Origin of the sequence: Streptomyces sp. NPDC005492 (assembly GCF_040605995.1) — a bacterium.
GTDB lineage: Bacteria > Actinomycetota > Actinomycetes > Streptomycetales > Streptomycetaceae > Streptomyces.
The window spans coordinates 1-57,072 of the sequence record NZ_JBEXDX010000054.1 but is presented as its reverse complement, the minus strand read 5'-3'; the positions used below and the strand labels follow the sequence as shown (position 1 = coordinate 57,072).

Here is a 57,072-nt window from a genome sequence, read left to right as displayed (position 1 = left end):
GCGATGCCAGCGGGGATGTAACCGGTCTGCCCCTTCTTCGCGAGGTCCTTGAGGTGCTGCTGGTAAAGCTCCGGCGAGACGACCTTCACGTTGAACAGCATCCGGGAGTGGTCGACACCGCAGAGCTCGGCGCACTTGCCGCGGTAGGTGCCCTCCTTGGTGGGGGTCACCTGGAAGGCGTTGGTGTGGCCCGGGACGACGTCCATCTTCATCAGGAACGGCACCACCCAGAAGTCGTGGATGACGTCACGTGAGGTGAGGACGAAGCGGACCGTCTCGCCCTTGGGGAGCCAGAGGGTCGGACCCGGGTTGCCGTTCTGCGGGTTCTTCGTGGCGGGCGTACCGACGTCGTAGACGCCGCCGGCGTTCGCCGGGAACTCCTTCTTGAACCGGTCCGGGATCGCGGCCAGGTTCTTGTCGGTCGTCGCGTCGCCACTGACACCGTCGACGTTCTCGATGTAGTTGAAGCCCCAGCTCCACTGGAAGCCGACGACGTTGACCGTCACGTCGGGCTTCTTGTCGAGGCTCAGGAGCTTCGTCTCGTCGCGGGCGGTGAAGTAGAACAACACCGAGACGATGATGAGCGGAACAACCGTGTACAGCGCCTCGATGGGCATGTTGTACCGGGTCTGCGGGGGGATCTCGACCTTGGTGCGGCTGCGCCTGTGGAACATGACGCTCCACAGGATCAGGCCCCACACCAGCACGCCGACGGCGAGCGCGGCAGCCCAGGATCCCTGCCACAGGGAGAGGATCCGCGGTCCCTCTTCCGTGGTGGGGGTGGGGAAACCAAGGCGAGGAAAGTCCTTGGATGTGCAACCGGTCGCGGTCGCCAGGACCAGGCCCGCAGTCATTGCCTGCAGCAGCTTCCGCCGCATCGGGCGCCGCGGCGAGCGGTCGGAGCCGTTGGGACTCACGTAGCGCCTTCCCGAGAGTCTCGCCCGCGCGGATTGGCTGCGGCCTGCCTTCTCGCGGGTCGGTCGCCGCCCTGCGTCGGGCAGGGGTTTGGATGTTTATGCGGACCAAACCCTAGCCGACGCCCTCCGGGGGTTCGCGGGGAGGGTGGCATACGCGCCGCGCGTTACTCCGGGCGCCTAATAGCTCGGGGGTTGGGGTGGTTTGGGCGGGTGGGGGGTGCGTTGTGGTCGCTCGTGCCCCGCGGCGGAGCCGCAGATGTCACAGTCCCGGGCCCCTCCGTGACCGATCCGCGTTTTAACGTTGCTGTGTGTCCTACTTTGATGCCGCCTCCTCCGCTCCGCTTCATCCCGTCGCCCGACAGGCGCTGTTGGCGTCCCTGGACGAGGGGTGGGCGGATCCCGCCCGGTTGTACCGGGAGGGACGGCGGGCGCGGATGCTGCTGGACGCCGCTCGGGAGGCGGCCGCCGAGGCTGTCGGGTGTCGCCCCGACGAGTTGGTGTTCACTTCCTCCGGTACCCGGGCCGTACACACGGGGATCGCGGGGGCGTTGGCGGGGCGGCGGCGCGTCGGGCGTCACCTGATCGTGTCAGCGGTTGAACACTCTTCCGTACTCCATTCGGCCGAGGCGCTGGTCGCGGAGGGCGGTTCGTCCACCGAGGTTCCGGTGGACCGTACGGGCGCGGTGAGTGTCGCGGCGTACGCGGACGCCCTGCGCTCTGACACCGCGCTGGCCTGTCTCCAGTCGGCCAACCACGAGGTGGGGACGGTGCAGCCGGTCGCCGAGGTGGCCGAGGCATGCCGGGCGGTGGGGGTGCCGTTGCTGGTCGACGCGGCGCAGTCACTGGGCTGGGGGCGGGTCGAGGGCGCGTGGTCGCTGCTCACGGCCAGCGCGCACAAGTGGGGCGGGCCGGCCGGGGTCGGGCTGCTGGTGGTGCGCAAGGGGGTGCGGTTCGCGGCCCAAGGGCCCGTGGACGAGCGGGAGTCGGGGCGGGCCGCCGGGTTCGAGAACATCCCGGCCGTGGTGGCCGCGGCGGCCTCGCTGCGCGCGGTGCGTGCGGAGGCGGTCCAGGAGGCGGTACGGCTACGGGAACTGACGGAGCGGATCCGGGCGCGGGTACGGCAGGTGGTGCCGGGCGTGGAGGTGGTCGGCGATCCGGTACGGCGGCTGCCCGGGATCGTCACCTTCTCCTGTCTCTATGTCGACGGCGAGACGCTCCTGCACGAACTGGACCGCGAGGGTTTCTCCGTCTCGTCCGGATCGTCCTGCACGAGCAGCACGCTGACGCCCAGCCATGTGCTGAAGGCGATGAGGGTGCTGAGTGAGGGAAATGTGCGGGTGTCGTTGCCACCGGGCACCGCGGAGGAGGACGTCGAGCGGTTTCTCGCCGTGCTGCCGGGGGCGGTGGCGGGAGTACGGGAGAAGGTGGGGGCCGAGGTCGGGACGGGGGCGCCGGTGGCCGTCGTACAGGAGGACGTGCTCGTCGTGGACGCGCTCGGCCGTCGCTGCCCCATCCCGGTGATCGAGCTGGCGAAGGTCATCGGGGATGTGCCGGTCGGCGGGAGCGTCAGGGTGCTGTCCGACGACGAGGCGGCGCGGCTGGACATTCCGGCGTGGTGCGAGATGCGGGGGCAGGAGTACGTCGGCGAGGAGCCGGCGGACCGAGGCACCGCGTACCTGGTCCGCCGTATCGCCTGAGCTAGGCCAGGTGGGTGCGGACCTCGGAGGAGGCGTCGTGGCCGTACGCCTTGGTGAAGCGGTCCATGAAGTGGGCGCGGCGGAGCTGGTACTCCTGCGTGCCGACCGTCTCGATGACGAGGGTCGCGAGCATGCAGCCGACCTGTGCCGCGCGCTCCAGGGAGACGCCCCAGGCGAGCCCTGAGAGGAAGCCGGCGCGGAAGGCGTCGCCGACGCCCGTGGGGTCGGCCTTGCGCTCCTCCTCCGCGCAGCCGACCTCGATCGGGTCCGCGCCGACGCTCTCGATGCGCACGCCGCGCGAGCCGAGGGTGGTGACGCGGTGGCCGACCCTGGAGAGGATCTCCTCGTCGCTCCAGCCGGTCTTGGACTCGATGAGGCCCTTCTCGTACTCGTTCGAGAAGAGGTACGCCGAACCGTCCAGCAGGATGCGGATGTCGTCGCCGCCCATGCGCGCGATCTGCTGCGAGAAGTCGGCGGCGAAGGGGATGGAACGGGTGCGGCACTCCTCCGTGTGGCGGAGCATCGCCTCGGGGTCGTCGGCGCCGATCAGGACCAGGTCGAGGCCGCCCACGCGGTCGGCGACGGTCTTCAGCTCGATCTGGCGGGCCTCGCTCATGGCGCCGGTGTAGAAGGAGCCGATCTGGTTGTGGTCGGCGTCCGTGGTGCACACGAAGCGGGCGGTGTGCAGCGTCTCGGAGATACGGACCGAGCCGGTGTCGACGCCGTGCCGGTCGAGCCAGTCGCGGTACTCGCCGAAGTCGGAGCCCGCGGCGCCGACCAGGATCGGCGCGGTGCCGAGCTGGCCCATGCCGAAGGCGATGTTGGCGCCGACTCCGCCCCTGCGGACGTCGAGATTGTCGACCAGGAAGGAGAGCGAGACCGTGTGCAACTGCTCCGCGACGAGCTGGTCCGCGAAGCGGCCGGGGAAGGTCATGAGGTGGTCGGTGGCGATGGAGCCGGTGACTGCGATGCGCACGGCGAGGACTCTCCTGAGGGAGGCTGCGTTGACAGTTCACGCTACCCGGTCGGCGCGGTGGCTCTGAAGCGGCTAAAACTACCCGATAGTAGATCTTTCTTCGCGAGGTCAGGCGTGCCTACGGTGCCGCTATGACGAACCTCAAGTTCTCCGGCCCCGCTCCGGTCCATGTCGAAGGCGAGGGCGACGCGGATCTCGCGGCGCTGCGCGGCGACTGCGCCCGGATGGCTCCCCACTGGAGGGTTCCCGACCGGATCGCCGCCCTTCCCGTCTCCCCGTCGCTCATCCACGGTGTGTCGGTGCCGTCGAAGTCGGCTCGGCTGCTGGAGGGAATGTCGGAGTACGGCGACTGAGACGGGGTTCCTCTCGGCGCGCTCGGGGGAACCGTGCGCTCCCCCGCTGCGTCCCATCGCTGTCCCCCGTAAAGGGGATGCGGGATACGACCTTTCTGCCTGCCCCTTTGACAGGGCCGGGTCAGGGTCAAGGGACAGTTGCGCAGCCGAAGGAGCGATGCGGTGAACACCGAGCGACCCGACAACGACGACACGACCGGCACGTCCGGTGACGTGCGGGGCGTGGGGGACGCCGCAGAGGGCTCCGCGGAGGGGCGGGGGGTCGGCGGCACGGGGGACGTGGTGGCAGGCGGCGGTTCCGGGGAAGCGGGTTCCGGGGTCGGGGACGAGGAAGAGGCCAGCGCCGCGGCATCCGACGCGGGGTCCGTCCGGCCGGCGGGGACGGGGCCCGAGGCGTCCGACGTAGAGGTCGCCCCCTCACAGGAGACCGATCTGACGACGCCCAAGGCGCAGGCCGATCGGACGGAGAAGGTCAGCCCTGCGGCATCCGACGCCGGGGACGGCCGACCGGAAGCGAGCGGCGCCGCAGGGTCCGACGTGCACGCCGGCCGGCCCGCGCCCCCTGACACGGACCTCACGGACGACGCGGACCACACCCCCGGCAAGCGCCCCGCGCGCTCCCGCTCCCCCCTGGTCATCGCCTCCGTAGCCGCTGCCGTGCTTCTCGTCGGAGGGGGTGGGGCGTATCTCGCGTCGTCCTCGTCCGTCTCCGGAGGTTCGGAGGGCGGGACGGGGTCCGGGAGTGACGAGACTCCGCCCGCGCTGGCGCTCGACGGGTATTCCTCGGGCGGTACGAGTGGGATCGCGTCCGGGGAGCCGAATCCGTATGGGGAGACGTATCGGGCGGTGGGGAGTCTGCCCGGTGGGCCGGGGTCCGCGGCCATCTATACGCCTCAGGGTGATGTCGGCAAGGACGACGTGGCCCGGCTTGCCAAGGCGCTCGGGGTGGTCGGGACGCCGGTGGTCGAGGGGCAGTACTGGAAGGTCGGCGGGCAGGACGGGAGTGGACCGAGCCTGCAGGTGAACAAGGCGGCGCCGGGGATGTGGACGTTCAGTCGTTACGCGCCCGGCACCGACAGCTGCACCGACACCCTCAAGTGCGCGCACGATCCCGGCACTTCGGCCACCGACCCGGTGAGCGACGCGGTGGCGAAGAAGGCCGCCGCCCCGGTGCTCAAGGCCGTCGGTCAGGACGACGCGAAGGTGGACGCCAGTCAACTCATGGGCGCGCAGCGGGTCGTGAACGCCGACCCGGTGTTCGGCGGGCTGCCGACGCACGGGTGGACCACCGGGCTGACCGTCAGCGCCCAGGGTGAAGTGGTCGGCGGGAGCGGGCAGTTGGCGGTGCCGGTGAAGGGTGACGTCTATCCGGTGCTGAGCGCGGAGAAGACGCTGGACCTGATGAACGCGGCGCCGAAGACCGACCACCGTATGGGCATCGGGGGCTGCGCCAGCCCCGTACCGCTGAAGGACCGGCTGGAGGCGCCCTGCGGATCCTCCGCCGCCACGCCGACGCAGGCCACTGTCGAAGACGCCGTGTTCGGGCTCGCGCTGCACTCCGTCGACGGGCGGCAGGTCCTGGTGCCGTCCTGGCTGTTCAAGGTGCGGGAGTCGAGCGGGCAGGACGACTTCACGGTGACGTATCCGGCGATCGATCCGAAGTATCTGACCTCGGCGGGCACGCCCACTCCGACGCCCACGTCGACCTCCACCTCGGCGCCGCACGACGTCAAGGTGGACGGCTACTCGGCCGACGGGAAGAGCCTCACCGTGGCCTTCACCGGCGGGGTGTGCGCGGACTACAAGGCGGCGGCCGTGGAGGGGTCGGACCAGGTGAAGGTCTCGGTGACCGCGACTCCCTGGCCGAACAAGGTCTGCATCATGATCGCCAAGGTCTACCACCAGACCGTGCGGTTGAAGGCACCGCTGGGCGACCGGAAGGTCGTGGGGTCGGACGGCAAGGCCGTACCCGTGGAGAAGAGCACACAGCCTTCGGTGGGAGCGGGGCCCTCACTCGCCCGGTGACGGGCGGCGCAAAAGCCCGAAGGCGGCGGCCCTGTCGGAGGGGGCCGCCGCCTTCGCCGTGCTCAACTGCCTTGTGGGGCTTGGCTGAGGGGCTTAGCTGAACGAGTCGCCGCAGGCGCAGGAGCCCGTCGCGTTCGGGTTGTCGATCGTGAAGCCCTGCTTCTCGATGGTGTCGACGAAGTCGATGGAGGCGCCGCCCAGGTACGGGGCGCTCATGCGGTCGGTGACGACCTTGACTCCGCCGAAGTCCTTGACGACATCGCCGTCGAGCGACCGCTCGTCGAAGAAGAGCTGGTAGCGCAGGCCCGAGCAGCCGCCGGGCTGGACGGCGACGCGCAGGGCCAGGTCCTCACGGCCTTCCTGGTCGAGCAGGGCCTTGACCTTCGCCGCGGCGGCGTCGGACAGGATGATGCCGTCGGTGACGGTGCTGGTCTCGTCCGATACGGACATCTACATCTCTCCCGGGTTGTACGGAGACTGCTTGCCGACGATGTCAACCGCCGGGGCCGCGGATTCATTCCGGACCCCGTCCGGTGTCTTTCCCTCGGCACCTCTCTCCATGCTCGCACACCCCCGCAAGGACCCCCGCTGTGTGCGTGGCGGACACCCACCGGGATTGATGTCACATCGACGCTATGGGCATCGTCAAACTGACGTGAAGCAGTTATGATAGATAACGTCAATTCGACGAAAAGGCCCTACCGGGCCGGTCCGCAGAACAGAAAGGGTGCGTGTCGTGACCACCGCCCAGACCCAGGAGCTCGACGTACAGCCGACGCCCCTCGCCCTGCTGCTCCTCGGCCGTGAGGCCGACCCGAAGAGCGAGCGCGGCGTCGAGTGCCCCGGAGACCTGCCCTCACCGTCCGACCCGGACCTGGTCGAGCGGGCCCGCGCGGCCAAGGAGAAGCTCGGCGACAAGGTGTTCGTGCTCGGCCACCACTACCAGCGCGACGAGGTCATCCAGTTCGCCGACGTCACGGGCGACTCCTTCAAGCTGGCCCGGGACGCGGCCGCTCGCCCGGAGGCCGAGTACATCGTGTTCTGCGGTGTGCACTTCATGGCAGAGTCGGCCGACATCCTGACCTCCGACGACCAGAAGGTGGTCCTTCCCGACCTCGCGGCCGGCTGCTCGATGGCCGACATGGCCACCGCCGAGCAGGTCGCCGAGTGCTGGGACGTACTGACCGAGGCCGGTATAGCCGAGCAGGTCGTGCCCGTGTCGTACATGAACTCGTCCGCCGACATCAAGGCGTTCACGGGCAAGCACGGCGGCACGATCTGCACCTCGTCGAACGCGCAGCGCGCCCTGGAGTGGGCCTTCGAACAGGGCGAGCCCTCCACCACGAAGGTGCTGTTCCTGCCGGACCAGCACCTGGGCCGCAACACCGCCGTCCGCGACCTGGGCATGTCCCTCGACGACTGTGTGGTCTACAACCCGCACAAGCCGAACGGAGGCCTCACCACAGAGCAGTTGCGGGCCGCGAAGATGATCCTTTGGCGCGGCCACTGCTCGGTCCACGGGCGTTTCAGCCTGGAGTCCGTGGAGGACGTCCGAGCCCGCATCCCCGGTGTCAACGTCCTCGTCCACCCCGAGTGCAAGAACGAGGTCGTGGCCGCCGCGGACTACGTCGGGTCGACGGAGTACATCATCAAGGCGCTTGAGGCGGCCCCGGCCGGTTCCAAGTGGGCCATCGGCACCGAGCTGAATCTCGTACGACGGCTCGCGAACCGTTTCGCCCCCGAGGGCAAGGAGATCGTCTTCCTCGACAAGACGGTCTGCTTCTGCTCGACCATGAACCGCATCGACCTTCCCCACCTGGTCTGGACCCTGGAGTCCCTCGCCGAGGGCAACCTGGTCAACCGCATCGAGGTGGACAAGGAGACCGAGGCGTTCGCCAAGCTGGCGCTGGAGCGGATGCTGGCGCTGCCGTAGCGGACGCGGCTACTCCACGCGCGGCCGGACCAGGCCCGACTCGTAGGCGATGACGACGAGTTGGGCCCGGTCGCGGGCGCCGAGTTTCGCCATGGCCCGGTTGACGTGGGTCTTCACCGTCAGCGGGCTGACTTCGAGGCGTTCGGCGATCTCGTCGTTCGAGAGGCCGCCGGCGACCTGGACGAGGACCTCGCGCTCGCGCACGGTGAGGGCCTGGAGGCGTTCGGCGCGGGCGGGGTCGCGCTCGTCGTCCGAGGCGTCGCCCTGGGCGAGGAAGCGGGCGATCAGGCCCTTGGTGGCCACCGGGGAGAGCAGTGCCTCGCCGGCGGCGGCGATCCTGATCGCGCTGAGGAGCTCCTCGGGCTCGGAGCCCTTGCCGAGGAATCCGGAGGCGCCCGCGCGCAGCGACTGCACCACGTAGTCGTCGACCTCGAAGGTGGTCAGGATGACCACCCGGACCTGGGCGAGGGACGGGTCGGCGCTGATCATGCGGGTGGCGGCGAGGCCGTCCGTGCCGGGCATCCGGATGTCCATCAGCACGACATCGGCCCGCTCCTCCTTCGCCAGCCGTACGGCCTGCGCACCGTCCGAGGCCTCTCCCACGACCTCCATGTCGGGCTCGGAGTCGACGAGCACGCGGAAGGCGCTGCGCAGCAGGGCCTGGTCGTCGGCGAGCAGGACACGGATCGTCGTCATACGGGGTCCCCCGAGTCGCGTGGACGGGTCTTGACCGGCAGGATCGCATGGACGCGGAAGCCGCCTCCGTACCGGGGACCGGTGGTGAGGGTGCCACGCAGGGCCGTGACGCGCTCGCGCATACCGAGCAGGCCGTGGCCGCCGCCGGAGTCGGGGTCCTCCTCCTCGCCGGACTCGCCGGGGCCGTTGTCGAGGACGGTGACCTCCACGTTCGGTCCGACGCGGACCACACTCACCTCGGCCTTGGCCTCCGTACCGGCGTGCTTGCGCACATTGGTGAGGGCTTCCTGGATGACGCGGTAGGCGGCCAGGTCCACGGCGGCGGGGAGGGTGGTGCCGCTGTCGGCGCGGGCCACCTCGACCTGCAGGCCCGCGTTGCGGAAGGTGTCGGCGAGTTCTTCGAGGCGGTCCAGGCCCGGGGCCGGTTCGGTGGGTGCCTCGGGGTCGCCGGACTGGCGCAACAGGCCGACGGTGGCGCGGAGTTCGTTGAGCGCGGAGCGGCTGGCCTCGCGTACGTGGGCGAGGGCCTCCTTGGCCTGGTCGGGGCGCTTGTCCATGACGTGTGCGGCGACTCCGGCCTGCACATTGACCAGGGCGATGTGGTGGGCGACCACGTCGTGCAGGTCGCGGGCGATCCGCAGCCGCTCCTCGGCGACACGGCGGCGGGCCTCCTCCTCGCGGCTGCGTTCGGCCCGCTCGGCGCGTTCGCGGATGGCGTGCACGAACTCCTTGCGGCTGCGTACGGCGTCACCGGCGGCGGCCGCCAGGCCGGTCCAGGCGAAGACGCCGAGGTTCTCCTGCGCGTACCACGGGAGGGGGCCGCCGAGCATCGCGGCGCCGGTCAGCACGGTCATCGTGAGCAGGCCGACCCGCCAGGTGGTGGAGCGGTCGGTGGAGACGGCGACGGTGAACAGGGCCACCACGGCGCACATCGCGACCGGGGCGCGGGGGTCACTGGTCACGCTCTCGACGAGGGAGGCGGTGCCGGTGACGGCGAGGACCAGCATGGGGGCGCGGCGGCGGAAGACGAGCGCGGCGGCGCCGACCGCCATCAGCACCAGGCTGAGCGGGTCCGGGACGCGGATGCCCCAGCTCGGGCCATGACCACCGTGCGGGTCCACGAACGACCCGGCCACCATGCACACGAGGACCGCGGCGGCGAGGGCCGCGTCCAGCGCGGAGGGATGCGCGTCCAACTGGCAGCGGGCGCGGTCCAGTGGGGTTCCCGCCGGGGGCGGAACGGGGGCCAACGGTGCGTCTCCTTGTGGGTGGCCGGTGTCGGGGTCCCCGTGGAGTGAAGAAGGTCAGCCCGGGATCAGACCGTCGTCGCTCAGCAGGTCCCGGACCTCCTCCAGGGTCGCGTCCGGGGACGGGAGGATCAGCTCCGACGGCTCCAGGGAGTCGTCCGGCAGCGGCTCGCCCAGTTCGCGGACCTTCGCCAGAAGTGCCTGGAGGGTCTGGCGGAAGGCGGGGCCGTCGCCGGCGCGTACCTCGGTCAGGAGTACGTCGTCCAACTTGTTCAGCTCGGTGAGGTGGCCGTCGGCCAGCCTCACCTGCCCCTCCCCCATGATCCGTACGATCATGTCGCCCTCCTCAGGCGTGGGCCGTCACATCAGATCACTGCTTGTCGAAGCGTGGAGTGTCCTGCGGCTGCTGGGGCTGCGCCTTGTCGGTGCCGCCCTCGATCGCCTGCTGCGGAGTGGACGAGCCTCCGGCCAGCTCCGCCTTCATGCGCTGGAGTTCCAGCTCTACATCCGTACCACCGGACAGCCTTTCCAGCTCGGCCTGGATGTCGTCCTTGGCCATACCGGTCGGGTCGTCGAGGGCACCGGAGGCGAGCAGTTCGTCGATGGCGCCGGCACGGGCCTGGAGCTGCTGGGTCTTGTCCTCGGCGCGCTGGATAGCCAGGCCGACGTCACCCATCTCCTCGGAGATGCCGCTGAAGGCCTCGCCGATCCGGGTCTGCGCCTGGGCCGCCGTGTACGTGGCCTTGATGGTCTCCTTCTTCGTGCGGAAGGCGTCCACCTTGGCCTGGAGGCGCTGCGCCGCGAGGGTGAGCTTCTCCTCCTCGCCCTGGAGGGTGGTGTGCTGCGTCTCCAGGTCCGTCACCTGCTGCTGGAGCGCGGCGCGGCGCGAGAGCGCCTCGCGGGCCAGGTCCTCGCGGCCGAGGGCGAGCGCCTTGCGGCCCTGGTCCTCCAGCTTGGAGGACTGCGACTGGAGCTGGTTGAGCTGGAGCTCCAGGCGCTTGCGGGACGTGGCGACGTCGGCCACACCGCGGCGCACCTTCTGAAGCAGCTCCAACTGCTTCTGGTACGAGTAATCGAGGGTTTCGCGCGGGTCCTCGGCCCGGTCAAGGGCCTTGTTCGCCTTCGCGCGGAAGATCATCCCCATACGCTTCATGACACCGCTCATGGGCTTCGCGCGCCCCCTTCTGACGGACTTCAGCTCAAGCGACTACTGCAGAACCCACGGTACGGGGTCTGCATCCATTACCGCACTGTTCGGGGACGGATGCGCTCATCCCCAAGGACGACTGCCTACGGCCCCGCTCCGGCGTGAGGAGTAGGTGCTCCCCGGGTAACGACCCGGAGCCGACCGTCTGCAACGTCCCTCTTGTCCCCCTACAGACGACTGGTGTTGCCGGATCGTTCCCCACCGGACTGGGGTCCAACCCCACCCACCCCGTAAGCTTGGGTTTTGTGTTCCGTAGCCGTGCCAAGGATGAGAAGGCCGCGACCGCCGACAAGGCCTCGCCGACCGACTCCAAGCAGCCCCGAGACCCGCAGGCCCCCAAGGGTCGGCCCACGCCCAAGCGCAGTGAGTCGCAGACCCAGCGCCGCAGCGTGGCCAACACCACGCTGACGCGCAAGGACGCCTCAAAGCGGCAGCGCGACGAGCGGCGGGTGCAGTTGGAGCGGCAGCGCCAGGCGCTGTCCGGCCGAGGCAACGAGCGGGATCTGCCCGTCCGTGACCGGGGCCCGGTCCGCAAGTTCGCGCGCGACTACATCGACGCGCGGTTCAACGTGGCGGAGTTCTTCCTGCCGATGGCCGTGGTCATCCTCGTGCTCAGCGTGGTGCAGGTGCCCGCGCTGCAGAACATCGCGCTGCTGCTGTGGCTCGTGATCATCGTCCTGATCCTGGTCGACTCGTTCTGGAACGTGTACCGGCTGCGCCAGCGGCTCGCCGAGCGCTTCCCCGACCAGAACCGGAAGGGCGCGGTGCCCTACGCGCTGATGCGCTCCCTCCAGATGCGTCGACTCCGGCTGCCGAAGCCGCTGGTCAAGCGCGGAGAGAAGCCCTGAGCGCGGATTCCTTCACCGGGGGCGCGGCCGATGCCTGGCTGGACAAGCTCGGTGGGCTGCGGGATGTCGTACGACAGGAGCTGGTGGCCCGGCAGCTCGACGAGCAGATAGTCGGCCGGTACCCCGTCGGACAGCGGCTGCGGGTGCTCGATGTCGGCATGGGTCAGGGCACGCAGGCGCTGCGTCTTGCCCGGGCCGGGCACCAGGTGACCGGGCTCGAACAGGAACCGAAGATGATCGCCGCGGCCCGTGCGGCGCTGTCCGGCGAGCCCGAAGGCATCCGGGAGCGGGTGCGGATCATCGAGGGCGACGGCCGGGACACCGGCGTGCACTTCCTGCCGGGCAGTTTCGACGTCGTGCTCTGTCATGGCGTCCTCATGTACGTGTCCGAGCCCGACCCGCTGCTCGCGGGACTGGCGCGGATGCTGGCGCCGGGCGGCCTGCTGTCGCTGCTGGTGCGGAACGCCGACGCGCTGGCGATGCGCCCCGGGCTGTCCTGGGACTGGGCTGGGGCGTCGGCCGCGTTCGACTCGACCGCGTACCGCAACCGGCTGGGCCTGGATGTGCGGGCGGACCGGCTGGCCACCCTGACGGCGACGCTGGCGGGGATCGGGGCGCCGTTGCAGTCCTGGTACGGCGTGCGGGTCTTCACGGACACCGCTCCGGAGGGGGCCGAGATCCCGGCGGACGTGGAGTCGCTGCTGGCCGTCGAGGAGCGGGCCGGGCGGACGGATCCCTACCGGTCGGTGGCCGCGCTGCTGCACCTGTGCGGTGTGCGGGGCTGATCGGGCGCCCCACCCCGGGGCCCGTTCGGGCGACCAGTACGAGCCGGACATTCACCCCAAAGAGACACTCGGCGTATGGACTCTCCCCGTACTCGTGCCCTCCGGCCCATGGCTCTTCTCGTCTGCTCGCTCGCGCTGGTCGCCGGGTGTTCCGGCTCCGGGTCCTCGTCGAAGAAGGACACCTCGACCACGCAGGCGGCCCAGGCCGCCGCCGTACCGATGTCGAGCGGCGACCTGCAGAGCGACTACCAGAAGGTGATCAAAGAGGTCCTGCCGTCGGTCGTGCAGGTCCAGGCCAGCAGGGATCTGGGGTCGGGCGTGGTCTACGACGACCAGGGGCACATCGTCACCAACGCGCACGTGGTCGGAGACGAGAAGACCTTCAAGGTGACCACCGCGAACAGCGAGGACGTGCTCACCGCCAAGCTGGTCTACTCGTATCCCGAGCAGGATCTGGCCGTCGTCAAGCTGGACAAGGTGCCGGACGGGCTGAAAGCCGCGACCTTCGCCGACTCCGCCAAGGTCGCGGTGGGGCAGATCGTCCTCGCGATGGGCTCGCCGCTCGGGCTGTCGTCCAGCGTGACGCAGGGCATCGTCTCGGCGACCGGACGGACCGTCAGCGAGGGTGGCAGCGGCGGCGGTACGGGCGCGACCATCGCCAACATGGTGCAGACCTCGGCCGCGATCAACCCCGGCAACAGCGGGGGCGCGCTGGTGAACCTCGACGGTCAGGTCATCGGCATCCCGACGCTCGCGGCGACGGACCCCGACATCGGGGGCGGTGCCGCGCCCGGTATCGGGTTCGCGATCCCCTCGTCGATGGTGAAGACGGTCGCCGACCAGATCGTCAAGGACGGCAAGGTCACCGACTCGGGCCGGGCCGCGCTCGGCATCACCGGCCGTACGGTCGTCGACGCCGGCTATCAGGCGGCCGGGGTCGCGGTGGTCGACGTGAAGAGCGGCGGGGCCGCGGACAAGGCCGGCATCCGGGCCGGCGACATCATCACGAAGCTGGGCGATACGGCCATCAGCACGATCACCTCGCTGTCGGAGGCGCTGGCGTCCGAACAGCCGGGGCAGAGGACGACGGTGACCTACACACGCAGCGGCGCTTCGAAGAAGGTCGATGTGACGCTGGGCGAGCAGTAGTGAGAAGGGGCGGCTGAGCTTCCGCGGCCGCCCCTCCCACCCCCTGTTACGCCTCCTCGGCGTGCAGACTCATCGGGCCGTAGATCTCCGTGGAGTCCTCGAACAGCCGTACCTGGTCCGCGCCACCCGCGACGAGGTCCTTCCACACCTCGCCGAGCCAGGACTCCGCGTCCCCCTGCGTGGTGAACTCCTCCGGCGGGACCGCGGGTTCGACCTCGGTCCCGTCGGACTTCTCGAACCGCCAGATCCATGCCGCCATGTACGCCTCCAAGGTCTCAGCGCATGCAGAGCAGAAGCCGGATCTTGGTCCGGCTTCTGCCGAGAAGAGTAGTCGGATGCGCGACACCTGGTCAGACGCGCGAAAATCAGCACCGTGGAACTCACTCTGCTAGGCACCGGCGCTCCCGCGGGACTCCCGCGTCCCCACTGCCCCTGCGCGGCCTGCGCCGTCTCGCTCGGGATGGACGCGCGGGCGGCCACCGCGGCGCTCGTGGACGGGACGCTGCTGCTGGATCTGACGCCGGGTGCGGCCTTCGCGGCGGCGCGCGCCGGGCATTCGCTGAGCGGCGTACGCCAGGTGCTGTTGTCGCATCCGCACGACGGGCCCCCGGTGGAGGTGCCGGCCGGGCTGCCGCAGCCGGGGCGGGTGCCGGACGGGCGGGAGCTGGCGCTGCTGACGGGGCATCGGGTGCGGGCGGTGGCGATGGACGCGCCCGGTACCGGGTACGCGGTCACCGGCCCCGACGGGCAGCGGGTGCTGTATCTGCCGCCGGGGGCCGCGCCGGCCGGTCTCGAGGAGGGGGCCGTCGAGTCGTACGACATGGTGCTCGCCGATGTTGTCGAACGGCCGGACGCGCTGGCCAAGTTGCGGGCGGTGGGCGCGATGGGACCGGCGACCGACGTGATCGCCGTCCATCTCGATCACGATGTGCCGCCGGGCGCCGAGTTGACGCGGCGGCTGGCCGCCGTGGGGGCGCGGGCCGTGCCGGACGGGACGACGCTGACCGTGGGGGTGTACGAGGACGTGCCCGATGTGCCGCGCCGGACGCTGGTGCTGGGCGGGGCGCGGTCCGGGAAGTCCGTGGAGGCGGAGCGGCGGCTGGAGGCGTTCCCCGATGTGCTGTACGTCGCCACCGGCGGCTCGCGCAACGGGGACACCGAGTGGACGGCCCGGGTCTCCGCGCACCGCGAGCGGCGGCCCGGGTCGTGGCGTACGGCGGAGACCTGCGATCTGGTGCCGCTGCTGGCCGCGGACGGGCCGCCGCTGCTCGTCGACTGTCTCTCGCTGTGGCTGACGGACGCCATGGACTCCGTGGGGGCGTGGGACGACGCGGAGTGGGCGGACGGCGGCGAGAAGGCCCTCCGGGAGCGGGTACGGGAGTTGACCGCGGCGGTGCGTGCCACGCGCCGGACCCTCGTCGCCGTGTCGAACGAGGTGGGCTCGGGCATCGTGCCGGCGACGGCGTCCGGGCGCCGGTACCGGGACGAGCTGGGGCGGTTGAACGCGGCGATCGCCGGTGAGTGCGAGCACGTACTGCTGGTGGTGGCGGGCCAGGCGCTCGCGCTGCGCGGCTAGGGCGGGCTCGGCGGGTCGGGGTCGGACGGAGTCGGCGCGGTGGAGCCCGGGGTCGGCGACCGCCGACGACACCACGGACCGGCGTGCCGAGCCCGGCGCCTCCGGCACGATCCGCCGGACAGGCCCTACGGCATGTTCCGGCTGGGCGATGAGCCGGGGCGTGGCGGGGAAGCGGGCCGGGACGCGGCGGTCGCCGGTCGGCGCGGGTGTGCGGGGCTTGGTGCGTCGAGGTGCAAGACGGAGTCGGCGCCATGGGGCCCGGGGTCGGCGACCGACGACGACACCACGGATCGGCGTGCCGAGCCCGGCGCCTCCGGCACGATCCGGCGAACAGGCCCTACGGCATGTTTCGGCGGGCGATGAGCCGGGGCGTGGCGGGGAAGCGGGCCGGGAGGCGGCGGTCGCCGGTCGGCGCGGGTGTGCGGGGCTTGGTGCGTCGAGGTGCAAGACGGAGTCGGCGCCATGGGGCCCGGGGTCGGCGACCGACGACGACACCACGGATCGGCGTGCCGAGCCCGGCGCCTCCGGCACGATCCGGCGAACAGGCCCTACGGCATGTTTCGGCGGGCGATGAGCCGGGGCGTGGTGGGGAAGCGGGCCGGGAGGCGGCGGGGCTCCGTGACGATCGTGCAGGAGTGGGACTCCAGCTTTGTGCGTAGGTCGTCGGGGCCGGATTCCACGAGGAGGAGGCCGCCGGGGCGCAGGACCGTGAGGGCCGCTTGGAGTTCCGCTTCGGGGTCGGGGGCCGGTGAGCGGTCGCGGAGGAGGGTGACGACGTCGTAGCGGGCGCGCAGGGCCGTGGTGATGTGGGGGGCGGTGAGGTCGGCGGCGTAGGCCTCCTCGACGCGTTCCAGCGCGCGGGCCCGGACCACCCGGGGGGTGGGGTCGACGCCGTCGAAGGACGTGTACGGGAAGAACCGCTTCGCCGCCTCGGGGAAGAAGGCGTCGCCGGTGCCGACGTCGAGCCAGCTCTCCGGTTCGGGGAGGAGCCGCAGGATCGCGCGGGCCAGCACCCGGTGGCGGCGGCGCTCGTCGAGGGCGCTGACGCGGGTGCGCAGGCTGTTCATGGGCGGCTCCCGGAGACGTACGACAATACGGTGCAAAACGATACGTACGGGATCTCGATCTCGGCGGTAAGAACGTCCTGGGCGCGTGGTGGCGATGTGGCTCCGACGTGTTCGATCGCTGCCGGTACTGTTCGGCGAATGAGCTCGCTTAATCTCGACGACTTCACCGATCTGATCGAGCGCCCCGACGGTGGTGTGCGCCGTGACGCCGAGGCGCGTCGTGAATGTCAGATCGTGCCGCCCGGGGCGCTGGGCCGACTCGACGACCTGGGTGAGTGGCTGGCGGCGGCACAGTCCGCCGTGCCGGTGCGGCCCATTGCGCGGCCGCGTGTGGTGCTGTTCGCGGGCGACCACGGGATCGCCGAACTCGGTGTCTCGGCCCGACAGGCGGGCACCGCCGACCAGTTGGTGCGGTCGCTGCTGGAGGGCGGCAGCCCGGCGGCCGTGCTGGCGCGGCGGCTCGGTGTGCCGGTGCGGGTCGTGGACATGGCCCTGGACTGCGAGCCCGGCTCGCTGCCCGACGAGGTCGTGAAGCACCGGGTACGGCGGGGCAGCGGGCGGATCGACATCGAGGACGCGCTGACCCTGGAGGAGGCGGAGGCCGCGTTCGACGCCGGGGTCGCCGTCGCCGACGAGGAGGCCGACTCCGGTACGGATCTGGTGGTCCTCGGCGATGTGAGCGTGGGCGGCACGACACCGGCCTCCGTGCTGATCGCCGCGCTGTGCGGCACCGACGCGTCCGTGGTCACCGGGCGGGGCGGGCTGGCGATCGACGACCTGGCCTGGATGCGCAAGTGCGCGGCGATCCGGGACGCGCTGCGGCGGGCCCGGCCCGTGCTCGGGGACCAGTTGCAGTTGCTCGCGACGGTCGGCGGGGCGGACCTCGCCGCGATGACCGGGTTCCTGCTGCAGAGTGCCGTACGGAAGCTGCCGGTGATCCTGGACGGGGTCGTGGCCGCCGCCTGCGCGCTGGTCGGGCAGCGGGTCGCGTTCCGGGCCCCGGACTGGTGGCTGGCCGGCCAGAGCAGCGGCGAACCGGGCCAGGCGAAGGCCCTGGACCGCATGGCCCTGGAGCCCCTGCTCGACCACGGCGTGACCGTCGGCGAGGGCGCGGGCGCACTGCTCGCGCTCCCCCTGGTGCAGGCCGCGGCGGCACTGGCGGCCGAACTGCCGCTGAAGCCTGAGGAGTCGGAGGAGTCGACGGCGGCGGAGGGGCCGGAGAAGTCGGCGGAGCCGGAAGTGGCGAAGGGGTCCGTGCAGCCGGAGACCGCGGAGAGGTCCGCGACACCGGATGCACTCTCCGCCGCCGCGGAGCCCGAAGCAGCCGCAGGACCGGGAGAGGCCGCGGCGGCCCTCACGGCCGAACCGCCGCTCAGGCCGGAGGAGTTGCCGTCGGCCGACGACCCCGCCGAGGAGGAGAAGCCCGAAGAGTGACCTGGGCGTGATCGTTGCGGCGACGGAAAAGGACCGTTCGCCGCAACAACGCCCATATGATCCTCCTTCATGGGAGATGTCCGGGTCGGGCCCGTTCAAGAACGTCATAGCTCAGGCGGTGCCTCGCGGCGGGCCGCGGCCTTCGCTGTCTGGTATCTGCGGGCCGTCGCGTTCATCAACTTCCTCAGCGCGGCGTGGGTTTCGCTGGGGCAGGACGTGCGGCGGCACAACCAGGAGAACTTCTTCACCCCGTACCTGCTGACGGCGGGATTCGCGTCCGGGGTGTTCACGGCGTTCCTCGCCATCACCATGCGCCGCCGCAAACGGGCCGCGTGGATCCTGAACCTGGTGGTCAGCGGGCTGTTCCTGGCGTTGTTCGGGTTCGCCATGTCGTTCCCTGAGATCCGGCGCTATGCGCAGAACTGGATCTCCTTGGCCCTGACCGCCGCATTCGTCGTCGCGCTGCTCGTGGGGCGGCGGGAGTTCTACGCCAAGGGCGACCGGTCCAACCCCCGGCTCGCCGCCGTCGTGGCGGTCGGCGGCACCCTGGCCGCCTCGCTGCTGGCCGCGCTGCTGGTGACGGTCACCAACCAGGCGCACGACGCGTCCCGTTCGACCTTCGTGGAACGCTGGCGCTACGGCGCGTTCCGGTTGGTGTCCATCGCCGCTCCGGAGAACCGCTTCCCCGGCATCTGGACCCCGAACTGGGCCAACGTGACCATCAACGTGCTCAGCACCGTCCTGGTCCTCGCGGTGTTCTACGCCGCGTTCCGCTCCCGGCGAGCCGTCGACCCGCTCACCGAGGACGACGAGAAGAAGCTGCGGGCGCTGCTGGAGCGGCAGGGCGAGCGGGACTCGCTCGGGTACTTCGCGCTGCGCCGGGAGAAGAGCGTGGTGTGGTCGCCGACCGGCAAGGCGGCCGTCGCGTACCGGGTCGTGGGCGGGGTCTCGCTGGCCTCCGGCGATCCGATCGGCGACCCGGAGGCGTGGCCCGGCGCGATCGAGCCGTGGCTCGCGGAGGCGCGGGTTCACGGATGGATTCCGGCCGTGATGGGGGCGAGCGAGGAGGCCGGCACCGTCTACGCGCGGCACGGGCTCGACGCCCTCGAACTCGGGGACGAAGCCCTCGTGGAGGTCGCCGAGTTCACGCTGGAGGGGCGCGCGATGCGGACCGTGCGGCAGGCCTACAACCGGGTGAAGCGGGCCGGGTACACCGTGCGGATCCGGCGGCACGAGGACGTCCCGGCCGACGAGATGGCGTATCTGCTGAAGCGGGCCGACGACTGGCGGGACGGGGCCACCGAGCGCGGGTTCAGCATGGCGCTGGGACGGCTCGGGGATCCGGACGACGGGCAGTGCGTGATGCTCGAATGCACGGACGGGAACGGGGAGTTGAAGGCGGTGCTGTCCTTCGTGCCATGGGGGCCGCACGGGCTCTCCCTGGACCTGATGCGGCGGGACCGGGACTCCGACAACGGGCTCATGGAGTTCATGGTGATCGAGCTGCTCCGCCGCGCCCAGGAAATCGGAATCACCCAGGTCTCGCTCAACTTCGCCATGTTCCGCTCGGTCTTTGAACGTGGGGCGCGGATCGGCGCCGGGCCGGTGCTGCGGCTGTGGAGGTCACTCCTCAGCTTCTTCTCGCGCTGGTGGCAGATCGAGTCGCTGTACCGCGCCAACGCCAAGTACCGGCCCATCTGGGAACCCCGGTTCCTGCTCTTCGAGAAGAGCGCGGACCTGCTGCGCATCGGCCTCGCGTCGGCGCGGGCAGAAGGGTTCCTGGAGGCACCGGGACTGCCGAAGTGGCTGCACCGCAAGCACCTGGAGACCCACAGATGAGGACCTTCGGATGACTAGGCTCGCCCGCTGGGCCCGCGCCGAATGGGGACTGCTCTACGTCACCGTGCGCGAGCCGCTGTTGAAGCGGCACCTGCGGGCGATCCCGATGACCATCGGGGCGGTACTGCTGACCGCGTTGCTCCAGTTCGTACAGAACCAGTCGTGGGGCTATCGGTTCGTGCAGAACGTGGGGGGCGTACGGGCCGTCGACCCGCTCTGGCTGTCCCTCCTGCGCACCCCCCTTTCCCTGTTCGTCCCGGCGCTGGACCTGCCCGTGTGGGGTGCGCTGGCGCAGATCCTGTGCGTGTTCGGCATCGCGGAGATCTGCCTGGGCCGGTGGCGCACGCTGGTCATCGCCTACGCCGCGACCCTCGCCGGCACCCTCTACGCCCGCCTCGGCATCTGGCTCGGCTTCGACAACCCGTTCGGGCTGCCGAGTTCGGACCGGCTCGTCGTGGACACCGGCCCGTCGGCCGCGGTGGTCGGCCTCGCCGTGTTCGTCGCCTGGCGCTACGGCGCGTACGCCACGGCCCTCGCGGTCACCGCGGCGATGGCGATCGAGGTCATGCTCAAGGGCAACCTCGCGGGCAAGGAACATCTGGCGGCGATCATCGCGGTGGGGCTGCTGTGCCTGGCTTCGGCGCTACGGCATCGCCGGGTGCGGGTGCGTTAGACGCGGCGAGACGCGCTCAGCGGCGGCCGGGGATCCGCACCGGCGCCGGGTCCGGCTTCCCGCCGATCCAGTCCTGCACGGCCCGGCGCGGGCCCGCCCAGCGGCGGTCGTGGTGGTAGGCGCGGAGGGTGGAGCGAGCTCGGGCCCGATGGCGGCGGTTGCGGTAGAAGCGCTTGGCCCAGGGGGAACCGGGGCGGGCGAGCCGGATCGCGCCGACGAGGGCGACCAGCGGGACCAGGATGCCGAAGACCGCCGTGCGGGCCTTGCCCTTACTGAGGGCGATCAGGGAGAAGAGGAAGTTCACCGCGACGCTGCCGATCACGTTCGCGCGGTCGTGGAGTTCGGCGTCGCTGAGGTCGTTGACGCCGAAGGGCGAGAAGCCGGCGAGGACGAAGCCGACCAGGGCCGCCGTGAGCACCACCGCCTCCACGCTCTTGCGGCCGGCCTCGGTCCAGTACACGTCGTCGAGGTAGAGGATCAGCGCGAACTCGTCCAGCACCAGGCCCGCGCCGATACCGAAGACGATCGCGAACAGGGCCGATCCGACGCCGTAGCGGCTGCTGGCCACCGCGCCGAAACCGCCGAGGATGCTGAGGACCACACCGGGGACCACATGATGGATGTGCACCTCACCGGCCTTGATGTTGCCGAAGGGGCCCTTGCCCGCGCGGATCAGGCGGGTGATGAGCCGGGTGATGAGAAACGTCAGGACGAAGGCGGTGAGCGCGAGGAGCAGCGGCAGTTTGCCCGGCTCGACGATGTTGCGATGCAGCCAATGTCCCATATGCGCACTTTAGCGATGGCCGCCGGAAGCGCCCTCCGGACTGCCGGGTAACCTGCGCCGGTGTCCAAGACCCCGCCCCTCGACGGCCTCCGCTTCGCCTTCGGCACCCTGACCGTCCTCCCGGTCACGGTGACCCGCTGGGACCGGGAGGCCGCGCGCGCCGGAATGCTGGCGGCCCCGGTCGTCGGTGTGGTCGTCGGCGGCTGTGCGGCGGGGCTCGGGCTGCTGCTCCTGTTCCTGGGCGCGGGTGCGCTGCTCGCCGCCGTCGCCACCGTCGCCGTCCCCGCGGTCCTCACCCGCGGCCTGCACCTGGACGGGCTCGCGGACACCGCCGACGGACTCGGCAGCGGCAAGCCCGCGGAGGACGCGCTGCGCATCATGAAGCAGTCGGACATCGGCCCGTTCGGTGTCCTCACCCTCGTGTTCGTGCTCCTCGCCCAGGTGGCGGTCCTCGCCCAGCTCTACGGCGACTCGTGGGCCCGGGGTGCCGCCGCCGCGGTCGTCTCGGGGGTCGCGGCGCGGCTCGCACTGCTCTGGGCCGCCCGCGCCGGGGTGCCGGCGGCCCGGCCGGAGGGGCTGGGGGCAGCGGTCGCGGGGGTGGTGCCGGTGGGAGGGGCGGTGGCCATGACCCTGTCCTACACGATCGTGTCGGCCGCGCTCGGCCCGATCTTCGGGGTGCGCGGCAGGGTCCACGCGGTCGTCGCCGTCGTCGTGGCGCTGGTCGTCGCCGAGATTGTTCTGCGGCACTGCAGGCGTCGGTTCGGCGGGGTCACCGGGGACGTGTTCGGAGGACTCGCGGAGACGGCGGCGACCACGGCCCTCGTCGTCCTGTCCCTGACCTGATCCGCTCAACAGGCCTTGCGCCAGGCCCCCAGCTCGTACTTCTTCAGCAGTGAACTCAGCTTCAGGCGGCGGGAGTCGGCGCAGAAGCGGCTCGTCGGGAGTTCGTACTCGACGTGGAAGACCGCCTTGTCCGCCGTGATGAAGGGCTTCAGGGCGTCGCATTCGCCGTACTGGGCGCACTGTTCGTTGACCGCGAAGTCGAAGTCGCCGACCAGGGCCGGGATTTGGTCGAGGTCGTTCTTCAGGCCGACCGCCATGCCCCGGGCGTGGGCCAGCCTGGCGATGAGGCGGTTGTAGCGGAGTTGGTCGGCGGCCTTGAGGGGGAAGCCGGTGGTGTTGCGGTAGCCGTCCATGTTGTCGGGCTCGACCGCGTCGAAGCCCTTGTCGCGGCACATGTCGAGGCGGGCCGCCATCAGGGGTTCGAGGACGTCGGTGCGCCGGATGTCGAGCCAGCGTTCGCCCTTCCAGCCGTTGCCCTTGCCCAGCACCGACGTGGGGAACTTCTTGGCGTCGGGGCGGAAGTCCTCCCATGCGCCGGTGGAGAGGTAGCAGATGACCTTGCGACCCTTGTGGTGCAGCGCGGTCACGGTCGCCCTGGACTGGTCGAAGCCGTCGATGTCGTAGACCGGCACATCGACGGAGGTGTCCAGCCGCCCGCTGAGCTGCCACTGCCAGGCCACGCCCGGACGCGGCTGCCAGCGTTTCCCGGTGTCCGGCCGGTCGTCGTGAGGGGAGGTGCAGCCCGCGACCAGCAGGAGGAGCAGGGCGACGAGCGGGGCAGGGCGTCTCACGGAACGGGCTCCAGGGTGTGGGGCAAGGTACCCCAGGGATGATCTCCCACGCCCGGTACCGCGCAGTGCACCGAGGCCCCTCGCGCCCGGGCCACCGCCTCGACGTCGGCGCCGGGCGGGACGCCGTGCACGAGGTGGCCGAGCCGGACTCCGGGGGTGCCGTGCCAGGGTCGCGGGGGCAGCTCGCGGTACGTCGTCCAGGGGCCCTCGAAGGTGATCAGGACGTCGGCGATGCGGGCGTACGACGGGTGCGGTGTCGTGCCGTGGTTGAGGACGAGCGTGCCGCAGCCGAGGCCCCAGGCCGCCTTCGCGAGGCGCTGGTAGTGCCTGAACTGGTCGTGTCCCGCGGTGACTTGGTCGAGGAAGGCGCCGTCCGTGCCGTACCAGTCGCGGTGGCGGGTGAGGTCCTGGACGACATCGGCGTACGGGCGGCGGCCGTAGTCGGTGTCCGTGTAGCCGAGCAATCGCACTCCCCCAGAGGGGGCACCCCCAGCGTCGCGCAGTTGAGCGGCGGTCTCGGCGAAGGCGGGGTCAGGGGCTTCGCCGGGGCCGCTGGCCGGGTTGAGGATCACGCCGTAGAGGCGGGGGGCCGCCGCCACGATCGCGGCCCATTCGGCGGGGCGGTGGGTCGGGTGCTCGTAGTACGGGACCAGCAGTCGGCTCATCGGTGCGCCGTCGCCCTGCCCAACAGGCCGCAGACCAGGGCCGCTTGGACCAGCGCGGCGGTGCCGTTGACGAACAGGGCGATCCAGTGCGGGCCGCCGGACGCATGAGCCAGCAGGGCCAGGGTCTGGGCCGCGGCCGCGGCGCAGCAGATCGCCGCCGCGCCGAGGACCGCGCCGAAGGACTGCAGGAGCAGGCCCGTCCACAGGACCATGCCGAGCAGGAGCAGACCGGCGAGGCTCACTCCGCTGATGGCGGGGGTGTCGGGCCACAGGGTGGTGGCGAGGCAGGTGAGGGCGAAGAGGGCGGCCAGGTAAGCGGTCAGGCAGGTGAGGAGGGTGAGTCCTGTCGTGCGCCAGAAGGCCTGCGGGGTGCTGCTGGAGCGCAGGCCCGCCAGGCTGCCGCTGCGGAAGCGGTACAGGAGCCATTCCGCGGGGCCCATGCTGAGGGTGAGGGCCACGGCGGCGGGTGCGGCGACCGCGCTGTGGGTCCGCCCGGCCAGGATGTCGCCGAGCGCCGCGTACAGCACGAGGGCGCCGCTGCTCAGGCCGAACAGGGCGTAGGGGAGGCTGGCGGCGAGTCGGGGTGCGACGGTGGACGGCCGGTTCCGGGTGCCGCCGAGGGGCAGCAGCGCCCTGAGCCCGGCGGCCCAGCTACCGTCCCCCAAGTCCCTTACGGACGGGGCGACTTCGACCAGGGCGAGGACGAGCACCGCGGTCAGGGAGCCCAGCAGCAGGACCAGCCTGGCGGGGTCCGGCACCGGGTGGGCCATGGCGAGGACCGCGCCCGCCGTCATCGGCAACAGGCTGGCCAGCAGGGCCCGTTCGCGGCCCATGACCAGCAGGACGGTGGCCGCGCCGAGGTAGACGGACTGTCCGGCGGCGAAGGCCACCCCGACCGGGTGCGCGGTGCCCTCGACGGCGAGCGCGACCAGGGCACCGGCCAGCATGCCGAGCGGCGCCCCGGTCAGGAGGCTGCGGCGGGCGGCGCTCCGGTCGCCCAACCCGAGCCAGGAGTACGCCCGGTGGGCGAGCCCCTGGTTCCAGGTCCAGCCCACCAGGGCGCCGGCCAGCAGCGGGAGGGTGCCGGCCGGGAGGCCGAGGTTCTCGGGGCGGCCGGCGAGGAGCGGTGACCCGAGGACGTAGCCGAAGCCGGGCAGGGCGAAGACCACGCCCCGCAACAGGCAGCCGAGCAGGCCGACCTGCCACGGATCGTGGACGGGTCCGTCCGGTTCGGGGAAGCGGCGGCCGACGCGTTCGTACAACTCCTCGGCGAGGGCGAAGGAGTTCTTGACGCCGTACCGCTCGCGTATCTGGACGTCCGACATGCCGTCGGATTCCAGGAGCGCGGCGATCTCGTCGGGGTGCACGGCCGCGGCGACGAACTCGTCGAGGCGCTCGGCGAGTTCGTCGATCGGGTCGGGCTCCGCCCAGCTCGGCGAAGGCCGTTGCTTGGGGACGCCGGGCAGGGTGTCGTGGCTCGCGCCGGGTGGCAGCCAGATGGAACCGGTCACCAGTCGGTTCCGTCCGTCGCGACCGCCTTGTACCACGGATCGCGCAGTTCGGCGGTCCAGTCGGCGACGGTCTCGACCGTGGGCTCGTACACCTCGGGGCGGCCCGCGAGCTCCTGGTAAATCGTCCGGAAATTGTCCACCGAGCGACGCAACGTGAACCGCTCGATCACCCTCTGCCGGGACAACTCGCCTAATTTCAGGCGGCGTTCATCGTCCCGGAGAAGGGTGAGGACGGCGGCGGCCATCTTCTCCGGCTCGCGCGGCGGCACCACGAGTCCGGTGTCGCCGACGGCCTCGCTCACTCCCCCGACATCGGTCGAGACGGTCGTACGGCCGCAGGACATGGCCTCGATGATGGAGAACGGGAAGCCCTCGGAGATCGACGACAGCATGACGACATGACCGGCCGCGTAGGCCCGCCACACCTCGCTGATGCGGCCCTCGAAGGTCACCCCGTCGGTGACGCCGAGTTCGGCGGCGAGCTTCTCCAGCCGGGTGCGGTAGGCCTCGCCGCCGGGCGGCACCGGGCCGAACAGGCGCAGCCTGGTCTCGGGTATCTCCGCCCGGACGGCCGCATACGCGCGTAGAAGTGTTTCAAGATCCTTGATGGGGTCGACGCGGCCGCACCACGAGAGCGTGGGGATCTCGGGCTCGGGGCCCGCGTGCGGGAAGGCGGCCGGATCGACGCCGTTGTAGACGGTGCGGATCCTGTCGCCGTCGGCGCCGCCGCGCTCCTCCCAGCGGCGGTTGTACTGGTTGCACGGGGTGATCAGGTCGGCGGCCCGGTAGCCGTGCGAATTGAGTTCGCGGTAGAAGCCGAGCATGAACGCCTTCACCGGCCAGCGTTGCCCGTCCCGGCGGTAGCCGAGGTAGCGCTCGCGCAGGTAGATGCCGTGCTCGGTGAGGAGGAAGGGCACGCCGTCGAGATGGTGGGCGGCGAGCGCGGGCAGGGTCGCCAGGCCGCTGCTGACGGCGTGCGCGACACAGTCCTCGGGGATACGGACGCCGAGCGGGCGAAGTGCGTGCTCCAGCAGGTCCGTTGCCGTCAGCGCGTCGTGAACTGTCGGGCGGGCGGCGGCTGTTGACAGATGCGGCATGGTCCAGATCCACATCAGCGAGCGCAGCGCGGTCTCGGTGCGCAGGGCCGCCGACAGGCGTCCGTCGCGGGCGAGTCGGGCCAGCTCGTACAGGCTCTCGCCGAAGTCGTAGGGCGCCTCGGGGTCGAGGAAGGAGAGCAGGAACCGCTCGTAGGAGTCGACGAAGCGGCGGCGGGCGGCGCCGTAGGGTCCGCGTTTGCGGCCGGGCCGCGGGCCCCAGGTCGGCACCGAGGTGTGCCGGTAGACATTGGGCGGCAGCTCCCAGGTCACGGGTTCGCGACCGCTGCCGGTGAGCGACAGGACGTGGAAGTCCACCTCGGGCATGCCCTTGACGAGCTGGTCGCACCAGGTGCTGACCCCGCCGTGGACATGCGGATAGGTGCCTTCGGTGAGCATGGTGACATGGCGGCCGGTACGCATCATGCGAGTTCCCCCCTGCGGAACTTAAGGACGGCTCCGGCGCACCCCGGCCGGTCGGTGGCGGCCGGGGTGCGCGAGATGGCTGGCTGCGCTGCGCTGTCGTGGGGTCAGGCGGGCAGGTTCAGCGTGAGAGCGGTCTGCGTAAGCGCCGGCGTGGTCCAGGCGGAGCGCTCTCCCGCGTACGGCGTCCCGAACGCGGTGGTGCCGAGCGGTAGTTGCTGGGTGGTCCCTTCGGGTGCGGTCAACGGGATCTGGATCCCTGTGGGGGCGTTGACGGTGACGGCGGTGCCGACGCGATACGCCTCGACGGTGCCGTCCGCGAGGGCGCTCTGCCAGGCGGAGCGGTTCTGCAGTTCGGTGCCGATCGCGCTCTCCCGCAGGTTCTCCAGCGGGGTGTTGTCGGCGAACAAGGCCTGGTAGTCGGCGAGTACCCCGTCGAGGACCGGGTAGAGCACGCGATCCTCGGCCAGGTTGGATTGATGCGCGTAGTGCGGAAGCGGATCGTTGGAGATGGCGTGGCCGAGGTCGGTGGCCACCTCCTGCGGGACGATGTAGCCGTCGTAGCCGGTGGCGGTGTCCAGGGGCGCGGACAGGCAGGTGGAGTCCGGATTGTTCTCGCAGACACCGCTGCCGCCGTCGGCCTTGGAGGTGTAGATCCAGTTGTACTCGTCGGCCATCTCGGCCTTGGTGCCCGTGTTGTAGTACACGTTCATCGGGTAGCGGGGCACGGTGAGGGCGTCGCCCACGGCCCGCTGGTCGCTCTCGCGGGAGTGGTCGGAGCCGGTCCACTTGATGCCGTTGTCGGCGAGGGCGCCGGCCAGGTTCGGGTTGTCGTCGGGCTGTTGGGGCAGCGTCTTGAGACCCGAGTGCTCACCGGTGACCAACTCGTCCCGCTCGACCGGAAGTCCGTTGGCGAGCGCCCAGTCGTAGTTGTTCCCGATCTCCGCGGAGATCTCGGCCTGGCTCATGTACTGGGTCGTGCCGTCCGCGTTCTTCGCGCAGCTCCAGGGCACCGTCGTCAGATCCTGGACGCAGCCGAGGAACTCGTGTGTGTACGTGTGGTTGATCCAGCGGAAGTCGGCCTTGTCCGCGAGGAGTTGGTCGGTGAGGGCGTCGGTGCCGCCGTTCTCGCTCTTCCAGTCCTCGCCCAGGCCCGCGTTGAAGGCCAGGTCGAAGGTGAAGCCGTGGTCCTGCTCCCACTGGGCCGCGTACTGCGCGTCGGCCGCGGTCATCCGGATCGGTGTGGTCGCGGTGCCGCCACCCGTGCAGTCGTAGTCGCCGGGCGTGCAGTTGAGGGTGGTGTCCCAGCGGTCGTCGGGCGCGAAGACGTCGTCGACATGCACAGAGAAATAGTTGCGCGCCTGACCCAGGTGCACGCCCTGTGTCAGCCATTCGACGATGCCGCGCGCCAACACCCGGAACTGCTGCTGGTATTGGTTGTACGCGAAGGTCAGCACCAGTTCACGGCGCCCGTCGTGCGCGTACTCGCCGACCAGGCTGCCGCGCCCGGTGCCGCCCGGTACGGCGGTGTCGACGTAGCTGGTGAAACCGGTCCTCGGCGTGGCCACGAAGCCGTAACTCTCCTGCACGGAGGCGGAGTTGTCCTCGAATGTGAGCGGCCCGTCAAGATAGCCGAAATACCCCGCCTTGCCGTCGGCGGTGACATCTGCCTCGTGCCCGTCGAGGGTCCCGCTGTAGGCCGCGTAGTCGAGACCGACCTCCGGGTGCGCCCAGGTGTAGGCGTCGACCTGCGGGATGCCGTACGTCGTCTCGTAGTCGTCCAGCGCACTCTGTTCCGCCGAACCCGCCCCGAACGGCGCCTCGTTGGGCAGGACCACACCCTGGTACTTGGCCCGGGGCGTACCGTCGACCGTGTCACTCAGGAAGGCCGCGTCGATCGTGGCGCGGCCCGAGTCGTTCAGGTTCACAGTCGTGTACGGGATGCCCTCGCTCTTCAACTGGGCGGCGACGGCCTCGACGGGACTGTCGCCGTTGTCCACGACCAGTACCTCGAGATCGATGCGGGGCTCGCCCGCGGCCGATGCCCCGGGCGCCTCCAGGCCCAGCACCAGCAGTCCGGCGGCCGCGAGAACAGCGGCCGCGGTTCTTAATCCGTGCGCTCTCTGTGCCATGTCGTCCCTCCCCCCAAACCGTCCTCCCAGTGGTCGGTTCGGGGAGGATTCGTGGAAGTCATGCAAACGGATGAGCGTGTCGCCCACATGAACCTCACGAGTGTGACGCAGGACATCCAGGGTGAGGATCGAGAAGTGGCCACTCCGCTTCCGGCGGGTGAACCCCCCGCGCGAACGCCCTACCGCGCACACGCGCGTAGGCTCCGTCCAGGGCCTTCACCCGCCCCCTGTGTCCACCGCCGCCGCAGGTCGGAAATAGGGTCGGCTGTCGGGCCCGGTCGACCCACCCCGATCGACCACAGCAACTTCACATCGGAAGCGAGAATTCACCACTGTGACTGCTCTCACTCTCAGCACCGCCGCGGCGCCCGGCCTGCGGGCCGACGCGATCGTGATCGGTGTCGGCAAGGGCGGCAAGGGCCCGGTGCTCGCACCGGGCGCCGACGCCGTGGACAAGGCGTACGACGGCAGGCTCGCCGGCATCCTGGAGACCCTGGGCGCCTCCGGTGCCGAGGGCGAGATCACGAAGCTGCCCGCACCGGCCGGCTTCAAGGCACCGCTCGTGCTCGCGGTGGGTCTCGGCACCGAGCCCGAGGACGACCAGGCCTACGACGCCGAGGCGCTGCGCCGCGCCGCCGGCGTCGCCGCCCGCGCCTTGGCCGGCAACAAGAAGGCCGCCTTCGCCCTCCCCGTCGCGGACGCCGCCGACCTCGGCGCGATCGCCGAGGGCGCGCTGCTCGGCGCGTACTCCTTCGACGCGTACAAGGGCATCGCGCCCGCCGCCAAGAAGGACGCGAAGGGCAACGGCAAGGGCCCGCTCGGCGAGGCCGCCCTGCTCGGCGGCAAGCCCCGCGACAAGGACCACAAGGCAGCCGTGGAGCGCGCCCTCGCGGTCACCGAGGAGCTCAACCGCGCCCGCGACCTCGTCAACACCCCGCCGAACGACCTCGACCCGGAGGCCTTCGCCGCCGTCGCGCAGACCGCGGCCAAGGAGCATGGCATCAAGGTGGAGGTGCTCGACGAGAAGGCCCTGGAGAAGGGCGGCTACGGCGGCATCCTCGGCGTCGGCGCCGGTTCCGCGGCCGGCCCGCGCCTGGTGAAGCTGTCGTACACGCACGCCAAGGCGGCCAAGCACCTCGCGTTCGTCGGCAAGGGCATCACCTACGACTCGGGCGGCATCTCGCTCAAGCCGGCCGGGCACAACGAGACGATGAAGTGCGACATGAGCGGTGCCGCCGCCGTGTTCGCCGCCGTCGTCGCCGCCGCCCGTCTGGGCCTCGAGGTCAATGTGACCGGCTGGCTGGCGCTCGCCGAGAACATGCCGTCCGGCTCCGCGACCCGTCCCGGTGACGTGCTGCGCATGTACAGCGGCAAGACCGTCGAGGTCCTCAACACGGACGCCGAGGGCCGGCTGGTCCTCGCGGACGCGCTGTGGGCGGCCTCCGCGGAGAAGCCCGACGCGATCGTGGACGTGGCGACCCTGACCGGCGCGATGGTGCTGGCGCTCGGCTCCCGCACCTTCGGTGTGATGGCCAACGACGACGCGTTCCGCGCGGCGATCGTCGACGCCGCCGAGGAGGTCGGCGAGCCGTCCTGGCCGATGCCGCTGCCGGAGCACCTGCGCAAGGGCATGGACTCCCCCACCGCGGACCTCGCGAACATGGGCGAGCGGATGGGCGGCGGCCTGGTCGCCGGTCTGTTCCTGCGCGAGTTCGTCGGCGAGGGCATCACCTGGGCCCACCTCGACATCGCCGGACCGGCCTTCAACGAGTCCGGCCCGTTCGGCTACACCCCCAAGGGCGGTACGGGTTCCGCGGTGCGGACGCTGGTGCGTCTCGCCGAGCTGACGGCGGCCGGCGACCTCGGCTAGGGCCTGTTGTGAAGGTCCCGTCGTCCGCCCGGAGGGCGGGCCCCGCGGCGTCCGGTGCGTGCTCTGGGGGTCCCCCCGGCCGAAGGCTGGGGGAGTGCCGGGCTCAGATCCTCGTACTGGACGTACTTGGATGTGGGCCCGGTGCGGCGAGAGTGCGTGCCGGGCGTCGCGGGGCAGGCGGGACTTTCGCAACAGGTCCTAGCGCTCACTCCTTCGTCGTGGCGGCCCCGGGCGGACCAAGCCCGGGGCCGTTTTGTCCTCCCTTGACCGGGGAGTGGGACGTCTCACACACAGGCCCGGCGTCTCGTACGCCCCCGACAAGTGCGAAGATGGGTTCTCGGCAGGACAGGGCCCCCACCACAGGGCCGAAGAAAGAGCGGCCGGACACCAGCCGCCGACCGGTCACCGCTGACCGGCGTGGCGCACATGCATGGAGGACGTGACGTGGCGAACGACGCCAGCACCGTTTTCGACCTAGTGATCCTCGGCGGTGGTAGTGGCGGTTACGCCGCGGCCCTGCGCGGGGCCCAGCTGGGTCTGGACGTCGCCCTGATCGAGAAGGACAAGGTCGGCGGCACCTGCCTGCACCGAGGTTGCATTCCCACCAAGGCCCTGCTCCACGCGGGCGAGATCGCCGACCAGGCCCGCGAGAGCGAGCAGTTCGGTGTCAAGGCCACCTTCGAGGGCATCGACGTACCGGCCGTCCACAAGTACAAGGACGGCGTCATCTCGGGCCTGTACAAGGGTCTGCAGGGTCTGATCGCATCCCGCAAGGTGCACTACATCGAGGGTGAGGGCAGGCTCTCCTCCCCCACCTCCGTCGATGTGAACGGCCAGCGCATCCAGGGCCGCCACGTCCTGCTGGCGACCGGCTCCGTGCCGAAGTCGCTGCCGGGCCTGGAGATCGACGGCAACAGGATCATCTCCTCGGACCACGCCCTCGTCCTGGACCGCGTGCCGCAGTCCGCGATCATCCTGGGCGGCGGTGTCATCGGCGTGGAGTTCGCCTCCGCGTGGAAGTCCTTCGGCGCCGACGTGACGATCATCGAGGGCCTGAAGCACCTCGCCCCCCTCGAGGACGAGAACTCCTCCAAGCTTCTTGAGCGCGCCTTCCGCAAGCGCGGCATCAAGTTCAACCTGGGCACCTTCTTCTCGAAGGCCGAGTACACCCAGAGCGGTGTCAAGGTCACCCTCGCCGACGGCAAGGAGTTCGAGGCCGAGGTGCTGCTCGTCGCCGTCGGCCGCGGGCCCGTCTCCGCCGGTCTCGGCTACGAGGAGCAGGGCGTCGCCATGGACCGCGGTTACGTCCTGGTCGACGAGTACATGCGGACGAACGTGCCGACCATCTCCGCCGTCGGTGACCTGGTCCCGACGCTCCAGCTCGCGCACGTCGGCTTCGCCGAGGGCATCCTGGTGGCGGAGCGTCTGGCCGGCCTGAAGGCCGTTCCGATCGACTACGACGGTGTCCCCCGGGTGACGTACTGCCACCCCGAGGTCGCCTCCGTGGGTATCACCGAGGCCAAGGCCAAGGAGATCTACGGCGCGGACAAGGTCGTCGCTCTGAAGTACAACCTCGCGGGCAACGGCAAGAGCAAGATCCTGAACACCTCGGGCGAGATCAAGCTCGTCCAGGTGAAGGACGGTGCCGTGGTCGGCGTCCACATGGTCGGCGACCGCATGGGCGAGCAGGTCGGCGAAGCCCAGTTGATCTACAACTGGGAAGCGCTGCCCGCCGAGGTCGCCCAGCTCATCCACGCCCACCCGACGCAGAGCGAAGCGCTCGGCGAGGCCCACCTGGCGCTGGCCGGCAAGCCTCTCCACTCCCACGACTGACCCCCTCGGTCGGACGACGACACAGACTTCCGCAATTCGTAAGGAGCAACCGAAACCATGGCGGTTTCCGTAACCCTTCCGGCGCTCGGTGAAAGCGTCACCGAGGGCACTGTCACCCGCTGGCTGAAGGCCGAGGGCGAGCACGTCGAGGCCGACGAGCCGCTGCTGGAGGTGTCGACCGACAAGGTCGACACCGAGATCCCCTCGCCCGTCGCCGGTGTGCTGGCCTCCATCAAGGTGGCCGAGGACGAGACCGTCGAGGTCGGCGCCGAGCTGGCCGTGATCGACGACGGCAGCGGCGCCCCCGCCGCCGCCCCGGCCCCGGCCGAGGAGCCCGCTCCGGAGCCTGCCCCGCAGGCGGCCGCACCCTCCACCGAGCAGGCCGCCCCGGCCCCGGCGCCCACCGCCGAGGCCACCGCGGGCGCCGGCTCCGCCGAGGGCACGGACGTGGTCCTGCCCGCACTCGGCGAGTCCGTCACCGAGGGCACCGTCACCCGCTGGCTGAAGCAGGTCGGCGAGGAGGTCTCCGAGGACGAGCCCCTCCTGGAGGTCTCCACCGACAAGGTCGACACCGAGATCCCCTCGCCCGTCGCCGGTGTGCTGCTGGAGATCCTGGTCGGCGAGGACGAGACCGCCGAGGTCGGCGCCAAGCTCGCCGTCGTCGGCGCCCCGGGTGCCGCTCCGGCGGCTGCCCCGGCCCCCGCCGCTCCGGCTCCGGCGCCCGCCGCCGCTGCCCCTGCGGCTCCGCCGGCTCCGGCTCCGGCCGCTCCGGCGCCCACCCCGGCACCGGCCCCGGCCCCGGTCGCCGCTCCGGCTCCGGCCGCCCCCGCCGCCCCGGCGCCCGCGCCGGTGGCCGCTCCGGCTCCGGTCGCCCCGTCGGCTCCGGCGCCCGCCGCGCAGGCCACGGACGAGGGCGCCTATGTGACCCCGCTGGTGCGCAAGCTCGCCGCCGAGAACGGCGTCGACCTGGGCACCGTCAAGGGCACCGGCGTCGGCGGCCGTATCCGCAAGCAGGACGTCCTCGCCGCCGCCGAGGCCGCGAAGACCGCCGCGGCTCCGGCCCCGGCCGCTGCCGCCGCCCCCGCGGCCGCCAAGAAGGCGCCGACCCTGGAGGCCTCTCCCCTCCGCGGCCAGACCGTGAAGATGCCCCGCATCCGCAAGGTCATCGGCGACAACATGGTCAAGGCGCTGCACGAGCAGGCGCAGCTCTCCTCGGTCGTCGAGGTCGACGTCACACGGCTGATGCGGCTGCGCGGCCAGGCGAAGGACTCCTTCGCGGCGCGCGAGGGCGTCAAGCTCTCCCCGATGCCGTTCTTCGTGAAGGCGGCGGCCCAGGCGCTGAAGGCCCACCCGGCCATCAACGCCCGGATCAACGTCGAAGAGGGCACGATCACCTACTTCGACACCGAGAACGTCGGTATCGCGGTGGACTCCGAGAAGGGCCTGATGACCCCGGTCATCAAGCACGCGGGCGACCTGAACATCGCCGGTATCGCCAAGGCCACCGCCGAGCTCGCGGGCAAGGTCCGGGCGAACAAGATCACCCCGGACGAGCTGTCCGGCGCGACCTTCACCATCTCCAACACCGGTTCGCGCGGCGCGCTCTTCGACACGATCATCGTGCCGCCGAACCAGGTCGCGATCCTCGGCATCGGCGCCACGGTCAAGCGCCCGGCCGTCATCGAGACGGAGGAGGGCACGGTCATCGGCGTCCGCGACATGACGTACCTGACCCTCTCCTACGACCACCGCCTGGTGGACGGCGCCGACGCGGCCCGCTACCTGACGGCCGTCAAGGCGATCCTGGAGGCCGGCGAGTTCGAGGTCGAACTCGGCCTGTAACCAGCCACGTCGGTGCCCCGCCCGGAACCTTTAGGGCGGGGCACCGTGCGTTTCCCTGCTCGTACGATCCCGTCATGTGCCAGGCGCCGACGCCGTTTCGCGCCGGTGACGCGGACGCCCCGGCCGACCCGGCCCGCTCCCGGGCACCGTCCGGATTCGTACGATCCCGTCATGTGCCAGGCCCCGACGCCGCGTTCGCGCCGGTGACGCGGACGCCCGGCCGACCCGGCCCGGCTCCCGGGCACCGTCCGACTCCACGAAGACGCAGGCGGCATGGCCCGCGACGGCCACCCCCGTCGCGGGTGTACTGCTGGAGACCCTGGCCGGCGAGGACGAGACCGCCGGGGCCGAGAGCCACGCCCGCCGAGACCGGCACCAGGTTCACCGAGGCCGACAGCCACGCCCGCCAGGACCGGGACCAGGTTCACCGAGGCCGACAGCCACGCCCGCCAGGACCGGGACCAGGTTCACCGAGGCCGGCACCAGACGAGCCAAGACCGACGCCAAACCCGCCGAGACCGACGCCAGCCCCGCCGAAGCCGACGCCCCGGGCGCCGCTCCGGCGGCTGCCCCGGCGCCCGCCGCCCCGGCCCCGGCAACCCGCCCCCGCTGCCCCTGCCGCTTCCCGGCCTCCGGCTCCCGCCGCTCCGGCGCCCGCCCAGGCGCCGTGTAAGTCTCGTCTCACCTGCATGAAAGCGCCCCCGTGCGCCCCTCCCGAGCGGGTGTGCGGCCTTATTGTCTAAACGTCAAACGCCCTTAAGGAGCTCTCATGACCGCGCCCGTCGTCCACTCGCTGCGCGAACAGATCCGCGAGCACATCGTGGAGGGGATCGTCAGCGGGCGCTGGAAGCCGGGCGAGCGGATCGTGGAGCGGCGGATCGCGACCGAGCTGGAGGTCTCGCAGACACCGGTGCGGGAGGCGCTGCGTGAGCTGGAGTCGCTGCGGCTGATCGAGTCGGCGCCGAACAAGGGCGTACGCGTACGGAATCTGACCGCCGCCGACCTGGAGGAGAGCTACCCGGTGCGAGCCGGTCTCGAGGCCATCGCGGCGGAGCTGGCGGCTGAGAAGCTGGCCGAGGACTGCTCGGCGCTCGAGCCGCATGTCGCCGCCCTGTACGAGGCGGACCGCGCCGCGGACGGCACGGGCCAGGTGCGGCACACGGTCGGTTTCCACCGCGAGCTGGTCCGCGCGGCCGGCAACTCCGTGCTGCTGCACACCTGGGAGGGCCTCGGCATCGAGGTGTTCACGGCGCTGTCGATCCGCTGGCTGGGCACGGTGCAGCAGTCGTACGCGGAGGAGCACGAGGAGCTGGTGGCCGCGTTCCGGCGCCGGGACCCGCGGATCGCGGAGCTGGTGAAGGCACACGTTCTCGGGTGCGCGCCGCGTCCTTGAGAGCCTGTCTCCGCCGCGAGGGCGCTCAGCCGGGACGGCGGTCCCCAGGACGGCGGTCCCCGGCGCCGCCGAGCCCGCTGCACCTCGCCGCGCCCCGGCCCGACCCGGCCCGAGGACCCTCGGACACAGGAGCGCTCCCCCGCTCAAAAGCCCCCTCCGACCTGCGAAAACCCCGGTCGACCACGACACCCGGTGCCGCCGCCGGAGGCACCCCGTGCCGACTTTCTCGTAATCAAGATATTTTGCCCGGGAACCTTTGATCGATCATCGATCAGGGAGTTACAGTCACCGACGGGCTCCCACCACAGAGCCCGCCGCCCTGTCCTGCCAAAGACCAAGGGCACCCCCGAAAACCCCTTGCCGACGAGGGAACCCCCCTTCGACTGAGGAAGGCGGCGACATGACCGACCCCTACGCCATCCAGCCGAGCGAGCTCGACCAGCTCCCGGACCGCGACCCCGAGGAGACCGCCGAATGGCAGGCCTCCCTGGACGCCGTCACGAAGGCTGCCGGCCCGCACCGTGCCGCGTACCTGATGCGCCGCACACTGGAGCGCGCGGAGGGCAACGGCATCGCGCTGCCCAAGCTGCTGGAGACGGACTACGTCAACACCATCCCGACCGCCGCCGAGCCGTCCGCGCCCGGTGACGAGGAGATGGAGCGCCGGATCACCGCGTGGAACCGCTGGAACGCGGCGGCGATGGTGACCCGGGGCGCGAAACACGGCGTCGGCGGCCACATCGCCACCTTCGCCTCGGCGGCCTGGCTGTACGAGACCGGCTTCAACCACTTCTTCAAGGGCAAGGAATCCCAGGAAGCGCCCGGCTCCGGCGACCAGCTCTACATCCAGGGCCACGCCTCGCCCGGCATCTACGCCCGCGCCTTCCTCGACGGCCGCCTCACCGAGGCGCACCTCGACAACTTCCGCCAGGAGGCGGGCGGCAACGGCCTCCCGTCGTACCCGCACCCGCGCCGGCTGCCCTGGCTCTGGGAGTTCCCGACCGTCTCCATGGGCCTCGGCCCGCTGTCGGCGATCTACCAGGCCCGCTTCAACCGCTATCTGACCGCGCGCGGCATCAAGGACGTCTCGGAGTCGCACGTCTGGGCGTTCCTCGGCGACGGCGAGATGGACGAGCCCGAGTCGACGGCGGCCCTCGCGCTGGCGAGCCGCGAGGGTCTGGACAACCTGACCTTCGTCATCAACTGCAACCTCCAGCGTCTCGACGGCCCGGTCCGCGCGAACTTCAAGATCGTGCAGGAGCTGGAGGCCCAGTTCCGGGGCGCGGGCTGGAACGTCGTCAAGTCGCTGTGGGGCAACGCCTGGGACGAGCTGTTCCAGCTCGACACCACGGGCGCGCTGGTACGACGGCTGCGCGAGGTACCGGACGCCCAGGTGCAGACGTACCAGACGCGCGGCGCCGCCTACATCCGCGAGGACTTCTTCGGCAAGGACCCGGCGCTCGTCGAGCTGGCGAAGCTGCTGAGCGACGACAAGATCCTCGAGTGCTTCCACCTCTCGCGCGGCGGCCACGAGGCCCGCAAGGTGTACGCGGCCTACAAGGCGGCCCTGGACCACAAGGGCGGCCCGACGGTCATCCTGGCGCAGACGGTCAAGGGCCACACGCTCGGCGAGGGCTTCGCCTCGAAGAACGCCAACCATCAGATGAAGAAGCTGTCGACGGACGAGTTCAAGCAGATGCGTGATCTGCTCGAACTCCCCATCAAGGACAGCGACTTCGTCGACGGGGTGGTGCCCTACGGCCACCCGGGCGCCGACTCCCCCGAGGTCCGCTACCTCCAGGAGCGCCGCGCGGCCCTCGGCGGCCCGGCCCCGGCCCGCCGTACGCACACGCTGCCCGCGCTGCCGGCCCCCGCCGAGAAGACGTTCGCGTCCTTCGACAAGGGCTCGGGCAGCCAGAACGTGGCCACCACCATGGCCTTCGTCCGCCTGGTCAAGGACCTGGTCCGCGACAAGGAGACCGGCAAGCGCTGGGTGCCGATCGTCCCCGACGAGGCGCGCACCTTCGGCATGGAGAGCCTGTTCCCCTCCCTCGGGATCTACTCCCCCAAGGGCCAGACGTACGAGCCGGTCGACCGCGACCAGTTGATGTACTACAAGGAGGCCCAGAACGGCCAGATCCTCAACGAGGGGATCACCGAGGCCGGTTCGATGGCCGACTTCATCGCCGCTTCCACGTCGTACGCGACGCACGGCGAGGCGATGATCCCGTTCTACATCTTCTACTCGATGTTCGGCTGGCAGCGCACGGCCGACCAGATGTGGCAGCTCGGCGACCAGCTCGGCCGCGGCTTCCTGGTCGGTGCCACGGCCGGCCGTACGACGCTGACGGGCGAGGGCCTCCAGCACGCGGACGGCCACTCGCCGGTGATCGCGGCGACGAACCCGGCGGCCCTGTCGTACGACCCGGCCTTCGCGTACGAGGTCGCGGCGATCGTCAAGGACGGCATCCGCCGGATGTACGGCGAGGCGGCCCCGGGCGAGGACCCGAACGTCTTCTACTACCTGACCGTCTACAACGAGCCGATCCCGCAGCCCGCCAAGCCGGCCGGACTCGGTGTCGACGAGGGCATCGTCAAGGGCCTGTACCGCTTCAACACGGCGGAATCGGCGGGACTTTCGCCCGAAGCCAACGCGGCGCGCATCCAGCTCCTCGGTTCCGGTACGGCGATCCACTGGGCGCTGAAGGCGCAGCGGCTGCTCGCCGAGGAGTGGGGTGTGGCGGCGGACGTCTGGTCGGCCACCTCGTGGACGGAGCTGCGGCGGGACGCGCTGGACGCGGACGCGGCGCTGCTGCGCGGCGAGGAGCGGGTGCCGTACGTCCGGCAGGCGCTGCACGGCGCGGAGGGACCAGTGCTCGCGGTCTCCGACTACATGCGCCAGGTTCCCGACCAGATCGCGCAGTGGGTCGAGCAGGACTACTCGTCGCTGGGCGCGGACGGCTTCGGTCTGTCGGACACGCGTGACGCGGCCCGTCGTTACTTCGGCGTCGACGCGGAGTCGATCGTCGTGGCGGCGCTGGCCCAGTTGGCTCGGCGCGGTGAGGTCAAGGCGACCGCGGTGAAGGAAGCGCGGGAGCGGTACGGGTTGTAAGGGTTGCAGGTAGAGCGCGGGCGTGTGGGAGCCGGTCGGCCGGTCCCCGCACGCCCGCGGCCGTTCGTGCGCCCATCATGGGTCCCATGCGCGCAGCCCGCCTCATCAAGATGGTGCTCCTCCTCCAGTCCCGGCCCGCCATGACCGCCGCCGAGCTCGCGCGGGAGCTGGAGGTGTCGGAGCGGACGGTGACACGGGACGCGCAGGCACTGTCCGAGGCGGGCGTGCCGGTGTACGCGGAGCGCGGGCGGGCCGGCGGCTACCGGCTGGTCGGCGGATACCGGACGCGGCTGACCGGGCTGGCACGCAGTGAGGCCGAGGCGCTGTTCCTGTCCGGCCTGCCGGGGGCCCTGCGGGACATGGGGCTGGAGGACGCCGCCTCCGCGGCCCGGCTCAAGGTGTCTGCCGCACTGCTCCCCTCTCTCCAGGACTCCTCGCGGGCTGCGGCCCAGCGCTTCCATCTCGACGCCCCGAACTGGTTCACCGAACCCGGGACGCCCCCGCTGCTGCCCGCCGTGGCGGACGCGGTGTGGGACGACCGCAGGGTCCTCGCGCGCTACCGGCGCGGGGACGCCGATGTCGAGCGGGAGCTGGAGCCGTACGGGCTCGTGCTCAAGGCGGGTGTCTGGTATCTGTGCGCGCGGGTGGCCCAGAGCGGTTCCTTCCGGGTGTACCGGATCGACCGCTTCACGGCGGTGGATTCCCTGGACGACGAACGCTTCGTACGGGACGAGGACTTCGATCTGCCGGCGTTCTGGGAGGAGCGGGCGGAGCAGTTCGCGCGGTCGATCCTGCGGGCCGAGGTGGTGGTGCGGGTGTCGCCCGACGGGGCGCGAAGACTGCCGTACGCCGTCGATCCGGCCGCGGCCAGGGCGGCGCTGGAGGTCGCGGGGGCGCCGGAGGACGGGGACGGGTGGGTGACGGTGACCCTGCCGGTGGAGTCCGAGAAGGTGGCCCACGCACAGCTCGCGGGACTGGGGCCGGAGGTGGAGGTGCTGGCTCCGGAGAGTCTGCGGGCGCGGTTCGTGAGCGACGCGCGGAAGCTGGCCGCGCTGTACCGCCCATAACGATCTGCCCCGGGCCAGGTGACAATCCGCTGCACTCCACGTGCGCACCACCCCTCCAGGACCGATGCTTGACCCGTGATGGACGAGACGGAGTTCTGGGAGCTGGTGGACGCCACCCGCGAGGCCGCCGAGGGCGACCCCGAGGAGCAGGCCGACCTGCTCGTGGACCGGCTTCTCCTGCTGGATCCGGAGCTGGTGCTGGACTTCGCCCGTCATTTCGAGGCCCGTTACAACCGCGCCTACACCTGGGACCTGTGGGGTGCCGCCTGGGTGCTGCTGGACGGGGCGAGCGACGACGCCTTCGACTTCTTCCGGTGCTGGCTGATCGGTCAGGGCCGCGAGGTGTACGAGGGCGCGGTGCACGACCCCGACTCGCTGGCCGACCTCATCGACGACTTCGACGAGGAGATCGACGGCGACGGGGAGGAGCTGGGGTACGCGGCCGACGAGGCGTACGAACAGCTCACCGGTACCGTCGCCCCCGACCTGGGGATTCCGCCGGCGCCCGCCGAGCCGCTCGGGGCACCGCTCGACCTGGAGAACGAGGCGGTGCTGGCGGAGCGCTTCCCGAAGCTGCGGGAGAGGTTCCGGCAGGAGTGAGGAGGGTACGGAGGTCACCGTGGCTCGAATACCGTACCCGGAGCGTTCCGCCGACGCCGTGGACAAGCTCCCCACCCCGCTGAACGCGTTCCGCATGCTCTCCCACGCCCCGGAAATGCCGGGTCCGGCGATCGACCTCGGGATGGCCGTGCTCGGGTCGTCGTTGCCGGTGCGGTTGCGCGAGCTGGTGGTGATGGCGGTGGCGGCGCGCACGGACTGCGCGTACGGGCTCGTGCAGCACCGGCCGATCGCGCTGCACGCGGGGGTGACGGCCGATCAGTTGGACGCCGTCGTCGAACTGCGCGCCGAGGAGGGCGAGTTCGATGTGGTCGAGTGGTCGGCGTTGACCGCGGCGGAGGAGCTGCTGGCCCAACACACCCTCGCCGACGCCACGTTGGCCACGCTCCGCGAGCACTTGACGGATCGTCAGGTGGTCGAGCTGATCACGACGGTCGGCTACTACACGATGCTGGCCGGTCTCCTGAACGGCCTGGGCGTGGACATCGATCCGGCGGGCGAGCAGTACCTGGGCTTGGGCAGGAGCTGAGCGCGGCCTACCGCCAGGGCGTGCCAACTCATGTGTCACAGGCGCGTGTTGATGTGGTTCCGGCCGCAACGGCCATTCCCCCCAGCAGGCTGTCCTACGAAGCGACACCGCTTCCCGGCTGCGGCACGGTCGCCGGAGCGTTCGGCTCCCGCGTGGAGTTCAGGGCACCCGGTCTCGGCAAGGGCAGCCCGTTCTCCGTGACCACGCCGGCCGACCGCCGGCATGTCCTCGTCCTCCGCCTCGCCCGGCATCCGGGAGCTGGCCGCGGCACGCTAGGCCGCCGTGCGGCGCCGGGTCGTGTCCGTCGGGATGTAGGCCTGGGTCTGGTCGGCGCGGATCGCGTGGTGCATCGGGGCGGCGTTGGCCTGGTCGAGCGCGGAGGCCGTGACGGCGGCCGGGCCGAGGATCACGGTCGCGACCGCGCAGACGACCGCCCAGGGGCCGCGGGCGGACCTGGTCCAACCGGCCGACTTCTCCGTGGTGTTGGTGTGACTGCTGTTCATTTTCCCCACCTCCAGTCAGTGCGTGTGCATGACGATAGGGAGCTTGTCTCGGGGAACCCGGTGAGCCGCCTGCGAGAAACCTGTGAGCGCGACGCGGCAAGTGTTCGCGCGGTTCACAGACTTGAGGTCTTGACCGGGGCCGTGACATCCGGCTTACGGTGGCCGCCGCCGAACAGGAGCGCCGCGCCCATGACCAGCCCGTATGTGAAGGGGATCACCCGCGAGGAACATCTCGCGCATCTCCGGACGCACCCCGACGCGAGCCATCTGCAGATCCCCGAGTGGGCCGACGTGAAGCCCGACTGGAGCGCGGAGAGCGTCGGCTGGTTCGAGGGCGACGCCCTGGTCGCCGTCGCGCTGGTGCTGTACCGCGCGTTTCCCGGGACCGGGCGCTGTCTCGCCTACCTTCCCGACGGGCCCGCGATCGACTGGCACAGCCAGCGCCCGGAGCGGTACCTGGACCCGCTGATCGCGCACCTGGAGAAGGAGGGCGCGTTCTCGGTCCGGATCGGGCCGCCGCTCGTCGTCCGGCACTGGGACGCGGCCACCGTGGCGGCGGGCGTCGCCGACCCCTCCGTACGGCATCTGCGGGATCTGCCGACGGACGGGATCGACGGGTACGCGCTGGATGCCGCCGAGCGGCTGAGGCGGCTGGGGTGGCGGCGGTGCAAGGAGAACGAGGGGAGCGGGTTCGGGCTCGGGCAGCCGCGCTACGGGTGTCACATCCCCCTGACGGGGCGGTCGGTGGACGAGCTGCGGCGGAGTCTCGCTCCGCACTGGCTGCAGGCCCTGCAGACCGCCGAGGGCGGCGGTGTCGGGGTCTTCTGGGGGTCCGCCGAGGATCTGCCCGCGTTCCACCGCCTGTACCGGGCGACGGCCGAGCGGGACGGGTTCAAGGCCCGGCCCCTGGACTACTTCCGGCGGATGTGGCAGGCGTTGAACGCCGAGGAGTCCGACCGGATGCGGATCTATCTCGCCGAGTACGACGACGAGGTGCTGTCCTCCGCGATCATGATCGGCGTCGGCCCCCGCGTCTGGCACTCCTACCCCGCCTCCGGCCGCCGGGGGCGTGAACTGCGGCCCAGCAGCCTGCTGTTGTGGCGGATGCTGTGCGAGGCACTGGAGTCGGGCGCCGACACGTACGACCTGCGGTCGATCACCCCGTCCCTCGTCCCCGAGGACCGGCTCGTCGGCCGGCTCCTCTTCAAGACCGGCGCGGGCGGCCGGGCCGTGGAGTACTTCGGCGAGTGGGAGCGGCCCGTGGGGGTCCAGGGGAAGGTGCTCCAGCGCGCGCTGGGGGTCTATCTCAGCCGCAGATAGCCGACCGGCGGGTCGTCTCACCTTCCCTGCAACCGCGCCGCCCGCTCCCTGATCGCCGGGAGACGGGCCAGCAGTGCCGCGCCGGGGCAGCTCGTCATGTAGGCGTCCTTGTGCGCGGCGAGGGCGGGGAGGGTCGCGGTGGTGCCGACGGCGTAGCGGCTGCGGCTGTTGCTGGAGACCAGGTGGGCCTTGGTGCGCGGGTCGACGTCCGCGAGGCCGAGTTTCCAGGCGGCCAGGGCGGCGATCGCGTCGGTCATGGCCTTCGGTACCGGTACGCCCGCCGTGAACGTGCCGATCGCGGCGATGCCCGCGGTGCGGTGGTTGAAGCCCTGGGTGTGGGCGCCGGTGACGGCGCGGTCGACGCCGCCCGCGCGGCCCTCGTAGATCGTGCCGCAGCGGTCGACGAGGAAGTTGTAGCCGATGTCGTCCCAGTCCCGGACGCCGGTCTGGCCGGCGTAGAGGTAGCGGATGATGCGGGGCGCGTCCGCACAGTCGTAGTGGTTCGGTGAGTCGGTGTGGTGGATGAAGACGGCGAGGACCTTGTCGTCGTAGCGCGGGGGTGGCTGCGCGTGCCGGGAGAGGGCGTCCAGCCAGGCCGAGCGCGGCACGATGCGCGGCTTGGGGGCGGTGTGCGTGGCCGCCGCCGGGCGGGCGGCGATCGGGGAGCGCAGGGCGGCCGTGGCCTTGCGCCCGACGCCGTTCGCGCACAGGGCCAGCACCAGGACGGCGGCGAGGCCGGGGAGACAGGCCAGCAGCAGGAGCGCCGAGCGGGGGACGCGGGGTATTCGTACCCGTCGCCGCCGTCGTGCGCTCGGCGTTCTTCTCAGGACGCGCATGGTCAACACTCTCGGCCGGAAACGCTCCGCCCGCGATGTGTGCTGTGCCACCCGGTGGAACCATCGTCCTGGTCCGGCACGTTTCTGCGGGTACACGCACGCGTGGGCACGTTCCCGGGGGCCACGCGCGCGTGACTGATCAGTGGGCCCGTTCCTCGCGTACTAAGGGTTCCGAGAGAAAGGCGGCTCCGTGGACCTGCTCGACCTGCTGTTGTTGCTGGTGATCCTCGCCTACGCGGCGTCCGGTTACCGACGCGGCCTCGTCGCCGGATGTGTGTCGCTCGCCGGGTTCGTGGGCGGCGCGGTCGTGGGCGTGTGGGTGCTGCCGTGGCTGATGGATCTGGTGACACCGGGGACGACGGCGGCGACGGTGACCGCGGTGCTCACCGTGCTGACCCCGGCGGTGGTCGGGCACGAGCTGGCGGGGCGGCTCGCGCTGAAGCTGCGCAAGGAGCTGGACCAGGGGCCGCTGCGGGTGGCCGACGGGATCGGCGGGGCGGCGGCGAACTCGGTGGCGGTGATGATCGTGGCGTGGGTGGCCGCGAGCGTGCTGGGCGTCTCCTCGTCGGCGACGGTCACCTCGGCGATCCAGGACTCGGCGCTCCTTGGCAGCGTGCAGAAGCTCATGCCGGACACCACGCCGACCTGGTTCTCGCGCGCCACCTCCGCGCTCACCGAGGCGGGCTTCCCGCAGGTCTTCAACCCGTTCGAGAACGCGTCGACGGCCGAGGTCGCCAAGCCCACCGGCGACAGCGTCACCGCCGCCGCGACGAACGCGGCCAAGCGGAGCACGGTCAAGATCGAGGGCTCCTCCGGCACCGAGGGCCGCGAGGGCAGCGGCTTCGTGTTCGCCGCGCAGCATGTGATGACCAACGCGCATGTGGTGGCCGGCATCGACGACCCGACCGTCCGCATCGGCGGGGTCGGGCGGTCGTACGAGGCACGGGTGGTGCTCTTCGACCCGAGCAAGGACGTCGCCGTGCTGTATGTGCCGGGGCTGTCCGCGCCCGTGCTCCACTTCGACGACAGCGCGGCGCGCGGCGACTCCGCGGTGGTCGCGGGCTATCCGCAGGACGGCGACCTGAACCTCCAGGCCGCGACCGTCGCCAACCGGGTGAACGCGACCGGGCAGAACATCTACAACGACGGGACGGTCACCCGCGAGATCTACTCGATCCGCTCCACGGTCCGCCCCGGCAACTCCGGCGGCCCGCTCCTGACGACCGGCGGCAAGGTCTACGGCGTGGTCTTCGCCCGCTCGACCTCGGACGACGAGACGGGGTACGTGCTGACGGCCGACGAGGTCTCCGGGGACGCCAGGAGCGCGGCGACCGCGACGGCCCGGGTGGACACGGGCGACCTGGTCACGTCGTAGCTCACAGGGAGCGGCCCATGAGGACGTCGTCGACGTACTCCCCGTCGAGCAGGAACTCCTCGGGCAGTACACCCTCGACGGCGAAGCCCTCGGCCTCGTAGAGCTTGCGCGCCGGTGTGTTGTGGCCGAGCACGCGCAGGGTGATGCGCCGGGCGCCCTGCCGCCGGGCCTCGGTGATGGCGGCGCGGATCAGCGCGCGGCCGACCCCGTGGCCCCGGGCCTCCTCGCCGACGGCGAGCCCCTGGATCTGCCGGACGTGCGCGTTGCAGGCGAGCGAGGTGGCGGGAACCAGCCGGATGTAGCCGACGATCCGGCGGTCGAGTTCGGCGACCAGGATGTCGCCGGGCACGTGCTTGTCGTCGAAGAAGGGCGCGTACGGCGGCTGCGCCTTCGGCACGACCGCGTGCAGCCGGGACCAGGTGGCGCGGTCCAGCGCTCCGAGTTCCTCGTCGTCGTCGGGCAGGGCGGTGCGTATGTACGGCTCGGACATACGAGCCACCCTACGGCGGCGAACAGCGCACTCCTCATGGGGTTTTTACGGATCGACGGGGCAGGATGGGCGCCATGGAACGCTCACGCATCGCGGTGACCGGCGCCTCCGGTCTGATCGGCAGCGCCCTGGTGCGGTCCCTGACCGCGGACGGGCACGAGGTGGTGCGCCTGGTCCGGCGGGCCGCGCGGGGCGCGGACGAGGTGTGCTGGGACCCCGAGGGGCAGTATGTGGACGCGGCGGCGCTCGACGGGTGCGACGCCGTGGTCAATCTGGCCGGCGCCGGGATCGGCGACCACCGCTGGACGGACGCCTACAAGAAGACGATCCGGGACAGCCGCGTGCTGGGCACGGCGGCGCTCGCGGAGGCGGTGGCCGCGCTGGACCGGCCGCCGCGGGTGTGGGTGAACGGCAGCGCGATCGGCTTCTACGGCGACACGGGCGACCGGGCCGTGGACGAGGACGCGCCTCCCGGGGACGGCTTCCTGCCCGCGCTGTGCGTGGAGTGGGAGGAGGCGACGGCGCCCGTGCAGGAGGCGGGCGTGCGGACGGTGTTCGCACGGACCGGGCTGGTGGTGGCGCGGGACGGCGGGGCGTGGGCCAAGCTGTTCCCGCTGTTCAAGGCGGGGATCGGCGGGCGGTTCGGGGACGGGCGGCAGTACTGGTCGTTCGTCGCGCTGCACGACGAGGTCGCGGCGATCCGGCATCTCATCGACACCGACGGCCTGTCGGGGCCCTTCAACCTCACCGCCCCGAACCCGCTGACGAACCGTGAGATCGCGGCGGCGATGGGCCGGGTGCTGCACCGCCCGTCCCTGTTCGCGGTGCCCGCGCCCGCGCTGAAGCTGGCGCTCGGCGAGATGTCGGGGGATGTGCTGGGCAGTCAACGGGTGCTGCCGAAGCGGCTGTTGGAGTCGGGGTTCACGTTCGCGTTCCCGGAGATCGAGGGGGCGGTCCGGGCGGCGCTGTAAAGGGCGGGCGTCCTCCGATGACACACGGCGACCGCATATGACCACTGTGCGACCGCCGTGCGACCGTGCCCTGCCGATGCGCGACTTCCGCCGACCGGTTACGGCCCTAACCTCGACCCGAACTCGGGTATCCCTGAAGCCCGTTGGGGGCATGACGTCCCCACCGGCCGCTCAACGTCGAGGAGGGGCATGTGTCTGAGCCCGCGTACCAGGCGGACGTCGTCGTCGTGGGAGCCGGGGTCGCCGGACTCGCCGCGGCCCATCGGCTGATCAGCGCAGGAGTAACGACCGTAGTCCTGGAGGCCGCCCCTTACGTCGGGGGCCGTATGTCGACCGAGAAGGTCGACGGGTTCCGGCTCGACCGGATCGGACAGTTCCTGTCCACCTCGTACCCCGAACTCCGCCTGACTCCGGGCCTCGACGCCCTGGTGCTGCGCCCCTTCGCACCGGGCGTCCTGCTCCACAGCGACGGCCGCCACCACCGCGCGGGCACTCCGGCGCCCGGAGGGAGCGCATGGGGCGCACTCCATGCGGTACGCGCCCTGGCGAGCGCCCCTCGGGCGGGGGCGGGGCCGAGGGTGCGGACGGGGTCCGCGTGGGGCGGAGCGGCACGCAGGGGCTCCTTCTGGGGCGGCCCGACGGCGAGGGGGCGCGGGGGCGTCGCCTGGGCCGCGGCGGCGCCGGGAGGCGTTTCCGGGGGCTGGGCAACAACCAGGGCCGGGGCGGCACTCACCGGCCGGGCGGCGGCCTCCGCGGAAGAGCCCGTGCCCAGGACCCGGGTGGCGGCCTCCGGAGACACGACGCCGCACACCCCCTGTACGGAAACCCTGACGGAGGGCCCCACCCCGGGGGACGTGACGGCGGCAGCACCCGGCGACGAGTCGGTGCCCGAGGAGCGCACGGGAAACTTCGCGGGCGCCCGTCCGCCCAAGGACCGGACCGCGTCCCGGAGCGGGCTGACCGGCGCCACCTGGGGTGTGCTCAGGGACCGGACAGGTGCCTCCCGAGGCGGGCCGGCCGCCGGCGAACGCACGGACTCCTCCTGGGGCGGCCCCGCGCTCAAGGACCGGCCGGTGGACGCCCGTAGGGTCTCCGCCGTGCCCAGGCCGCGGTCCGGTGCCCCGCTCGGTGGGCCCGTCGACCAGGCGCGGCTCGGGGCCGCGCTCACCCGGCTCGCGGGGACGCCCGTCGAACGGCTGCTGGCGCGGCCCGAGTTGCCCGCCGGGCAGGCGCTCGCGGCGCGCGGAGTGCCCGCGCGGACCATCGACGGTTTCCTGCGCCCGCTGCTCGCCGCGCTGCTGTGCGACCCGGAGTTGACCACCTCCAGCCGGTGCGCGGACCTCGCGCTGCGCGCCTTCGCGGGCGGGCGGCTGTGTCTGCCGGAGGGCGGCGCGGAGATGCTGCCCGAGGTACTCGCCGCGGCGCTGCCGCCGGGCACCGTGCACACCGGCGTACGCGTGACGGACGTGGCGACGACATCGGTGACCACCGCCGAGCACGGCGAGATCCGCTGCCGGGCCGTGCTCGTCGCGACGGACGCGCTCGCGGCGGCCGAACTCCTCCCCGGCCTGCGCGTGCCCGGCTTCCACCCGGTGACGGTGGTCCACCACACGACCGACGAACCGCCAACGACCGGAGCCGCGCTGCTCGTCGACTCCGACCGCGGCGGCCCGGTCGCGCACACCGCGGTCGTCAGCGAGGTGGACCCGAGCCGCGCCCCGGCCGGCCGCGCACTCGTCTCGTCGACGGTCCTGGGCCCTCCCCCGCCGGACGTCGAGACCGCCGTACGCATGCATCTGTCCCGCCTCTACGGCACCTCGACCGCCCGTTGGGAGACCCTCGCCGTGCACCACACAGCGACGGCCGTGCCCGTGATGCGGCCACCGCACGACCTGCGCCGACCGGTCCGCCTGCTGGCCGGCCTGTACGTGTGCGGCGACCACCGGGACACGAGCACGGTCCAGGGGGCCCTGCATTCGGGACACCGGGCGTCGACGGCGATCCTGAAGGACTTGGGCGCGGCAGGCTCGGTACACCAGGCGGACCCGATCCCAACGAGCCAGGCCGCCTGAAACCCCCCTCACCCCACCTCACCCGAACGCGGCGACCTTGTCGCGATACCCCCGCACCGGCGCCGCGTCCTTGTACGGCTCAAGCCTCCGCTCGAAGTCCCGCACGTACTCGATCGCCCGGACCGACCGCATCTCCGCGGCCTGCCCGGCGGCCTCCGCACCCAGCGCGCAGGCCTGGTCGAGTTCGCCGAGGCCGAGCCGGGCGGAGGCCAGGACGACCCGGCAGAACAGGCGGCTGCGGGCGAAGGCGGGCGCCCGCAGTTGCAGGGAGCGCTCCGCGTGCTGGGCGGCGGCGCGGAACTGCTGGAGGTCCCGGTGCGCGTGCCCGAACTCGTCGGCGAGCTGCGCCTCGTCGAAGAACCGTGCCCAGTACGGCACTTCGTCCCCGGCGCGCGCGGTTTCGAGGGCGCGCTCGGCCCGTACCAGCGCGGAGGTGCACGCCCGCACCTCCCCGAGCACCCCGTGCGCTCGCGCCTCCACGGCGTGCAGCAGCGCCTGCACGACAGGGGGCGCGCTGGTCCCGACCCCTTGCTGCGCCACCCGCGCGAGCTGTACGGCCTCGCGCCCGTGCCCGAGGTAGACGGCCTGCCGGCTCATGGTGATGAGCACGTACGAGCCGTAGGCCCGGTCCCCGGCCGCCTGGGAGAGGCGCAGCGCCTGCACGAAGTACCGCTGCGCGAGCCCGTGCGCTGCGATGTCGTACGACGTCCAGCCGGCGAGCCGGGTGAGGTCGGCCGCGGCGGCGAAGAGGCGCCGGCCGGTCTGCTCGCCGTAGGTGCCGCGCAGCATCGGCTCGGTCTCGTGCTCCAGGTAGCGCACGAGGGCCTGGCGGGCGTGGCCGCCGCCGTAGGCGTTGTCGAGGGTGCGGAAAAGTTCGCCGACCGAGCGGAGCGCGGAGATGTCACCGCCGGTGACCCGCTGGCCGGGGCCGCGTTCGCCGGCCCCGCGCTGACGGGGCACCGCGGGGCGGCCCTGCGGGGGCACCCGGCCGGCGGGTTCGGCGCGGCCGACCCGGTCGTCGGCGCGGCCGATCAGCCAGTCCCGGCTGGGCACGACAAGACCGGCCGGCGTGAAGGCGATCTTGCGCAGCTCGGCGTGGCTGCCGGAGTCCTTGCGCCACAGCCCGCTGACGATGTCGACGGCCTCCTCGGGGGTCGCGGCGAATTCGAGCCCCGCGTACACCGGCGCGCACGCGTCCAGGCCGAGGTCCTGCGCGGTGAGCCGGCGTCCGAGCCGCCGGGTGAAGACCTCGGCGATCAGGGCGGGGGTGGTGCCCCTTGGCTGCTGGCCGCGCAGCCACCGGGTGACGGATGTCTTGTCGTATCTGAGGTCGAGTCCGTGCTCCAGACCGAGCTGGTCCACGCGACGGGCGAGACCTGCGTTGGAGAACCCCGCTTCTGCGATGAGCGCGGCGAGCTGGCGGTTGGGAGTGCGCTGCGCGGGTCGTTCCGTCATCTGCGGTGCGGTCTCCTGCCTTTCGGGCCTCACAGCGGCCGATGCGGCCGCCGCCTGCCCGGATTGCCTGTGAGCAGCCCTTTTGGCCTTGTGAACGGCGCGAATGTAGCGGAGCGTAAGCAGCCCGTCGCACATTCCGACGTGCATTCATCCGATCGTGTGAGGATTGGTCGTAGGGCTGACGGTCCCGGCCGCCCGGTCGGCTGTCCGTGGTCGGTCGTACAGTGGCGTAGGCATCTTTCATGCCTTACGACTCGTAGGTTGCTGCCAGGGAGGCGCTTGCCGTGGGTGAGTTGCGGTTCGTCCGGATGGGGTTCGGCGCGGAGGCGGTCGAGTACCAGGAGGCCTGGGACGAGCAGCGCCGGGTGCACGCGGCCCGCTTCGCGGACGAGGTTCCGGACACCTGTCTGCTCCTGGAGCACCCGCCGGTGTACACGGCGGGCCGGCGCACGGCGGACAGCGAGCGCCCGCTGGACGGCACCCCGGTCATCGACGTCGACCGCGGCGGCAAGATCACCTGGCACGGCTTCGGCCAGCTCGTGGGCTACCCCATCCAGAAGCTCCCGCGCCCCGTCGACGTCGTCGCCCACCTCCGCCGCCTGGAGGACGCGATGATCCGGGTCTGCGCGGAGTTCGGGGTCGAGACCAGCCGGGTCGAGGGCAGGGCGGGCGTCTGGGTCCTCGGCGACCCGGTGGACCAGCGCCCCTCCCTCGGCGGGCTCTCCCTGGACTTCGACCCCCGGCTCACCGACGAGGAGTTCGACCCCCGCCTCAACGGCCCCGAGTACGCCCCCTCGAACGCCGGCCAGCGCCGCGAGGACCGCAAGATCTGCGCCATGGGCATCCGGGTCGCCAAGGGCGTCACCATGCACGGCTTCGCTCTGAACGTGAACCCGGACACATCCAACTTCGACAAGATCATCCCGTGCGGCATCCGGGACGCGGGCGTCACGTCCCTCTCCCACGAGCTGGGCCGCGAGCTGACCATCGCGGAGGTACTCCCGGTGGCGGAACGGCACCTGACGGATGTGCTGGGGAACGCGGACCTGCGGCCGAGGGCGACCGAGAAGGCATCAGCAACTTTCAGCCCGTCCGGCGTTTGAGGACGAGGCCGTCCAGGCCGAAGCGGGGGCCTGGGGGCGGCAGCCCCCAGCAGCGCCGGCACCAACTCCGCCCACCAATTCAACGGGCGTAACCTAGGTTCCGCCGAAGAATCAATCGCTAGGGAGCCCATCGTGTCCGCAGTCGCACCCGACGGACGCAAGATGCTGCGCCTGGAGGTCCGGAACGCCCAGACCCCCATCGAGCGCAAGCCCGAGTGGATCAAGACCCGGGCGAAAATGGGTCCCGAGTACACGAAGATGCAGAGCCTGGTGAAGAGCGAGGGCCTGCACACGGTCTGCCAGGAAGCCGGCTGCCCCAACATCTACGAGTGCTGGGAGGACCGCGAGGCGACCTTCCTCATCGGCGGCGACCAGTGCACGCGGCGCTGCGACTTCTGCCAGATCGACACCGGCAAGCCCGAGGCCCTGGACCGCGACGAGCCGCGCCGGGTGGGCGAGTCCGTGGTCACGATGGACCTCAACTACGCCACGATCACCGGCGTCGCCCGCGACGACCTGGAGGACGGCGGCGCCTGGCTGTACGCGGAGACGGTCCGCCAGATCCACCAGCAGACGGCGTCCCGCGAGGCCGGCCGCACCAAGGTCGAGCTGCTGGCCCCCGACTTCAACGCGGTTCCCGAGCAGTTGGCCGAGGTCTTCTCCTCCCGCCCCGAGGTCTTCGCGCACAACGTCGAGACGGTCCCCCGCATCTTCAAGCGCATCCGCCCCGGCTTCCGCTACGACCGCTCGCTCAAGGTCATCACCGAGTCCCGCGACTACGGCCTGGTCACCAAGTCGAACCTGATCCTCGGCATGGGCGAGACCCGCGAGGAGGTCAGCGAGGCGCTGCGCCAACTGCACGAGGCGGGCTGCGAGTTGGTCACCATCACGCAGTACCTGCGGCCGTCGGTGCGTCACCACCCCGTGGAGCGCTGGGTGAAGCCGCACGAGTTCGTCGAACTCAAGGAAGAGGCCGAGCAGATCGGCTTCTCCGGCGTCATGTCCGGCCCCCTGGTGCGTTCTTCGTACCGTGCCGGGCGGCTGTACCAGATGGCCATAGAGAAGCGGGGCGCGTACGTGGCCTCGCAGGCGGTGTGAGCCCAGACTGTGTGAATTCGCGCACAAGCGGCTACTCGCGAGTAGCACCCGTCATTGACGCGGCCCTGACCGTCCTCCCAGTTGAGGGCGTCCACCGGGGCCGCGTCGACGTTCCGGCGCACCGCATCAAGGCTTCATTGGCGTTTGACCGGTCGGTCACGCCCTGGTAACACCAAACAGTGACACTCGACTTACAGCACGTAGCCTCTTACCCAGAGCCGTTCCGAGGGGGGACCTCCACCATGCAGGCCGCACCCGTCCGCGCCACCGCCATCCCGTCCGTCACCGACGCGCTCCGCGCGGTCGAGTCGCTGCTGATGAGCAGCGGCCAGCGCACCGCCCGGCGTAACGCGTGGACCTCCGTCCTGGAGGACCGCCGCCGCGCCAAGGACCGGGTCGAGGCACAGCTCGTCCTGGAGCAGTCCCTCACCTCCCGCTCCTGAACCCCGCGCCCCGGGCACCGCCGTCGTCGGCGCTCCGGGAGCCACGTAGACTCTTCGCATGGCGAGGAAGGACACGACAGCGGACAACGCTGCGAACCCCGGGCGACTCAAGCAGATCGTCCTGACGTACAAGATGACGCGCAAGGCCGACAAGACGATCGGTCTTGTACTCGCGGCTGTCGGAATTGCCACCTTCGGTGTCTTCCTCGCGATCGGCTTCTTGCTCGGTCACCCCATTTACCTTGGCATTCTGGGCGTCCTGCTCGCCTTCCTCGCGACGGCGATCGTCTTCGGACGCCGGGCCGAGCGGGCCGCCTTCGGGCAGATGGAGGGCCAGCCGGGCGCTGCCGCGGCGGTACTGGACAACGTCGGCCGGGGCTGGACGACGACTCCGGCGGTGGCGATGAACCGCAGCCAGGACGTGGTGCACCGCGCGGTCGGCAAGGCCGGCATCGTGCTGGTCGCCGAGGGCAACCCGAACCGGGTGAAGACCCTGCTGGCCGCCGAGAAGCGGAAGATGGCCCGCATCGTCGCGGACGTACCCGTGCACGACGTGATGGTGGGCACCGGCGAGGGCCAGATCCCGCTGAAGAAGGTCCGCACGACGTTGCTGAAGCTCCCGCGCGTCCTGACCGGCCCCCAGGTGACGGCCACGAACGACCGCCTGCGCGCCATGGGCGACCTGATGAGCAACATGCCCCTCCCCAAGGGCCCGATGCCCAAGGGCATGAAGCTCCCCAAGGGCGGCGGCAAGGCGCGCTGACGCCTCGCACCTCTCGACTCCTACGACGTTGGGGGCGCCCGGATCACTCCGGGCGCCCCCAACGCGCGCGAGGATGCCCCTTGGTACGCGTTCAGCGTGGCCGGAACTGGGGACCGTAGTTTCCCGGGGCGTCCGGGATCGTCGTCTCCATCAGCTCCACGGCCGGGCCCTCCAGGGCGCGCATGGCTCGGACCCCCGTGCCGAGGCTGCGCGACCCGCCGTCGCCCCACGCCTGGTCGAGCGCGTCCAGCACGTCGGTGTAGATGCCGTCGAACTCCTCCAGGAGCCGTCGGACCTGCCCCGGCGGACGGTGCCAGCCGCCGGCCGGGACCCGGGCCATGGGGCGCGCGTCGGGGAAGCGCACGGCTGCGCCGGTGAAGTGCCAGCCGCGATCGGACCTGCGCAGTTGCCGGCCGTGGTAGATCTCGGCGAAGGCGTAGTAGTGCGCCGGATGGTCGTTCTGGAAGGTGTCGGCCGGGGAGCTGGCGGTGCCCTCGCCCTGCTCCTTGATGATCTCGATGGACCGTTCGACGTCGTCCAGGTTCCCGACCGGCCTCAGCTCGTCCGAGCCGATCCTGTCGGAAAGCTGGCGATCCGTCGACAGATGCGGCGCCACGTCCCGGAACGCCCGCATCAGGTCGCCGTAGAAATCACCGATGCTGGGTGAGGGGTGCCGCTCCCGGGCCAGCGGGTCGTCGGGGGCCTCGATCGCCATCATCACATCCCGTACGAAGGACCTGGTCAGGCCCGACAGGTAGACCTCCACCCCGGTGCGCACGCCGCCGGGCAGCGGTCCGGGGTAGCGCGGCGCCGCGTCCTTGATCCGCGGCCGGCCACCCACGGCCACCAGCAGGTTGCAGACCACACCCAGGTGGTACATCTCGTCGCCGACGATGCGCCGGATCAGCCGCGCGGCCTCGCCGCGCCGGTCCCTGACGGACCACCAGCCGCACAAGTAGGGCGGGATGGTGGCGAGTTCGAGTTCCACGGCCACCTGAAGGGCCTCTCTGAGCCAGTCCACCCCGCGGCCGCCCCCGGGAACGGCCATCAGACGGGCCACGGACCCGCAGTTGGGCCCGGGCGGTCCGCCCAGCCCGGGTGAGACGGCGGCGGCCTGCGCGGGACCGGCGGCCGCAACCGGTGCGGCGGCCGATGCCAGGGCGACGCCCGACGCCAGGACGCTTCTGCGCTTGATCGACCCGTCCGGTTCTTCTCGCGTACCCGTCACAACGCCTCCGCTCGTGGCCTCTTCGACAGCTCGCGAAGCTAGCAGCCGGCATCGCCGTTCCCGGCCCGCCGGGCCCGAGCCCGCCCTCTGCCCGCATGACACGCCGCCGAACGGAGCATCCGGCCGGTAATCGGGTCATCCACCCATAGCCTTCAGACTGTGACAAAACGCCATATCACATACCTCGCCTGCACCACCGCGCTCTGCGGTGCCCTCCTCGGCGCCACCCCGGCATCGGCCGCCCATCACACCCATGTAGTGCATCCGGGTGAGTCGATCCAGAAAGCCGTGGACGCGGCCCGGCCCGGCGAGACGGTCATCGTGTTGGCCGGCACCTACCACGAGAGCGTCAAGGTGACCACGCCCGGGATCACGCTGCGCGGGGTGGGCCCGCGCACCGTGCTCACGCCGGCCGCCGGGAAGAGCACCAAGAAGGCCTCAAGTACCAGGAAGGCGGTGAAGTCCTGCGCCGAGCAGGGCAACGGCATCTGCGTCGTCGGCGCCAAGAACCATCCCCTCGACGGCGTCACCGTCGCCGCCATGACCGTGACCGGCTTCAGCAGGATCGGCGTCATGGCCGTCGGCGCGGACCACCTGTCCGTGGACAGCGTGAACGCCGTGAAGAACGGCCAGTGGGGCATCGCCGAGGAGCGCTCGGCCCACAGCGTCTACCGGAACAACGTGGCCCGGGACAACGGCGACGCGGGGCTGTTCCTCGCCAACTCCATCACGGCGGAGAAGGGAGCCACCGACACCGGCGGCACGGTCATCGAGCACAACTTCCTGAAGGGCAACCGGATCGGCGTCACCGTCCGCCGACTGCGCAACCTCACCGTCACGGACAACACCGTGACCGGGAACTGCGCGGGCGTGTTCGTCGTAGGCGACGAGAACAAGCCGAAGGCGGGTGCTGTGACCGTCGCCGACAACCGGGTCGTGCGGAACAACAAGTACTGCGAGAAGACCGCCAAGCTGGCCTTCCTCCAGGGCTCCGGCATCGTGCTGACCGGCACCGAGGACACCCTGGTGACGGGGAACCTCGTCGCCGACAACTCCGGCAAGTCCCCGCTGTCCGGCGGTGTCGTGATCTTCAAGAGCTTCGTCGGCGTCACCAGCGACAAGAACAAGATCACCGACAACGAGCTGTCGGGCAACGCCCCCGCCGACCTGGTCAACCAGGAAACCGCCGAGCACGGCAACGCCTTCCAGCACAACACCTGCAAGAAGTCCATGCCCGCGGGTCTGTGCTGACCGGACGGCCGTACGACAACCACCCAAGGAAGGAAGGCGGCACATGACCGCACCATCACGCGAGCTCTCGGCTCCCCCGGAGCAGGGGGCATCGCCCTCTTCGCACCCGTCGATGCGGCTGCGAGAGCTCGTGTTCGGGGCGGCCTGTGCCGCCGCCGTCCGCGCTGCCGCCCGGCTGCACGTCGCCGACGCGCTCGGGGACGCGCCCATGACCGTGGAGAGCCTGGCGGCCGCGGTGCGCACCGAGCCGAAGCCGCTGCGTCGGCTGCTGCGCGCCCTGTCCTGCTACGGCGTCTTCGCCGAGCGGCCCGACGGGACGTTCGCCCACACCGAGACGTCCCGGCTGCTGCGCGAGGACGACCCGCACAGCCTGCGCGACATCACCCTGTGGTGCACCGAGCCGTGGACCTGGGACGCCTGGCCGAAGCTGGACGAGGCGGTACGTACCGGCCGGAACGTGGTCGAGGACCTCTACGACAAGGAGTTCTTCGCCTATCTCAACGAGGACGCCCCGGAGTCGGCCGACGTCTTCAACCGGGCGATGACCAGGTCCAGCGAGCAGTCGGCGCGCGATGTCGCCGCACTGCTCGACCTGTCCGGCAGCTCCTCGGTCGCGGACCTCGGCGGCGGGCAGGGACACGTGGTGGCGTGCCTGCTGGACAAGTACCCGTCGATGCGTGGGTTCCTGCTCGATCTGCCGCGGGTGGTGGAGAACGCCCTGCCGCGGCTGCGCGAGGGCGGCGATCTCGCGGACCGGGCGCGCATCGTGCCCGGTGACATTCGCGAGTCCGTCCCGGTCGACGCCGACGTCTACGTCATCAAGAACATCCTGGAGTGGGACGACGAGTCCACCTCCCGGCTGCTGCGCAACGTTGTCGAGGCGGGCGGCCCCGGTGCCCGGGTCGTGGTCATCGAGAACCTCGTCGACGACACCCCGTCGATGCGGTTCAGCACCGCGATGGACCTGCTGCTGCTCCTGAACGTCGGCGGGGCCAAACACACCACCGACAGCATGGTCCGCCGACTGACCGAGGCAGGCCTGTCCGTGGGTGACATCCGGCCGGTCAACCCGTATCTGCACGCGTTCGACTGCACCGTGTCCGCCTGAGCGGACGCCTTCCGGCCGGAACGCCGGTGCCGGGCCCGCGTTGCACGCGGGCCCGGCTGACGGCCCACTGGTAGGTCTGTCCGGCACCCATCGACCAGCCGGTCACGAGTGCGATCCGCTCGATGCC

At 71.3% G+C, this 57,072-nt stretch carries 50 protein-coding genes (1 of these 50 only partly in view); 30 read left to right on the top strand and 20 right to left on the bottom strand.

Annotated elements, in window-relative coordinates; translation table 11 throughout:
• Positions 1–917, bottom strand: partial view of a cytochrome c oxidase subunit II gene (gene coxB, locus ABZT04_RS40300; RefSeq protein WP_355909723.1) — the 5' portion only. It extends 43 nt beyond the left edge of the window; only the first 917 of its 960 coding nucleotides appear in the window; the start codon lies at positions 915–917; its stop codon lies off the left edge, out of view.
• Between the two features lie 308 nt (positions 918–1,225).
• Here coxB and ABZT04_RS40295 point away from each other — a divergent pair, with 308 nt between their 5' ends.
• Positions 1,226–2,614 carry an aminotransferase class V-fold PLP-dependent enzyme gene (locus ABZT04_RS40295; protein ID WP_356064097.1) on the top strand — a complete coding sequence of 463 codons (1,389 nt, stop codon included), beginning with the start codon at positions 1,226–1,228 and terminating at the stop codon, positions 2,612–2,614.
• A gap of 1 nt (position 2,615) precedes the next feature.
• Here the strand turns inward: ABZT04_RS40295 and ABZT04_RS40290 are convergent, their stop codons facing one another.
• Positions 2,616–3,590, bottom strand: coding sequence for a carbohydrate kinase family protein (locus ABZT04_RS40290; protein WP_356064095.1), 975 nt, complete (start codon positions 3,588–3,590; stop codon positions 2,616–2,618).
• A 131-nt stretch (positions 3,591–3,721) separates the two neighbouring features.
• On the opposite strand from ABZT04_RS40290, the gene ABZT04_RS40285 reads away from it, so the two are divergent.
• Complete coding sequence (locus tag ABZT04_RS40285; protein ID WP_356064093.1) at positions 3,722–3,943, top strand: hypothetical protein; 222 nt, start codon at positions 3,722–3,724, stop codon at positions 3,941–3,943.
• Positions 3,944–4,105: 162 nt separating this feature from the next.
• On the top strand, positions 4,106–5,968 hold the full coding sequence (locus ABZT04_RS40280) for a hypothetical protein (protein WP_356064091.1): 1,863 nt from the start codon (positions 4,106–4,108) through the stop codon (positions 5,966–5,968).
• A gap of 93 nt (positions 5,969–6,061) precedes the next feature.
• On the opposite strand, the gene ABZT04_RS40275 is transcribed toward ABZT04_RS40280, so the two are convergent.
• A complete protein-coding gene (locus tag ABZT04_RS40275) occupies positions 6,062–6,418 on the bottom strand; it encodes an iron-sulfur cluster assembly accessory protein (RefSeq protein ID WP_093827773.1) in 357 nt (118 codons plus the stop codon).
• 286 nt (positions 6,419–6,704) lie between these two features.
• On the opposite strand from ABZT04_RS40275, the gene nadA reads away from it, so the two are divergent.
• A complete protein-coding gene (gene nadA, locus ABZT04_RS40270) occupies positions 6,705–7,901 on the top strand; it encodes a quinolinate synthase NadA (protein WP_356064088.1) in 1,197 nt (398 codons plus the stop codon).
• A gap of 9 nt (positions 7,902–7,910) precedes the next feature.
• On the opposite strand, the gene ABZT04_RS40265 is transcribed toward nadA, so the two are convergent.
• Genes ABZT04_RS40265 through ABZT04_RS40250 form a run of 4 tightly spaced genes read right to left on the bottom strand, consistent with a single transcriptional unit; the run spans position 7,911 to position 11,009 of the window.
• Positions 7,911–8,597, bottom strand: coding sequence for a response regulator transcription factor (locus tag ABZT04_RS40265; protein WP_356064085.1), 687 nt, complete (start codon positions 8,595–8,597; stop codon positions 7,911–7,913).
• Positions 8,594–9,847: a sensor histidine kinase gene (locus ABZT04_RS40260; protein ID WP_356064083.1), complete on the bottom strand. Its 1,254-nt coding sequence runs from the start codon at positions 9,845–9,847 to the stop codon at positions 8,594–8,596. Before ABZT04_RS40260 ends, ABZT04_RS40265 begins: the two co-directional genes overlap by 4 nt.
• A 54-nt stretch (positions 9,848–9,901) precedes the next feature.
• Complete coding sequence (locus tag ABZT04_RS40255; protein ID WP_355909699.1) at positions 9,902–10,180, bottom strand: hypothetical protein; 279 nt, start codon at positions 10,178–10,180, stop codon at positions 9,902–9,904.
• A 34-nt stretch (positions 10,181–10,214) separates the two neighbouring features.
• Positions 10,215–11,009: a PspA/IM30 family protein gene (locus tag ABZT04_RS40250; protein WP_026151695.1), complete on the bottom strand. Its 795-nt coding sequence runs from the start codon at positions 11,007–11,009 to the stop codon at positions 10,215–10,217.
• Between the two features lie 248 nt (positions 11,010–11,257).
• On the opposite strand from ABZT04_RS40250, the gene ABZT04_RS40245 reads away from it, so the two are divergent.
• From ABZT04_RS40245 to ABZT04_RS40235, 3 genes are all read left to right on the top strand, one after another.
• Entirely contained in the window at positions 11,258–11,899 is a 642-nt protein-coding gene (locus ABZT04_RS40245) for a DUF3043 domain-containing protein (protein WP_356064103.1), read from the top strand.
• Between the two features lie 83 nt (positions 11,900–11,982).
• Positions 11,983–12,684, top strand: coding sequence for a methyltransferase domain-containing protein (locus tag ABZT04_RS40240; protein ID WP_356064080.1), 702 nt, complete (start codon positions 11,983–11,985; stop codon positions 12,682–12,684).
• Between the two features lie 75 nt (positions 12,685–12,759).
• Positions 12,760–13,833, top strand: coding sequence for a trypsin-like peptidase domain-containing protein (locus ABZT04_RS40235; RefSeq protein ID WP_356064077.1), 1,074 nt, complete (start codon positions 12,760–12,762; stop codon positions 13,831–13,833).
• A gap of 46 nt (positions 13,834–13,879) precedes the next feature.
• Here the strand turns inward: ABZT04_RS40235 and ABZT04_RS40230 are convergent, their stop codons facing one another.
• Entirely contained in the window at positions 13,880–14,092 is a 213-nt protein-coding gene (locus tag ABZT04_RS40230; RefSeq protein ID WP_019075820.1) for a hypothetical protein, read from the bottom strand.
• 114 nt (positions 14,093–14,206) lie between these two features.
• Here ABZT04_RS40230 and ABZT04_RS40225 point away from each other — a divergent pair, with 114 nt between their 5' ends.
• Complete coding sequence (locus tag ABZT04_RS40225; protein WP_356064074.1) at positions 14,207–15,409, top strand: bifunctional adenosylcobinamide kinase/adenosylcobinamide-phosphate guanylyltransferase; 1,203 nt, start codon at positions 14,207–14,209, stop codon at positions 15,407–15,409.
• Between the two features lie 548 nt (positions 15,410–15,957).
• Here the strand turns inward: ABZT04_RS40225 and ABZT04_RS40220 are convergent.
• The gene (locus ABZT04_RS40220) at positions 15,958–16,476 is read right to left on the bottom strand and encodes a methyltransferase domain-containing protein (protein WP_356064071.1); all 519 of its coding nucleotides are present in this window, start codon (positions 16,474–16,476) and stop codon (positions 15,958–15,960) included.
• Between the two features lie 138 nt (positions 16,477–16,614).
• On the opposite strand from ABZT04_RS40220, the gene cobT reads away from it, so the two are divergent.
• The 3 genes from cobT (at position 16,615) to ABZT04_RS40205 (ending at position 20,422) form a co-directional block, all read left to right on the top strand.
• Entirely contained in the window at positions 16,615–17,910 is a 1,296-nt protein-coding gene (gene cobT, locus ABZT04_RS40215) for a nicotinate-nucleotide--dimethylbenzimidazole phosphoribosyltransferase (protein ID WP_356064068.1), read from the top strand.
• Positions 17,911–17,979: 69 nt separating this feature from the next.
• Positions 17,980–19,749, top strand: coding sequence for a phosphatidylglycerol lysyltransferase domain-containing protein (locus ABZT04_RS40210; protein WP_356064065.1), 1,770 nt, complete (start codon positions 17,980–17,982; stop codon positions 19,747–19,749).
• Between the two features lie 10 nt (positions 19,750–19,759).
• Positions 19,760–20,422 carry a hypothetical protein gene (locus ABZT04_RS40205; protein WP_356064062.1) on the top strand — a complete coding sequence of 221 codons (663 nt, stop codon included), beginning with the start codon at positions 19,760–19,762 and terminating at the stop codon, positions 20,420–20,422.
• 16 nt (positions 20,423–20,438) lie between these two features.
• Here ABZT04_RS40205 and ABZT04_RS40200 read toward each other — a convergent pair whose 3' ends face one another.
• Positions 20,439–21,206 (bottom strand): hypothetical protein, encoded by a 768-nt coding sequence (locus ABZT04_RS40200; RefSeq protein ID WP_356064059.1) that lies wholly within the window; start codon positions 21,204–21,206, stop codon positions 20,439–20,441.
• A 60-nt stretch (positions 21,207–21,266) separates the two neighbouring features.
• Here ABZT04_RS40200 and ABZT04_RS40195 point away from each other — a divergent pair, with 60 nt between their 5' ends.
• Positions 21,267–22,049 carry an adenosylcobinamide-GDP ribazoletransferase gene (locus tag ABZT04_RS40195; RefSeq protein WP_356064056.1) on the top strand — a complete coding sequence of 261 codons (783 nt, stop codon included), beginning with the start codon at positions 21,267–21,269 and terminating at the stop codon, positions 22,047–22,049.
• A gap of 5 nt (positions 22,050–22,054) precedes the next feature.
• Here ABZT04_RS40195 and ABZT04_RS40190 read toward each other — a convergent pair whose 3' ends face one another.
• The 5 genes from ABZT04_RS40190 to ABZT04_RS40170 all read right to left on the bottom strand — a co-directional run bounded on the left by ABZT04_RS40190 (position 22,055) and on the right by ABZT04_RS40170 (position 28,665).
• Positions 22,055–22,840 carry an endo alpha-1,4 polygalactosaminidase gene (locus ABZT04_RS40190; RefSeq protein ID WP_356064053.1) on the bottom strand — a complete coding sequence of 262 codons (786 nt, stop codon included), beginning with the start codon at positions 22,838–22,840 and terminating at the stop codon, positions 22,055–22,057.
• Complete coding sequence (locus ABZT04_RS40185; RefSeq protein ID WP_356064050.1) at positions 22,837–23,505, bottom strand: spherulation-specific family 4 protein; 669 nt, start codon at positions 23,503–23,505, stop codon at positions 22,837–22,839. The genes ABZT04_RS40190 and ABZT04_RS40185 overlap by 4 nt, the downstream gene beginning before the upstream one ends.
• The gene (locus tag ABZT04_RS40180) at positions 23,502–25,016 is read right to left on the bottom strand and encodes a hypothetical protein (protein WP_356064047.1); all 1,515 of its coding nucleotides are present in this window, start codon (positions 25,014–25,016) and stop codon (positions 23,502–23,504) included. Before ABZT04_RS40180 ends, ABZT04_RS40185 begins: the two co-directional genes overlap by 4 nt.
• On the bottom strand, positions 25,013–26,536 hold the full coding sequence (gene pelF, locus ABZT04_RS40175; protein WP_356064042.1) for a GT4 family glycosyltransferase PelF: 1,524 nt from the start codon (positions 26,534–26,536) through the stop codon (positions 25,013–25,015). The genes ABZT04_RS40180 and pelF overlap by 4 nt, the downstream gene beginning before the upstream one ends.
• A 104-nt stretch (positions 26,537–26,640) precedes the next feature.
• Entirely contained in the window at positions 26,641–28,665 is a 2,025-nt protein-coding gene (locus ABZT04_RS40170) for a hypothetical protein (protein WP_356064038.1), read from the bottom strand.
• 334 nt (positions 28,666–28,999) lie between these two features.
• Here ABZT04_RS40170 and ABZT04_RS40165 point away from each other — a divergent pair, with 334 nt between their 5' ends.
• From ABZT04_RS40165 to ABZT04_RS40130, 8 genes are all read left to right on the top strand, one after another.
• Positions 29,000–30,535: a leucyl aminopeptidase gene (locus tag ABZT04_RS40165; RefSeq protein ID WP_356064036.1), complete on the top strand. Its 1,536-nt coding sequence runs from the start codon at positions 29,000–29,002 to the stop codon at positions 30,533–30,535.
• Between the two features lie 444 nt (positions 30,536–30,979).
• On the top strand, positions 30,980–32,368 hold the full coding sequence (lpdA, locus tag ABZT04_RS40160) for a dihydrolipoyl dehydrogenase (RefSeq protein WP_356064034.1): 1,389 nt from the start codon (positions 30,980–30,982) through the stop codon (positions 32,366–32,368).
• 57 nt (positions 32,369–32,425) lie between these two features.
• Positions 32,426–34,210 carry a 2-oxoglutarate dehydrogenase, E2 component, dihydrolipoamide succinyltransferase gene (gene sucB, locus ABZT04_RS40155; RefSeq protein ID WP_356064031.1) on the top strand — a complete coding sequence of 595 codons (1,785 nt, stop codon included), beginning with the start codon at positions 32,426–32,428 and terminating at the stop codon, positions 34,208–34,210.
• Positions 34,211–34,979: 769 nt separating this feature from the next.
• On the top strand, positions 34,980–35,603 hold the full coding sequence (locus ABZT04_RS40150; RefSeq protein ID WP_019075869.1) for a GntR family transcriptional regulator: 624 nt from the start codon (positions 34,980–34,982) through the stop codon (positions 35,601–35,603).
• Between the two features lie 400 nt (positions 35,604–36,003).
• Entirely contained in the window at positions 36,004–38,715 is a 2,712-nt protein-coding gene (gene aceE / locus ABZT04_RS40145; RefSeq protein WP_356064028.1) for a pyruvate dehydrogenase (acetyl-transferring), homodimeric type, read from the top strand.
• Between the two features lie 86 nt (positions 38,716–38,801).
• A complete protein-coding gene (locus ABZT04_RS40140; RefSeq protein WP_356064025.1) occupies positions 38,802–39,782 on the top strand; it encodes a YafY family protein in 981 nt (326 codons plus the stop codon).
• 78 nt (positions 39,783–39,860) lie between these two features.
• Positions 39,861–40,382: a DUF4240 domain-containing protein gene (locus tag ABZT04_RS40135; protein WP_356064101.1), complete on the top strand. Its 522-nt coding sequence runs from the start codon at positions 39,861–39,863 to the stop codon at positions 40,380–40,382.
• A 19-nt stretch (positions 40,383–40,401) separates the two neighbouring features.
• On the top strand, positions 40,402–40,929 hold the full coding sequence (locus tag ABZT04_RS40130) for a carboxymuconolactone decarboxylase family protein (protein ID WP_356064023.1): 528 nt from the start codon (positions 40,402–40,404) through the stop codon (positions 40,927–40,929).
• Between the two features lie 272 nt (positions 40,930–41,201).
• On the opposite strand, the gene ABZT04_RS40125 is transcribed toward ABZT04_RS40130, so the two are convergent.
• Complete coding sequence (locus ABZT04_RS40125) at positions 41,202–41,432, bottom strand: hypothetical protein (protein ID WP_356064020.1); 231 nt, start codon at positions 41,430–41,432, stop codon at positions 41,202–41,204.
• A gap of 189 nt (positions 41,433–41,621) precedes the next feature.
• On the opposite strand from ABZT04_RS40125, the gene ABZT04_RS40120 reads away from it, so the two are divergent.
• Positions 41,622–42,752 carry a peptidoglycan bridge formation glycyltransferase FemA/FemB family protein gene (locus tag ABZT04_RS40120; RefSeq protein WP_356064017.1) on the top strand — a complete coding sequence of 377 codons (1,131 nt, stop codon included), beginning with the start codon at positions 41,622–41,624 and terminating at the stop codon, positions 42,750–42,752.
• A 17-nt stretch (positions 42,753–42,769) separates the two neighbouring features.
• Here the strand turns inward: ABZT04_RS40120 and ABZT04_RS40115 are convergent, their stop codons facing one another.
• A complete protein-coding gene (locus ABZT04_RS40115; RefSeq protein WP_356064014.1) occupies positions 42,770–43,588 on the bottom strand; it encodes a peptidoglycan recognition protein in 819 nt (272 codons plus the stop codon).
• A gap of 190 nt (positions 43,589–43,778) precedes the next feature.
• Here ABZT04_RS40115 and ABZT04_RS40110 point away from each other — a divergent pair, with 190 nt between their 5' ends.
• Positions 43,779–44,963, top strand: coding sequence for a MarP family serine protease (locus ABZT04_RS40110; protein WP_356064011.1), 1,185 nt, complete (start codon positions 43,779–43,781; stop codon positions 44,961–44,963).
• 1 nt (position 44,964) lies between these two features.
• On the opposite strand, the gene ABZT04_RS40105 is transcribed toward ABZT04_RS40110, so the two are convergent.
• On the bottom strand, positions 44,965–45,453 hold the full coding sequence (locus ABZT04_RS40105) for a GNAT family N-acetyltransferase (RefSeq protein WP_356064008.1): 489 nt from the start codon (positions 45,451–45,453) through the stop codon (positions 44,965–44,967).
• 74 nt (positions 45,454–45,527) lie between these two features.
• Between ABZT04_RS40105 and ABZT04_RS40100 the strand changes: the two genes are divergently transcribed.
• Together ABZT04_RS40100 and ABZT04_RS40095 are read left to right on the top strand one after the other, a co-directional pair.
• On the top strand, positions 45,528–46,424 hold the full coding sequence (locus ABZT04_RS40100) for a TIGR01777 family oxidoreductase (protein ID WP_356064005.1): 897 nt from the start codon (positions 45,528–45,530) through the stop codon (positions 46,422–46,424).
• Positions 46,425–46,615: 191 nt separating this feature from the next.
• Positions 46,616–48,496, top strand: coding sequence for an FAD-dependent oxidoreductase (locus tag ABZT04_RS40095; RefSeq protein ID WP_356064002.1), 1,881 nt, complete (start codon positions 46,616–46,618; stop codon positions 48,494–48,496).
• An 18-nt stretch (positions 48,497–48,514) separates the two neighbouring features.
• Here the strand turns inward: ABZT04_RS40095 and ABZT04_RS40090 are convergent, their stop codons facing one another.
• Positions 48,515–49,951 (bottom strand): regulator, encoded by a 1,437-nt coding sequence (locus ABZT04_RS40090; protein ID WP_356064000.1) that lies wholly within the window; start codon positions 49,949–49,951, stop codon positions 48,515–48,517.
• Between the two features lie 284 nt (positions 49,952–50,235).
• Here ABZT04_RS40090 and lipB point away from each other — a divergent pair, with 284 nt between their 5' ends.
• From lipB to ABZT04_RS40070, 4 genes are all read left to right on the top strand, one after another.
• Positions 50,236–51,054, top strand: coding sequence for a lipoyl(octanoyl) transferase LipB (lipB, locus tag ABZT04_RS40085; protein WP_356063998.1), 819 nt, complete (start codon positions 50,236–50,238; stop codon positions 51,052–51,054).
• A 132-nt stretch (positions 51,055–51,186) separates the two neighbouring features.
• A complete protein-coding gene (gene lipA / locus ABZT04_RS40080; RefSeq protein ID WP_356063996.1) occupies positions 51,187–52,152 on the top strand; it encodes a lipoyl synthase in 966 nt (321 codons plus the stop codon).
• Between the two features lie 242 nt (positions 52,153–52,394).
• Positions 52,395–52,595, top strand: coding sequence for a hypothetical protein (locus ABZT04_RS40075; protein ID WP_317887285.1), 201 nt, complete (start codon positions 52,395–52,397; stop codon positions 52,593–52,595).
• Positions 52,596–52,653: 58 nt separating this feature from the next.
• Positions 52,654–53,358, top strand: a complete 705-nt coding sequence (locus ABZT04_RS40070; RefSeq protein WP_356063993.1) for a DUF4191 domain-containing protein — start codon at positions 52,654–52,656, stop codon at positions 53,356–53,358.
• A 91-nt stretch (positions 53,359–53,449) separates the two neighbouring features.
• Here ABZT04_RS40070 and ABZT04_RS40065 read toward each other — a convergent pair whose 3' ends face one another.
• Positions 53,450–54,586, bottom strand: a complete 1,137-nt coding sequence (locus ABZT04_RS40065; RefSeq protein WP_356063991.1) for a ferritin-like protein — start codon at positions 54,584–54,586, stop codon at positions 53,450–53,452.
• 159 nt (positions 54,587–54,745) lie between these two features.
• On the opposite strand from ABZT04_RS40065, the gene ABZT04_RS40060 reads away from it, so the two are divergent.
• Both ABZT04_RS40060 and ABZT04_RS40055 read left to right on the top strand, forming a co-directional pair.
• Complete coding sequence (locus ABZT04_RS40060; protein ID WP_356063989.1) at positions 54,746–55,837, top strand: right-handed parallel beta-helix repeat-containing protein; 1,092 nt, start codon at positions 54,746–54,748, stop codon at positions 55,835–55,837.
• 112 nt (positions 55,838–55,949) lie between these two features.
• On the top strand, positions 55,950–56,945 hold the full coding sequence (locus ABZT04_RS40055; RefSeq protein ID WP_356064099.1) for a methyltransferase: 996 nt from the start codon (positions 55,950–55,952) through the stop codon (positions 56,943–56,945).
• The last annotated feature ends 127 nt before the right edge of the window (positions 56,946–57,072 follow it).

Bases quoted from the DNA above. Each gene is read 5' to 3' on its own strand.
- ABZT04_RS40265 (WP_356064085.1), bottom strand. From the start codon at position 8,597: ATGACGACGATCCGTGTCCTGCTCGCCGACGACCAGGCCCTGCTGCGC.
- ABZT04_RS40275 (WP_093827773.1), bottom strand. From the start codon at position 6,418: ATGTCCGTATCGGACGAGACCAGCACCGTCACCGACGGCATCATCCTG.
- ABZT04_RS40140 (WP_356064025.1), top strand. From the start codon at position 38,802: ATGCGCGCAGCCCGCCTCATCAAGATGGTGCTCCTCCTCCAGTCCCGG.
- pelF (WP_356064042.1), bottom strand. From the start codon at position 26,536: ATGATGCGTACCGGCCGCCATGTCACCATGCTCACCGAAGGCACCTAT.
- ABZT04_RS40170 (WP_356064038.1), bottom strand. From the start codon at position 28,665: ATGGCACAGAGAGCGCACGGATTAAGAACCGCGGCCGCTGTTCTCGCG.
- ABZT04_RS40220 (WP_356064071.1), bottom strand. From the start codon at position 16,476: ATGAACAGCCTGCGCACCCGCGTCAGCGCCCTCGACGAGCGCCGCCGC.
- ABZT04_RS40120 (WP_356064017.1), top strand. From the start codon at position 41,622: ATGACCAGCCCGTATGTGAAGGGGATCACCCGCGAGGAACATCTCGCG.
- ABZT04_RS40125 (WP_356064020.1), bottom strand. From the start codon at position 41,432: ATGAACAGCAGTCACACCAACACCACGGAGAAGTCGGCCGGTTGGACC.
- ABZT04_RS40210 (WP_356064065.1), top strand. From the start codon at position 17,980: ATGGGAGATGTCCGGGTCGGGCCCGTTCAAGAACGTCATAGCTCAGGC.
- ABZT04_RS40255 (WP_355909699.1), bottom strand. From the start codon at position 10,180: ATGATCGTACGGATCATGGGGGAGGGGCAGGTGAGGCTGGCCGACGGC.
- ABZT04_RS40250 (WP_026151695.1), bottom strand. From the start codon at position 11,009: ATGAGCGGTGTCATGAAGCGTATGGGGATGATCTTCCGCGCGAAGGCG.
- ABZT04_RS40075 (WP_317887285.1), top strand. From the start codon at position 52,395: ATGCAGGCCGCACCCGTCCGCGCCACCGCCATCCCGTCCGTCACCGAC.
- cobT (WP_356064068.1), top strand. From the start codon at position 16,615: ATGAGCTCGCTTAATCTCGACGACTTCACCGATCTGATCGAGCGCCCC.
- ABZT04_RS40150 (WP_019075869.1), top strand. From the start codon at position 34,980: ATGACCGCGCCCGTCGTCCACTCGCTGCGCGAACAGATCCGCGAGCAC.
- ABZT04_RS40115 (WP_356064014.1), bottom strand. From the start codon at position 43,588: ATGCGCGTCCTGAGAAGAACGCCGAGCGCACGACGGCGGCGACGGGTA.
- ABZT04_RS40100 (WP_356064005.1), top strand. From the start codon at position 45,528: ATGGAACGCTCACGCATCGCGGTGACCGGCGCCTCCGGTCTGATCGGC.
- ABZT04_RS40200 (WP_356064059.1), bottom strand. From the start codon at position 21,206: ATGGGACATTGGCTGCATCGCAACATCGTCGAGCCGGGCAAACTGCCG.
- ABZT04_RS40235 (WP_356064077.1), top strand. From the start codon at position 12,760: ATGGACTCTCCCCGTACTCGTGCCCTCCGGCCCATGGCTCTTCTCGTC.
- ABZT04_RS40055 (WP_356064099.1), top strand. From the start codon at position 55,950: ATGCGGCTGCGAGAGCTCGTGTTCGGGGCGGCCTGTGCCGCCGCCGTC.
- ABZT04_RS40105 (WP_356064008.1), bottom strand. From the start codon at position 45,453: ATGTCCGAGCCGTACATACGCACCGCCCTGCCCGACGACGACGAGGAA.
- ABZT04_RS40230 (WP_019075820.1), bottom strand. From the start codon at position 14,092: ATGGCGGCATGGATCTGGCGGTTCGAGAAGTCCGACGGGACCGAGGTC.
- ABZT04_RS40285 (WP_356064093.1), top strand. From the start codon at position 3,722: ATGACGAACCTCAAGTTCTCCGGCCCCGCTCCGGTCCATGTCGAAGGC.
- ABZT04_RS40205 (WP_356064062.1), top strand. From the start codon at position 19,760: ATGACTAGGCTCGCCCGCTGGGCCCGCGCCGAATGGGGACTGCTCTAC.
- ABZT04_RS40185 (WP_356064050.1), bottom strand. From the start codon at position 23,505: ATGAGCCGACTGCTGGTCCCGTACTACGAGCACCCGACCCACCGCCCC.
- ABZT04_RS40070 (WP_356063993.1), top strand. From the start codon at position 52,654: ATGGCGAGGAAGGACACGACAGCGGACAACGCTGCGAACCCCGGGCGA.
- ABZT04_RS40090 (WP_356064000.1), bottom strand. From the start codon at position 49,951: ATGACGGAACGACCCGCGCAGCGCACTCCCAACCGCCAGCTCGCCGCG.
- sucB (WP_356064031.1), top strand. From the start codon at position 32,426: ATGGCGGTTTCCGTAACCCTTCCGGCGCTCGGTGAAAGCGTCACCGAG.
- ABZT04_RS40135 (WP_356064101.1), top strand. From the start codon at position 39,861: ATGGACGAGACGGAGTTCTGGGAGCTGGTGGACGCCACCCGCGAGGCC.
- aceE (WP_356064028.1), top strand. From the start codon at position 36,004: ATGACCGACCCCTACGCCATCCAGCCGAGCGAGCTCGACCAGCTCCCG.